Genomic DNA, 56,934 nt, shown 5'->3' on the forward strand with positions numbered 1-56,934 from the left:
TCGCCTCGCCGACCTCGCTCGCCCTCATCACCACCAACTTTCCCGAAGGACCCGAACGCAACCGCGCGTTCGGCGTCTTCGCCGCGGTCTCCGCGGGCGGCGGCGCGGTGGGCCTGCTGGCGGGCGGCATGCTCACGGACTGGCTCGACTGGCGCTGGGTGTTCTTCGTCAACGTGCCGATCGGCCTGCTGATCGCCTTCCTGGCGCCGCGCTACATCAGCGAGTCGAAGCGCCATCCCGGCCGCTTCGACATCGCCGGCGCGGTGACGTCGACCGCCGGTATGGCCTCCCTGGTCTACGGCTTCATCCGGGCCGCCGCCCAGGGCTGGCGGGACGGGCTCACGATCGGCGCGTTCTGCGCCGCGGTGGTACTGCTGAGCTCGTTCGTCCTCATCGAGCGTCGCGCGAAGGAACCCATCACTCCCCTGCGGATGTTCGCGGACCGCAACCGCTCCGGCACGTACGTGATGATGCTGAGCCTCGCCGCGGGGATGTTCGGGATGTTCTTCTTCATCGTCATCTTCGTACAGACCGTGCTCGGCTACAGCGCCATCGCCGCCGGTTTCGCCTTCCTCCCGGTCACCGTGGCGATCGTGACGGGAGCGGGTCTCTCCACCCGCTTCCTGCCGGTGCTCGGGCCGAAGCCCTTCCTTGTCGCGGGCTCGACGCTCGCCGGCACCGGAATGGCCTGGCTGACCTTCATCGACCCCGGCAGCAGTTACGTGGGCGGGGTGCTGGGCCCCATGGTGCTCTTCGGCTTCGGCATGGGCCTCAACTTCGTGACACTGACACTGACCGCCGTCTCCGGGGTCGCGCAGCACGAGGCGGGCGCGGCCTCCGGGCTGCTCAACGCCATGCAGCAGGTGGGCGGTTCGCTGGGCCTGTCGATCCTGGTGACCGTCTTCGGCACCGCGAGCCGCGACAAGGCGGCCGAGATGCTGCCGCGGTTCCTCGCCCAGGCGACCCCGGCGCAGAAGGCGGAGCTGGCACGGACGCACGAGCTGCCGGCGCCCTGGTCGCACGAAGTCCTGGCGCACGGCATCTCCACCGCCCTGTACGCCGCCGTCGCGCTGGTCCTGCTGGCCCTGACCACCGCGCTGTTCGTCATCCGGGTGCGCAGGAGCGACCTGGAGGCGCTGAGCGGCACGGCGGGCACGCCTGCCGCCTGACGGCACACCGCCGCCCGGCCCGAGGGGAGGCCGGGGCGGCGGAATGCCGCGCGATGTCAGCGCAATTCGATGCGGTACTGCGCGAGTCGTGCCCGCGAACAGGCGTCGTACGCGTCCGCCGGACGCGCGGCCAGCACGGAACGGGCCCGGCTCTCACCGAGGCTCGTGGCGAACCACGGGTCGCCGCCGCCCCGCAGGTCGTGCGCCATCAGCTCCAGCGCGCACGAGCGCTGCGGCTCCGGCAGCCGGTCCAGCGCCGGGACGGCGTCGGCGGACAGGTCCTGCAGGTAGGCCAGGTCGATCCGGCCGGTGTTCTCGTACCGGGTGACCTGCTGGTCGGCGATCAGGGCGTCCGGGCCCGCGAGGCCGAAGGCCAGGAAGCCGACAGCCGCGCTCGCCACCACCGCTCGCGGCAGCCATCGGGCGCCGAACACCCCGGCCGCCATGATCAGGACGATCAGCAGCCCGAGCCACAGCTCGATGCCGGCCACCGAGATCCGCATCCGCGTCAGTCCGTAGGCGCCCACGTACAGCTCCATGCGGCGCAGTGCGGACGCGACCACGACCAGCGTCAGCACGCAGATGGCGCCGAGGACCGAGCGCACGAGCAGCCGGTCGCGGTCCGTGCCCCGGGGCGCCCACCGCAGGGCGAGGCCGATCACCCCGATGGTCAGGAGGGTCACGATCAGCAGCTGCCAGAAGCCCTGGCGGGCGTACTGCGCGTACGTCAGGCCGGTCTCGGCGAGCACCTTCTGATAGCCGCCGAAGAGCACGGTGAGCTGCACGGCGTTGAAGACGGCGAACAGCACGGCGAGGACGACCAGCGGCAGCGCCCACTCGGCCCGGCCACGGGCGCGGCCCGGCTTGACCTTGACGCGGTCGAAGCGGCGCGGCGCGGCGGCGGTGTACGCGGCGGCCAGCGCGCCCAGCACACCGAGGGCGAACAGCAGGACGCGCACGGGGAAGTCGCCGAGCGTCATGTCGGGGACGAAGTCGCCCAGCAGGTCGGCGAAGGCGGCGTCCGCCCCGGCGAAGAGCGCACCGAAGACCAGCAGCAGGACGACGGCGACCACGACGGCCTTGGCCATCGGAAGCCAGCGCCGCCGATTGCGCGCGGTGCGCTCGCGCAGGCCGCGCAGCGCCCAGCCCAGGCCGGGCACCACGGACGCCCACACACCGAGGCCCCCCAGCAGCACTCCCGGCCAGCGGCGGCCACCGTGCAGGGCGAGCGAACCCACGACGAAGAAGCCGAGGACCGCGAGAAAGGCGGGCCAGCCGGCGTCGCGCAGCGCGGGGACGAGCAGCAGGCCGAGGGCGGTGGCCGCCCACACCAGCGTCCATGGACGCGGGCGGCGGCCGCGCACGACCGCCGCGACCCCGGCGGCGAGCGCGGCGGGCAGCGCGGTCAGCAGGAGGTTGACACCGATGCCGTCGCGCAGCAGCACGGCGGCCAGAAGGCCGGTGAGCAGCGCGATCCAGAGCACCGCCGGGTGGACGGCGGACGGCGCCTTGACGCGGCTGTCGATGATCCACTGCGGAGGGGGCGGCGGTGCCCACGGCTGCGGCTGCACCGAGGCGTGGCTCGGACGGGCCGGATGGGCCGGCGGATGGAGCGGTGGCCGGGCGAAGTGCGGCGGGTTGTGCGGTGTGCCGTGCGGCGGCCGCTGCGGCACGGCGCCCTTCGGTACGTCGGACATGAGGACCCCTCCCCACCGGTCGCATGCCGATGACGCGGCGCGGGACCGGAGCTTGTCAGCGCGCCCCGGGAAGATCGCCGGGGCAGCGTGGCCGACAGGCTATGCGCCGGGGTCCGGGGCGTATACGCGCCGTGGGGCTGGCGGCCCGGTCTGTGACAGGGCCGTGACGAAGGACCGGTTTCCGCCGGGGCTCAGGCGGCGGGCAGCCACTCCGGCAGCGGTTCACAGCGTTCCAGCCACGCCTTCGGCGGCTCGCCGTCCGGCCGGGCGGCGACGATGCCGCCGACGATGGCGCACGTCGTGTCGACGTCACCGCCCGCCCGGGCGGTGGTCCAGAACGCGCGCTCGTAGTCGCCGAGGCCCCGTACCGCGGCCCACAGGGCGAAGGGCACGGTGTCGTGCGCGCTGGTGCGCCGGCCGCAGCCGAGCACGGCCGCGACGGTGGCGACGTCGTCGTAGTCGAGCATGTCCACGGCACGGCGCAGCCCCGCGTGGACGGCGCTGCGCGGCAGGAGTCCGACGACGGACGTGAGCAGCGCCGCCGGATCGGCCGGGGTACCGGGCCCGGCGACCAGGGCGGCGGCGGCCGCCACGGCCATGGCTCCGGCGACCGCCTCGCGGTGCTGGTGGGTGGTGTACGCGGAGAGTTCCGCCTGCTCGGCGGCCTTCTCGGGTTCGCCCGCGAACCACGCGCCGAGCGGTGCGACGCGCATCGCCGCGCCGTTGCCCCAGGAGCCCTGGCCGTTGAACATCTCGGCGGCCAGCGTGCGCCAGTCACCGTTCTCCTGCCGGATCAGCCGCAGCATGCGGTTCACGGCGGGGCCGTAGCCGCGGTCGAAGTCGTGGTGGGCGGCGAAGGACGCGGCCAGCGCGTCCTGGTCCACGAAGCCGTGCGCGCCGAGGACGGCGACGACGGAGCAGGCCATCTCGGTGTCGTCGGTCCACTGCCACACCCCCGCCGGCGGTGTGCCGCTCTTCAGCGCCGGGTAGTGCGCGGGCACGAAGAACTGGGAGCCCAGGGCGTCGCCGAGGGCGAGTCCGCGCAGGCTGGCGAGCGCGCGGGAGCGAGGGAGGTCGGCAGGATCAGCGGTCATGGCGCCCAGAACTCTGACATCCCGTGCCATCGGGGTCAATCGTCCTGTGCGCAATCTCACCCGTGATATCTCGCCAGGTCGGAGTAGGTGGTGGTGCGCCAGCGGGCGAAGGGCCGGTCGAGGCGGTAGCGGCCGTCCCGCTCGGCGATCAGCACCCGGAATTCGCCGTTGTCCGGGTTCGACAGGCACTCGAACTCGTCGACCGTCCAGTGGAACCAGCGCATGCAGAACAGCCGCATGGTCAGCCCGTGCGTCACCAGGAGCACGTTCGGCGGGAACTCCGGCTTGTCGAAGGCCCGGTAGAGCGTCTCCAGGAAGGACCCGACACGGTCGTACACGTCCGCCCCCGACTCGCCCTGGGCGAAGCGGTAGAAGAAGTGGCCGTATGCGTCCCGGGCCTTGCGCTGCCGCTGCACGTCCTCGGCGTCCTGGTAGTTGCCCCAGTCCTGCTCGCGCAGCCGGGGCTCCTCCTTGGCCCGGGTGCGGTGCGGGTCGAGCCCCAGCAGGTGGAAGGTCTGGTGCGTACGGCGGTACGGGGAGACGAACGCCTGGACCCGCTCGTCGCCGAAGAGTTCCCGCAGTTCCGCACCCGCGGCGCGCGCCTGTTCCTCGCCCTTGGTGGTGAGGTTGAGCGCGTGGTCGGGGATCCGCTCGTAGATCGTGTCGTCGGCGTTTCCCTGGGACTCCCCATGACGGATGAGCACAATGCGACGCGGTCGAGCCATGGGCTCACTGTAATTCGTACGTCCCGGCACGGGCGCGGCCGTCCACCCACCGGGCACCCGGCGGGGGCGGCCCCCCATGGCGTGGCACCGGGTCACCGAAGGCATGCGAGACACGACGTCTCGCAGGTGGCGGCCCCGGCCCGGTCGGCGGCCGCCCCCGATTGTCAGTGGTGGGCAGCAGACTGAGCATTGAAGAGGGAGCCCCTTGCGGCACCCCCGGTTGGAGGCCGCAATGAAGACCACCGCGTTCGTTCCGGGCACACCGTGCTGGACCGATCTGAGCAGTCCCGACATCGAGGCCTCACGCGCCTTCTACGGCGGCCTGTTCGGCTGGGAGTCCCAGCCGGGCCCCCCGGAGGCGGGGGGCTACACGTTCTTCACCCTGCGTGACCAGCCCGTGGCCGCCGTCGGCCCGGTGATGGCCGAGGGCGACCGGCCGCGCTGGATCACCTACATGGCCACCGCGGACGCCGAGGACACCGCCAAGGCGGTGCAGGCCGCGGGCGGGGCCGTCTCCGTGCCGCCGATGGCCGTCTTCGACCAGGGCGGCTTCGCGCAGTTCACCGACCCTCACGGTGCGGAGTTCGCGGTCTGGCAGCCGGGGAACTTCAAGGGCGCGGGTCTGCTGAACGAGCCGGGGGCGTTCAGCTGGATCGAGCTCAACACCCGCGATGTGGACGGCGCCCGCGCGTTCTACCGGGACGTCTTCGGATGGACGGGCGAGACGCATCCCTTCGCCGGTGACAGCTCGTACACCGAGCTGGAAGTGGAGGGCGGCGGCGGCCCGTTCGGCGGCATTCTGCTCATGAACGACGCCTGGCCCGCGGAGATACCCCAGCACTGGATGCACTACGTCGCCGTCGCCGACACCGACGCGGCCGCCGCGAGGGCGGCCGAGCTCGGCGGCAGCGTCTCGGTACCGCCCTTCGACCTGCCGCACGTGGGACGTATCGCGGTCCTGGACGATCCGCACGGCGCCTACTTCTCCGTGATCACCCGGCCCGCCAAGGAGGACTGACTCCGGCGCGGCGCACGGCGCGACAGCCGGCCCGCACCGGGGCGCACACGCCGGCCAGGTCTCAGACCGACCAGGACTGCTCCAGGTCGACGACGTCCCCCGCGACCGCCAGCACGTCCGCCTCGAGGTCGGCGCGCTGCGAGAGCCGGGCGACCGAGCCGTCCCGGTACTTGCCGCGCTCGGCGGCCGAGTCCCACATCGACAGCACCAGGAAATCGGACTCGGGGCCCTGCGCGAACACGCCCCGCAGCATGCCCGGCGAGCCGGCCATCGCCGGGTTCCAGACCTTCTGCTGCATGAGGACGAAGTGATCGGCCCGGTCCGGCCGCACCTTGAGGTGGGCCAGCCTGAGCAGGTCGCTGTCCGCAAAGCGGGGGCGGAAGCCGACCTTGACGTCCAGCCGGTGCTCGAAGAGCTTCACCCCGAGGCTCTCGTACGTCTCCGCCTGGGGCGCTGCGAAGCGGTCATGGGGACCGGACATGAAGGCGTCGTAGTACTCGCGGTCCTCCCAGAAGGCGAACAGGTGCGCGACACCCGGCTGGCTGCGGCTCCAGCCCCCGCCCTGCCCCCGGAAACCCGGTTCGCCGGGGAGTCCGTTGGCCCATTTCCGCTGCCCGCGCTCGAATGCCGCCCGATCGAGAACGCCGCAGCGAATCCACTTCACCAGCACCGCGCCATCCTATGGCCCACCAGCGGCCATTCCGCCCCACAGGGGAATCAACTCCCCCACAGGAAAAGCCAATACGATCACGACATGGATGCCCTGTACCCCCGCCTGCTCGTCGAGGACTTCGACGCCGCCGTCCGTTTCTGGACCGCCGCCCTGCGCGACCTGCTCGCGACGGAGCCGGTCAAGGTGCTGCCGGAAGCCGGATACGCCAACTGGGACCTCGGCGGACAGGCCGCGCTCACCCTCTTCTCCCGTACCGCGCTCGCCCGGACGATCGGCACCGAGACGCTGCCCGCCCACGCCCCCGCCCAGGACGCGGCGATGCTCGTGCTGCGGGTCGAGGACGTCGATGTCGCCGCCGGCAAGCTCGCTGCCCACGGCGCCGACGTCCTCGCCGAGCCGCAGGACCGGCCCGCCTGGGGACCGAACCTGCGAACCGCCCATCTGCGCACGCCCGACGGCTGCCTGGTGGAGCTCCAGTCGTACTGAGCCCGACGGGCCGTGGCGGGAGGGAGCCGAGAGCCGCCATCAAGAACCGAAAGAGATAGTCCCCAACAAAACCATCTGCTAGCGTCACACCTGGGTCCCGGATCCCCGTGTCCCCGGCTACCAGGAGACGACGCCATGTCCACGCGCACGCAGACCACACCGGAGCCGGCAGGCTTACGTTCCGCCTCCAGCGGCGGCCGCTCCCGCACGCTCGCCCTCGCCGTCCTCTGCGCCGGCATGCTGATGATCATCCTCGACGGCAGCATCGTCACCGTGGCCCTCCCGGCCATCCAGCGCGACCTGCGCTTCTCCCCCGCCGACCTCACCTGGACCGTCAACGCGTACATGATCGCCTTTGGCGGTCTGCTCCTGCTGTGCGGCCGGCTCGGCGACCTGTTCGGCCGCAAGCGGATGTTCGTGGCCGGACTCGCCGTCTTCACCGGCGCCTCGCTGCTGTGCGGCCTGGCCACCAGCCAGGCGGTACTGATCGGCGCCCGCTTCCTCCAGGGCGTCGGCGGCGCCATGACCTCGGCCGTCAGCCTCGGCCTGATCGTGACGCTGTTCCCCGAACCCCGTGAACGCGGCCGGGCCATCGGCGCGTTCAGCTTCGTCGGCGCCGCCGGGGCGTCGATCGGCCAGGTGCTCGGCGGCGTGCTCACCCAGGCCGTCAGCTGGCACTGGATCTTCTTCATCAACCTGCCCATCGGCCTGGCCGCCGGGGTCCTCGCCGTGCGCGTGCTCGCACCCGATCCGCCGCGGCCCGCCGCCCGCAACGCCGACGCCCTCGGCGCACTCCTGGTCACCGCCGGGCTGATGACCGGCGTCCTCACCATCGTCCGGACGGGCCGGCACGGCTGGGGCTCCGGTGCCACCCTCGCCCTCGGCGCCCTGGCCGTCGCGCTCCTCGCCGGCTTCGTGGCGCGTCAGGCGGCGGCGCGCTCACCGCTGCTGCCGCTGCGCATGTTCCGCTCGCGCGACGTCTCGGGGGCCAACGCCGTCCAGGTCCTCATGGTCTCCGCGCTCTTCGGGTTCCAGATCCTGATGGCGCTCTACCTGCAGAACGTGCTGGGCTACGGAGCCGCGGCCACCGGGCTCGCCATGCTGCCCGCGGCCCTGGCCATCGGGACCGTCTCACTCGCCTTCTCCGCCCGCCTCAACGCGCGTTTCGGCGAACGCCGCGTCCTGCTGGCCGGTCTCGCCCTGCTCGTGGCCGCCCTCGCCCTGCTGACCCGTCTGCCGGTGCACGCGGACTACGCCGTGCACCTGCTGCCGACGATGCTGCTCGCGGGCGGCTTCGGACTCGCCGTCTCCGCGCTCACCGTGCTCGGCATGTCCGGCGCGGGAGCGGAGGACGCGGGCGTCGCGTCCGGGCTGTTCAACACCACCCAGCAAGTGGGCGGCGCGCTCGGCGTCGCCGTCCTGTCCACCCTCGCCGGCTCGCGCACGCACACCCTGCTCACCGACGGCCACGGCACCGCGTCCGCCCTCACCGCCGGCTTCCGCCTCGCCTTCGGTACGGGCGCGGTGCTGCTCGCGGTGGCCTTCGTCCTCGCGGCCACGGTGCTGCGCCGTCCCCGGAAGGGTGCCGCTCCCCCGCCCGCGTGAGAACCACGCGAGAAGGGGAGGGGCGCCGGCCTCGCGCCGGCGCCCCTCCCCTCGAAGGTCACGCTTCCGGTTCAGCCACGCCGGGCGTCACACCCGGAGTGCCCCACCGCAGTGGTCAACTGCACCCGCTGGTCGAGCCGCAGCCCTCGCAGAGGTAGCAGCTGCCCGCACGGCGCATCTTCGTGCCGCAGGAGAAGCAGAGCGGGGCGTCGGCGTTGAGGCCGAGCTGGATCTCCAGGAGTTCGGTGGAGTTGTGCGCGGTCTTCGGCGCCGGGGCCGCGGCGGCCTCGGTGACGACTGCCTCGGGGGCCGCGGCCGGCTTGGCCGGCGCCGCCTCCGCCTGGCGCGGGGCGGACTGGGCCAGACCCTCGACGTCGACCTCCTCGGCGGCCGGCTCGTAGGAGCCGGTGTCGAGGTGGCGCTTGCGCTCCCCGGCGGAGTGGATGCCGAGCGCGGAACGCGTCTCGAAGGGCAGGAAGTCCAGCGCCAGGCGGCGGAAGATGTAGTCGACGATCGACTGGGCCATCCGCACGTCCGGGTCGTCGGTCAGACCGGCCGGCTCGAAGCGCATGTTGGTGAACTTCGAGACGTAGGTCTCCAGCGGCACGCCGTACTGCAGGCCGACGGAGACGGCGATGGAGAAGGCGTCCATCATGCCCGCGAGGGTGGAACCCTGCTTGGACATCTTGAGGAAGACCTCGCCGAGACCGTCGTCCGGGTAGGAGTTGGCGGTCATGTAGCCCTCGGCCCCGCCCACCGTGAAGGAGGTGGTGATGCCGGGACGGCCCTTGGGGAGCCGGCGGCGGACCGGGCGGTACTCGACGACCTTCTCGACGGCGGCCGCGGCCGGGGCCTGGGCCTCCTCGGTCTTCTTGTCGTCGTTCTTCTTCTTGGCCGAGAGCGGCTGGCCGACCTTGCAGTTGTCGCGGTAGATCGCGAGCGCCTTGAGGCCGAGCTTCCAGCCCTCGTAGTAGATCTCCTCGATCTCCTCGACGGTCGCCGACTCCGGCATGTTGACCGTCTTGGAGATCGCGCCGGACAGGAACGGCTGGGTCGCGGCCATCATCCGGACGTGGCCCATCGGCGCGATGGAGCGCTCGCCCATGGCGCAGTCGAAGACCTCGTAGTGCTCGGGCTTCAGGCCGGGGGCGTCGATGACGCTGCCGTGCTCGGCGATGTGGGCGACGACCGCCTCGATCTGCTCCTGCTGGTAGCCGAGGCGGTGCAGGGCCTGCGGGACCGTGTTGTTCACGATCTGCATGGAACCGCCGCCGACCAGCTTCTTGAACTTGACCAGCGCGAGGTCCGGCTCGATCCCGGTGGTGTCGCAGTCCATCATCAGGCCGATGGTGCCGGTCGGGGCCAGCAGGGAGGCCTGCGCGTTGCGGAATCCGTTCTTCTCACCGAGGCGCAGGACGTCCTGCCAGGCCTCGGTGGCCGCGGCCCAGACCGGGGTGTCCAGGTCGTCCATCCGCGGGGCGACGGCGTTGGCGTCGGAGTGCTGCTTCATGACGCGGTTGTGGGCGCTGGCGTTGCGGGCGTAGCCCTCGTACGGGCCGACGACCGCGGCCAGCTCGGCGGAGCGCTTGTAGGAGATACCGGTCATCAGCGAGGTGATGGCACCGGCGAGCGCGCGGCCGCCGTCGGAGTCGTAGGCGTGGCCGGTCGCCATCAGCAGGGCGCCGAGGTTGGCGTAGCCGACGCCCAGCTGGCGGAAGGCGCGGGTGGTCTCGCCGATCTTCTGGGTCGGGAAGTCCGCGAAGCAGATCGAGATGTCCATCGCGGTGATGACCAGCTCGACGACCTTGGCGAAGCGCACGGCGTCGAAGCGCTGGGTGCCCTGGCCGTCGTCGTCGAGGAACTTCAGCAGGTTGAGCGAGGCGAGGTTGCAGGACGAGTTGTCCAGGTGCATGTACTCGCTGCAGGGGTTGGAGGCGGTGATGCGGCCGGTCTCCGGCGTGGTGTGCCAGTGGTTGATGACGTCGTCGTACTGGATGCCGGGGTCGGCGCAGGCCCAGGCGGCCTCCGCCAGCTTGCGGAACAGCGCCTTGGCGTCGACCTCCTCGATGACCTCTCCGGTCATCCGGGCGCGCAGGCCGAACTTCTCGCCGTTCTCGTACGCCTTCATGAACTCTTCGTTCACGCGGACGGAGTTGTTGGCATTCTGGTACTGGACGGACGCGATGTCGTCGCCGCCCAGGTCCATGTCGAAGCCCGCGTCGCGCAGGGCGCGGATCTTCTCCTCCTCCTTCACCTTGGTCTCGATGAAGGCCTCGACGTCCGGGTGGTCCACGTCGAGGACGACCATCTTGGCGGCGCGACGGGTGGCACCACCGGACTTGATGGTGCCGGCGGAGGCGTCCGCGCCGCGCATGAAGGAGACCGGGCCGGAGGCGTTGCCGCCGGAGGAGAGCAGCTCCTTGGAGGAGCGGATGCGGGAGAGGTTCAGGCCGGCGCCGGAGCCGCCCTTGAAGATCATCCCCTCTTCCTTGTACCAGTCGAGGATCGACTCCATGGAGTCGTCGACGGAGAGGATGAAGCAGGCGGAGACCTGCTGCGGCTGGGCGGTGCCGACGTTGAACCAGACCGGGGAGTTGAAGCTGAACACCTGGTGGAGCAGTGCCCAGGTCAGCTCGTGGTCGAAGATCTCGGCGTCGGCGGGCGACGCGAAGTAGCCGTGGTCCTCACCGGCCTTGCGGTAGGTCTTCACGACGCGGTCGATGAGCTGCCGCAGGCTGCTCTCGCGCTGCGGCGTGCCGACCGCGCCGCGGAAGTACTTGCTGGTGACGATGTTGACCGCGTTCACCGACCAGGAGTCGGGGAACTCCACGCCGCGCTGCTCGAAGTTGATCGAGCCGTCGCGCCAGTTGGTCATGACGACGTCACGACGCTCCCAGACCACCTCGTCGTAGGGGTGCGTCCCCGGGGTGGTGTGGATGCGCTCGATGCGCAGACCCTTGCCGGGTGCCGCTCCCGCCGCGCCCGCCGTCTTGCCGGACTTGGCGCGGGAACCCCGTGCCGGGCCGCTCGTCGTCTCTGTCATGTGCCGCCTCCCAATACAGGCATTACATCTAAAACGCCTTGAAGCGCCGCGATCTTCCCGCGGCGATGCTGTTCCACGGCCGGAACACCCCTGCGGATGCCCGGCAAATCTGAGGTGTCCGCCGGCCCTAGTCGGCGGCGGCGACGGGCGAGGGGACAGCGCTGTCCCGGTCCCGTTCGCCGGTGTCGGTCGATGACCTCCAGTCGCGCAGCTCGGCGATCGCGGCCTCGAAGTCCTCGAGCGAGTCGAAGGCCTGGTAGACCGAGGCGAAGCGCAGATAGGCGACGAGGTCCAGGTCCTTCAGCGGGCCGAGTATGGCCAGGCCGACGTCGTGGGTCGACAGCTCGGCGCTGCCCGTGGCGCGCACCGCCTCCTCGACGCGCTGCCCGAGCTGGGCGAGTGCGTCCTCGGTGACGGGGCGGCCCTGGCAGGCCTTGCGGACTCCGGCGATGACCTTGTTGCGGCTGAAGGGTTCGGTGACCCCGCTGCGTTTGATGACCATCAGCGAGGCCGTTTCCACGGTGGTGAAGCGGCGGCCGCAGTCGGGACACTGCCGGCGACGGCGGATCGACGTGCCGTCGTCGGTGGTCCGGCTGTCGACGACGCGGCTGTCGGGGTGTCGGCAGAAGGGGCAGTGCATCGATTCCCTCTCCCTCCCTCACCCACGGTGAGCACACGACGATATGACGCGAGGAACCCCGGGGGGCCTCGCGAAGCAGCCACAAGCATAGGCGATCCGGGAGGGTCCGAAGACCCGGGGACCACTACTTGTGGGGCCTGCCCCCCATCCAACCACTAGATCTGGTGGCCTGGGGGTCATGTGCGCCAATCCGGCGGAGCGCGTGTCGCGCCCCGCCGACGGGACGGGAGCCTACGCGACACCACGCCTCACGGGAGCGGCGGGGCGCAGGTGACACACTGGGTGTACGGATCGTCACGGCTCGCGCATCATGGAACCCGGGGCGGCACCGGGCGGGCCGGGGAACCCGAGGAAGCGGCGGGGGAACGGCGGGGAAGCACCGGGGAACGGGCGTGCGGGCGGCAGGCCACCCGAATGCCGTGCGCGCAACGGGGATTGGGCGGCGGATTCCCGGGAAGAATCGAATTTGCATTCGATCTATATCATCGACTCCTTGATCTTGTCAGTGGAACTGTGGAAATTCACTCGAACGTGTGTTTGGCGCAACCTTTCGAAAGCAACTACCGTTGTCCTACTAGGGAGAACATCTCGAGAGGGGCCGCCGTGACCACCACCGCCGACAGCGCCACACTGACCGCCCATGACCGCCCCCAGGACCGGCTACGCCCGATGGATGCGATGAACGACGAGACCACCAAGCCCGCACGTGCGCTTCCCGGACGACCTCCAGGAATCCGCGCGGACAGTTCCGGACTGACCGACCGGCAGCGCCGGGTCATCGAGGTCATCAGGGACTCGGTGCAGCGCCGTGGGTACCCGCCGTCCATGCGGGAGATCGGCCAGGCCGTGGGTCTGTCGAGCACCTCGTCGGTCGCCCATCAGCTGATGGCCCTGGAACGCAAGGGGTTCCTTCGCCGGGACCCGCACCGGCCCCGCGCCTACGAGGTGCGCGGCTCCGACGCCGCGCAGGCGCAGCCGACCGACACCGCGGGCAAGCCCTCGGCGTCGTACGTACCGCTGGTCGGCCGGATCGCCGCCGGTGGCCCGATCCTCGCCGAGGAGTCGGTCGAGGACGTCTTCCCGCTCCCCCGCCAGCTGGTGGGTGACGGCGAACTGTTCGTGCTCAAGGTCGTCGGCGACTCGATGATCGAGGCCGCCATCTGCGACGGGGACTGGGTGACGGTGCGCCGTCAGCCGGTCGCCGAGAACGGCGACATCGTCGCCGCGATGATCGAGGGCGAGGCCACGGTCAAGCGCTTCAAGCGCGAGGACGGTCATGTGTGGCTGCTCCCTCACAACTCCGCGTACCAGCCCATCCCGGGCGACGAGGCGACCATCCTCGGCAAGGTGGTGGCGGTGCTGCGCCGGGTCTGACCCACGACCCGCCCGTGACCGGGCCCCGGGACCTCTGCGCCGGTTCCGGGGCTCGTCTGTGTGCGGGCGTGCGGGCTAGGAGGCGCCGGCCTTCGCCGCGGCGTCGATGGCGGCGAGCGACCTGCGGACCTGATTGCGGTCCGTGGTCTGCCAGAAGTCCGGCATCGAGGCCTTGATGAAGCCGCCGTAGCGGGCCGTGGCGAGCCGCGGGTCGAGCACGGCGACCACGCCCCGGTCCCCGGCCGCGCGCACCAGGCGGCCGGCCCCCTGGGCCATCAGCAGCGCCGCATGCGTGGCGGCGACCGCCATGAAGCCGTTTCCGCCCTTCTCCTCCACCGCCTTCTGACGCGCGCTCATCAGCGGGTCGTCCGGCCGGGGGAAGGGAATCCGGTCCATCACCACCAGTTGGCAGCTGTCCCCCGGCACATCCACGCCCTGCCACAGCGAGAGCGTGCCGAACAGGCAGGTGCCGGGGTCGGCGGAGAAGCGGCGGATCAGCTCGCCCAGCGTCTCCTCGCCCTGGAGCAGGATCGGGTGGTCGATCCGGCCGCGCAGCGCCTCGGCGGCGGCCTGGGCCGCCCGCATCGAGGAGAACAGTCCGAGCGTGCGGCCTCCGGCCGCCTCGATCAGCTCGGTCAGTTCGTCCAGCATGTCCTCGCGGCCGCCGTCCCGGCCGGGCTGCGACAGATGGCGCGCGACGTAGAGAATGCCCTGCTTGGGGTAGTCGAAGGGCGAACCGACGTCGAGGCCCTTCCAGACCGGGAGTTCGTCCTCGCCCTCGGCGGCCACGGTGCCCTCCGGCGGGAGGCCGAGCGAGGCCGCGACGCCGTTGAAGTCGCCACCCAGGCGCAGCGTGGCCGAGGTCAGCACGACGGAGCGCTCGGTGAACAACTTCTCGCGCAGCAGCCCGGACACGCTCAGCGGGGCGACCCGCAGCGAGGCGCCGAAACGGTCGTGGCGCTCGTACCAGACGACGTCCCACTCGGAGCCCTCCACGATGCGCTCGGCGACCTCGTGGACGTTCTCGGCCGAGGCGAGCGCCATCTTGCGGACGGCGTCCTCGTCCTGCACGGAACGGTCGCGGGTCTCACCGAGCGAGGTGATGACCAGCCGGCAGGCGTCGCGCAGCGCCATCAGGGCGTAGCGCAGATCCTCCGGCAGCTCCTCCAGCCGCCCGGGGAGGGCTAGTTCCATCAGCCGCTCGAAGCCCTCGGAGGCACTCATCAGCGCGTCCGCGGCCTTCTCGTTGACCAGCTTGGCGGCCAGCCGGACCGTGCGGTTGACCCGGCCGGGGGCGAGCTCGCCGGTGGCGACCCCGGTGACCCGGGAGACCAGTTCATGGGCCTCGTCGACGATCAGCACCTCGTGGGACGGCAGGACCGGCGCGCCCTCGAGCGCGTCGATCGCCAGCAGCGCGTGGTTGGTGACGACGACGTCGGCCAATTTGGCGCGCTCACGCGCGGCCTCGGCGAAGCACTCCGCGCCGTACGCGCAGCGGGAGGCGCCCAGGCACTCCCGGGACGTGACGGCCACCTGCTGCCAGGCCCGGTCGGAGACGCCGGGGGTGAGGTCGTCACGGTCGCCGGACTCGGTCTCGTCCGCCCAGTCCCGCAGCCGCAGCAGGTCCTGGCCCAGCTTGCTGGTGGGTGCCGCGGCCTCGAACTGGTCGAAGAGGCCGGCCTCGCCCGTGTCCTCCTCCCGCGGCACGCCCTCGTGGAGCCGGTGCAGGCACAGATAGTTCGACCGGCCCTTGAGCATCGCGAACTGCGGCTCCCGCCGCAGCAGCGGATGGAGGGCGGTGACGGTGCGCGGCAGGTCGCGCTCCACCAGCTGGCGCTGCAGCGCGAGGGTCGCCGTGGCGACGACCACGCGCTCCCCGTGCGCGAGGGCGGGCACCAGGTAGCCGAGGGACTTACCGGTGCCGGTGCCGGCCTGGACCAGCAGGTGGGAGCCGTCGTCGACGGCTTCGGCGACGGCTTCGGCCATGGTGACCTGGCCGGGTCGCTCCACGCCGCCGACCGCGGTGACGGCGGCGTGGAGGAGGTCGGTGAGGGCGGGCTTCGCGGGCTGTGTCATAGCAGGACCACCCTACGGGGCAGCACCGACAACGCAGGCGGCCGCGGCATTCCCCGGGGCCCGGCACCCCGCGCCGTCCGCCTCAGAGGACATGCCGCAGGGTGCGCTCGCGGATGAGCAGGGCGGCGCGTTTGCCGGGCATCTGCACCTCCGCCGAGAACCGGAACCCCGCGGCGAGGAAGGCCGACACCGAGGGGGTGTTGCGCAGGTCGGGCTCGGCGACCACCCGGGCGCAGTTCGGCCGGTGCTCCAGGACGTGATCGGCGACGGCGCGCAGCAGGATGCCGCCGAGGCCGCGGGCGCGGTCGGAGACGCGGCCGATGAGCAGGTGGAGCCCGGTGTCGTGGGGGCGGGCCGGGTAGTAGCGGGCAAGGGGGTCCAGGTCGGCCCGGTAGATCTCCCAGTAGCTCATGGGGACGCCGTCGAGTACGCCGATGCACGGCACGCTGCGCCCGTCGCCGTCGAGCTGCGCGCGCAGGTGGCGCTCGGCGACCGAGGGGGCGCCCGCGAGCTGCCAGAACGCGGCGACGGCCGGGTCGTTCATCCAGCGGCTGACCACCGGCAGGTCGCGCTCGGCCCGGACGGGGACGAGGTGGAAGGTGCCGGCCCGGGTGTCCACCGGGCCCCAGTCGGCGACCCCGTCGAGGAGGTCGTCGAGGGCGGCGGGGCGGCCGGCGCGGTCGTCGGCGGTGACGTCCTCCGCGAAGAGGGCGCGGAGCTCGGGGGGCAGTTCCAGGTCCAGGGTGTCGTCCGGGCCGGGGGTCGCCGCGGCACCGGCGTCCCCGGGGGTGCCCGGGTCCCGCGAGGTGGCGGCGCGGCCGGTGCGGCCGGTGTGGGTGTTGGAGTCGGCGGCCGTCATGGCGGCTGCTGCCTCCTCTCTTCGTGGCCTCCCGCGGTCAGCCGCGGAGGGGGTTGGGGACGGTGACGTACACGGACTGGGTGTCGACGGGGCCGACGAGTTCGTCCAGGCCGTGCAGCCGGGTGAGCAGGTTGGCCTTGCACCGCAGCTCCGGTGCCTCCAGCAGGTGTGCCGGCAGCGGGGAGCGGCCGCCGGCCGCGGCCTTGCCGAGGAAGCCGCGGAAGGCGGCCAGCAGCACGCGTTCGTCGGCGAGGCGCTGGGAGCCGAAGGCCCCGATGAGGCCGAGGACGTTGTTGATGCCGAGGTAGTAGGCGAGGCGCTCGTCGGCGACGGTGTCGGGGACGAAGGTGTCGCTCGCGGCGCCGACGCCGGGCAGGCGCGCCTCCAGGGCGGTGCGGGCGCTCTCGCGGAAGTAGTAGCCCTGGTTGTCGCGGTAGCGGCCGCCGGCCGGCCAGCCGTGGGCGTCCAGCACGACGAGGGTGTTCTGCTGGTGCGCCTCCAGGGCGATGCCTCCCTCGCCGTCCAGCCACAGCACCGGGCGCACAACCGCGTCGAGGTAGCGCAGGAACCACTCCGCCGACACCGCCGCGGCGGGCCGTCCGCTGCGCGCCGCCAGAGCCCCGACGAGTTCGGCCAGGCGCGAGGGCATGCCCGGTCCGCCGTCGGGCGCGGGCCGCGGCGCGGTGAGGCCGGCGAGGCAGGCCACGTCGTCGGCGGGCCCGAAGGGGTTGTGCCGTACGACGACGTCGAGGCCCCGGACGGGCGCGCCGCCGTCCGGGGCGTCGACGGCGAGCCAGGCCGGGTCGCGCACGATGTCGAAGCCCGGGTGGGCCAGGTGCCAGCGTTCGGCGAGGCCCGCTCGCAGCAGGCGGTGCACCTCGACGCCCCGGTGGAGTTCCTTGCGGAGGTTCTCGCGACGGGAATTGGTGATGCGCACGGCGAGGGAGAGCTTGAGCATCGCGGACGCGCCGGGCCGCAGGACCGTCCGCACGGAGGACGTCGGGTACCAGGGATCGCCCGCCGTGCCGAGGTCGTGCAGCAGGCCGGCCTCCAGCAGCGCCCGCACGCCGGGCCGGGGCGCGAGGTCGCGGGCCTGCCAGGGGTGCAGCGGCAGCGGCACGGTGCCGGGCGGGAGCCGCCGGACGACGTCGGGGCCCGCCAGGCCGGCCATCAGCAGGGGGGCGGGTACGGTGCGCCCGCGCTCGGTCCACGCGGAGTCGCAGGCCAGGACCGCGCGGTCCACGGCGGCCCAGTGCAGGGCGAAGCTGCCGCGCTGTTCGGGCGCGTAGGCGGCGGACTCGGCCTCGCCGAGGCCTTCACGGCTCTTCGGCGTGGGGTGCAGGGGGTGGCCGAGGACGAGGGCCTGCTCGGCGTCGAGGAACGGGATGGTGCCGGTCGGTGCGGCCGGGCGTGCCCGGCGCTCGGCGACGATCGCCGCCGTCCGCCGGACGGAGTCCGCGACCCGCGTCACCAGGTCGGCGCCGTCGGGTCCGGGGGCGGTCGCCTCCCGGGCGAGCAGTGCGGCGAGGGTCACGGCGCCGACCGCCTGGCCCGCGGCGGCCAGGCGCGGGGGGCCGAAGAGGTGGTGGCCGGTGGGCGACCAGTGGCGGACCGGCACGCGCAGTTCGGTACCGGTCGCCGGCAGCGGAACGCACAGGGTGCCGCCCTGCGGGGCGGGCAGGCCGGTCTCCCGTACCCAGCACCGCAGCAGGGCTTCGGTGCCGGCCGCGTCGGCGACGGCGTACGGGTCGCCGGCCTCCTCGTGCCGGACCTGCGGGGGGACCGTGGCCGGGGTCCCGACGGCGAAGCGTGCGGTCATGCGAGGGCTCCTGAGGGATCGGCGTGGCGGCGCGCGCGGCCGGCGGCGTCCGCGGTCACGAAGGGCTTCACGTCCGGCTCGCGGCGGCCGCCGTCAGCGCGTCGGCCAGGCGGTCGAGGACGGCCTCGGCCTGCTCGTCGGTCATGGTGAGCGGGGGCAGCAGACGCACGACGCTCGCGTCGCGCCCGCCGAGTTCGACGATCAGGCCGCGGTCGAGGGCGGCGCTGCGGACGGCGGCGGCCAGCCGGGATGCGGTCGGCGGGACTCCGTGGACGGTGGCGGTGCCCTCGGGGTCGACGAGTTCGACGCCCAGCATGAGACCGCGCCCGCGGACGTCCCCGGCGCAGGGGTGGGCCGCGGCCAGGTCGCGCAGCCGGGCGAGCATCCGCGCCCCCAGGTCGGCGGCGCGGGCCGCGAGGCCCTCGCGGAGCACGTGGGTGAGGGTGGCGGTGCCCGCGGCCATGGCGAGCTGGTTGCCGCGGAAGGTGCCGGCGTGGGCGCCGGGCCGCCAGACGTCGAGGTCCTCGTGGTAGACGACGACGGCCAGTGGCAGGCTGCCGCCGATGGCCTTGGCCAGCACCATCACGTCCGGCACCACACCGCTGTGCTCGACGGCCCAGAAGGCACCGGTCCTGCCGACGCCGGTCTGCACCTCGTCGGCGATGAGCGGGATGCCGCGGGCCCGGGTGACGGCGCGCATGCGGCGCAGCCAGGTGTCGGGGGCGGGGATGACTCCGCCCTCGCCCTGGACCGGTTCGAGGAGCATCCCGGCGGGTGGCCGGATGCCGCCCTTGGGGTCGTCGAGCAGACTCTCCGTCAGCCGGGCCGACAGTTCGGCGCCGTGGTCGCCGCCGACGCCGAACGGGCAGCGGTAGGCGTACGGGTACGGGAGCCGGGTGACACCGGCGTCGGCGGCGCCGCCCGCCGCGGCCCGTACGGCGGTGTCGCCGGTGACGGCCAGGGCGCCGGCCGTCATGCCGTGGTACCCGCCGGAAAAGGCGAGCAGGCCGTCGCGTCCGGTGGCGGTGCGTACGAGCTTGAGTGCGGCCTCGACGGCGTCCGTGCCGGCCGGCCCGCAGAACTGCACCCGCGCGTGCTCGGCGAGTTCGCGGGGCAGCGTCTCGAACAGCGCGGTGGTGAAGGCGTCCTTGACGGGCGTGGCCAGGTCCAGCACGTGCAGCGGGGCCCCGGAGTCCAGGACGGCCCGGATGGCCTCCACGACGACCGGGTGGTTGTGGCCGAGCGCGAGGGTGCCCGCGCCGGAGAGGCAGTCGAGGTAACGGCGGCCGTCGGCGGCCTCGATGGTCATCCCGTGGGCGCGCACGGGCACGACGGGCAGCGAACGGGCGTAGGTACGGGCCGCCGACTCGCGCAGCGACTGCCGTCGCAGGATGTCCTCGGCGTCGCCGAAGTCCTCCTCGTGCACCGCCAGTCGGTCCGGTGCGCTCGGCATGGCGGCCACGTGCTCACTCCTCGGTGTCGGGTGCTGCGTCCCCGCAGCTACCAACGACGGCACACGCGCACGGCAACTGTCTGTGCCGGAGATCTCGCGCCGGAACCGTCCGGGCGGCCCGTGCCGTCCCTTTTCCCGGGGCATACGACGCCCAGGAGAGGGCACAGTGGGCACAGTTGGGCATTGCCCTTCAGCGAGCAACCGACATGTTCACAACAGGGGGATCGCAACCGATGCCATCGATACGCCGGTTGACCGCGGCTGCGACAGCGGCCGCCTTGCTCGCCGTCACGGTGACCGCCTGTGGCGGGTCCGACGACAACGCCGATGCCAAGCCCAGCCCCACGGCGGCCGCGTCGTCCGGCGGCACCGGGCTCCAGCTGCCCTCCGGCCTCCCCACCACCCTGCCCACCAGCCTCGACGACCTGGACAAGTGGGCGGACGCGCTGCAGAACGGCGGCTGGAAGGACTGGGACAAGGACAAGTGGCTGCGTGACGCGGCCGACTTCGTCAACCCCGTCATCAAGGACCTCTGGGACGCCGACCGGCTCCGCAAGGCCGACGAGACCCCGGACGACGAGCAGACGGCCGACGTCCGGCAGGCGGACGACGGCACCACCGACCGCGAGCCCGCCCCGATCAGGGCGCAGCGGCTGGCGACCCCGTTCCACGACGCCTCACCGGCGACCGGCAAGCTGCTCTTCGACATGCCCGACGGCCAGGCGGTCTGCTCGGCGACCGTGGTGAGCGACCCGGCGAACCCCGGCAGGAGCAACCTGGTGTGGACGGCCGGCCACTGCGTGCACGCGGGCGCCGCGGGCGGCTGGTACCGCAACATCGTCTTCGTGCCCTCCTTCAACGACGAGGGCCTGAGCGGCACGGCACTGCAGAACGCCTCCAAGGAGCAGCTCGCACCGTACGGCACCTGGTGGGCGACGAAGGCCGGCACCTCGCAGCAGTGGATCGACGGGGGCGGGGAGTCCTCGGAGACCAGCTCGGCCTACCCGTACGACTTCGCGGTGCTGAAGGTGACCGACCCCGATTCCACGACGTCCCTGGAGGAGACGGTCGGCGCCTCCGTGCCGGTCTGGTTCGACGCGCCCACTTCGGCGGGCATCGACTCCATGGACGTCCGCGGCTACCCCGCGGCGGCGCCCTTCGACGGCTACGGCTACCAGCAGTACCACTGCGCGGGCGACCCGGTCCGGCTGGCGCTGACCAAGGGCGCGCCGACCATGCACTGGCTCGGCTGCACGATGACGGCCGGCGCCTCGGGCGGCGGCTGGTTCGCCAGGCGGCCCGACGGCAGGCAGGCCCTGGTCAGCAACACCTCGATCGGCCCGCAGGACAGCCCCCGGTGGCTGGCCGGACCGCATCTGGGCTCCGAGGCCGAGTCGCTCTTCGACGCCGTGCGCGGATAGCGCCCGGCGGGAGACGCCGCAGGGCCCGCCCCCATGGAGGAGCGGGCCCTGCGGCGTTCGCAGCGGGACGCCTAGCGGCGCGCGGCGAGCGCGAACGGCTCGAGTTCCGCCGCCAGCTCGTCATGGACGCGGGCCTTGAGCAGTGTGCCGTCGCCGGTGTGCTCCTCGGAGAGCACCTCGCCGTCGGAGTGCACCCGGGCGACGAGCGCACCGCGGGTGTACGGCACCAGGGCCTCGATCTCGACGGCGGGCCGCGGGAGCTCGTCGTCGATCATCGTCAGCAGCTCCTGGATGCCGCGCCCGGTGCGGGCGGACACCGCGATGGAGTGCTTCTCGCGGCGCAGCAGGGACTGCAGCACCACGGGGTCGGCCGCGTCGGCCTTGTTGATCACCACGATCTCGGGCACGTCCAGCGCGCCGACGTCGCGGAAGACCTCGCGGACCGCGGCGAGCTGCTCGTCCGGGTTCGGGTGCGAGCCGTCCACCACGTGCACGATGAGGTCGGCGTCGGCGACCTCCTCCATGGTGGAGCGGAAGGCCTCGACCAGGTGGTGCGGGAGGTGCCGCACAAAACCGACGGTGTCGGCCAGCGTGTAGAGCCGGCCGCTCGGGGTCTCCGCCCGGCGCACGGTCGGGTCCAGGGTGGCGAACAGCGCGTTCTCCACCAGGACGCCCGCACCGGTGAGCCGGTTGAGCAGCGAGGACTTGCCGGCGTTGGTGTAACCGGCGATCGCCACCGAGGGCACCTTGTGGCGCTTGCGCTCCTGGCGCTTGAGGTCGCGGCTGGTCTTCATCTCCGCGATCTCCCGGCGCATCTTGGCCATCTTCTCGCGGATGCGCCGCCGGTCGGTCTCGATCTTGGTCTCACCGGGACCACGGGTGGCCATACCGCCGCCCGAGGAGCCGGAGCCACCGCCACCCATCTGCCGGGACAGCGACTGACCCCAGCCGCGCAGGCGCGGCAGCATGTACTGCATCTGCGCGAGCGAGACCTGGGCCTTGCCCTCACGGCTCTTGGCGTGCTGGGCGAAGATGTCGAGGATCAGCGCGGTCCGGTCGACCACCTTGACCTTGACGACGTCTTCCAGGTGGATGAGCTGGCCGGGGCTGAGCTCACCGTCGCAGACCACGGTGTCGGCGCCGCTCTCCATCACGATGTCGCGCAGCTCCTGCGCCTTGCCGGAGCCGATGTAGGTGGCCGGGTCCGGCTTGTCGCGGCGCTGGATGACACCGTCGAGGACGAGGGCGCCCGCGGTCTCGGCGAGGGCGGCGAGCTCCGCGAGGGAGTTCTCCGCGTCGCGGACGGTGCCGTCCGTCCAGACACCGACGAGCACGACGCGCTCCAGGCGGAGCTGTCGGTACTCGACCTCGGTGATGTCCTCCAGCTCGGTGGACAGACCCGCCACACGGCGCAGAGAGGCTCGTTCGGAACGGTCGAACTGCTCGCCGTCACGCTCCCCGTCGATCTCGTGACTCCAGGCGACGTCCTCTTCCATCAGGGCGTCGGCCCGAAGGCTCTCGGGGAGGCGCTGGCGGCTGCTTGCAGAGCTCGAAGAGGAGGAAGAGGAGGTCATTGGATCCTTTGCTCGGAGAGGAATCGATGTGCGCGGCGCTCACGCCCCGCACACAGGGCACAACGTTCGGCGGGGCCGGGAGATTCCCCGGGCCGGGCCGCGGCGTCGTCGCCGTACGTAGATGGTCGCACGCCGGTCGCCGCCCGGTCACGCGACTTTCGCGGGCCCGGGTGCGGGCCCGGAGCGGTGTGCGCTGTGCGGGGCGGCTTGTTCGTTGCCGTGGGACTGACCGTGGGAGTGGCCGTGGGACTGACCGTGGGAGTGGCCGTGGGACTGACCGTGGGAGTGGCCGTGGGACTGACCGTGGGAGTGGCCGTGGGACTGACCGTGCGGGCCGGCCTGGGGTCCCGGCCTGGCGGGCGCCGGCTTCCAGTCGGGGTGGCCCGGCATGGGCGGGGTGGTGGGCCCGTACAGCCAGGCCCGCAGGAAGGGACCGAGGTCGCGGCCCGCGGTGTCGGAGGCCAGCTCGATGAAGTCGGCGGTCGAGGCGACGCCGTCGCGGTGCCGGGTGACCCAGGCGCGCTCCAGTTCCTGGAACACCTCGGCGCCGATCTCCTGGCGGAGCGCGTAGAGCGCCAGCGCCCCGCTGAAGTAGACGTTGCCGCGGAAGATGCTGAGCTTGGCCTGCGCTCCGGGGTTGCCGGGCACGAGCGGGTGGGCGGGCGGACCGCCGGCACGGCGCAGCTCGCCGTCGAGCTCGTAGGCGGCTCTGGCGAGCTTGTCCAGGGTGTACTCGTGGTACTTCTCGGCGCCGTAGCGCCACTGGTACCAGGTGGCGTGACCCTCGTTCAGCCACAGGTCGGACCAGGTCGCGGGGCTCACGCTGTCGCCGAACCACTGATGCGCCAGCTCGTGCACCATCACCGGCGTGGCGTCCGCCTCGCGGGCCAGCAGGACCCGGCGCTCGAAGAGCGAGAGGGTCTGCGTCTCCAGCTCGAACCCGGTGATCGTGTTGGCGCTGAGGATGCCGTACGTCTCGAAGGGGAACGGGCCGACCTGCTGCTCCATCCACGCGATCTGGTCGGCGGTCAGGGCCAGCCGCTTCTCCAGCACCGCCCGTTCCGGATCGGCGGCGTCCAGGACGTCGCGCAGCGGCAGGCCGCCGGGCCCCGTGCGGTGCAGGACGGCGCTGTGCCCGATGGAGACCTGGGCGAGCTCGGTGGCCATGGGGTGGGCCGTGCGGTAGGTCCACGTGGTGGTGGCCCCCCGGGTGAGGGAGGGCTCGGGCAGGCCGTTGGCGACGACCGTGAGGTCCTTGGGGGCGGTGACGTGGAAGGCGAACCGCGCCTTGTCCGAGGGGTGGTCGTTGCACGGGAAGACCGTGTGGGCGGCACTGGCCTGGTTGGCCATGACCAGCCCGTCCTTGGTGGGGATCCAGCCGCTGTCGTCCTTGGTGGTGGGATCACTGGTGTGGACGACGATGATCTGCATGCGTCCGCCCACGGGGACCGGGACGACCGGGGTGACGACCAGTTCCTCGCGCTCGGTGGTGAACGGCGCGGGTTGGTCGTTGACCTCGACCGAGCTCACGGTGCCGCGGGCGAAGTCGAGGTGGAAGCTCTCCAGGGTGTCGGTGGCGAGCGCGTCGATCCGGGTGACGGCACTCAGCGGCCGGTTGTTGCCGTGGTAGGTGAACGAGATGTCGTAGTCGTGGACGTCGTACCCGGGGTTGCCGAGCTCGGGGTAGAGCCGGTCGCCGATACCGGCGGGGGTCGTGTCGCCGCCGGGCAGTCCCGCCGCAGTGAGCGCGATCACCGCGGCCGCGGTGAGGGCGCCGCGGCGCGCAAAGGATCCGATCATGGGACATCGGTATCAGCGCACCGTGGCCCGCAGGCGGCGGCGCGTCTGCACCCCACCCGATCGGGTACTCCTCAGACCTGTGGAGTGGCCACCGCGCCCTGGGCGCGGTACACGTCGTAGACCCCGGGCACGGCGCGCATCGCGCGCATCAGGACGGACAGCGACCCGGGGTCGGGCAGTTCCACGGTGTACGTGTGGCGCACCCTGTGCTCCTGCGGGGGCTCCACCGCTGCGTAGACGATGGCGACGCCCTGCCCGGCGATGACCTCGGTCAGGTCGGCGAGCAGTCGCGGACGGCCCAGTGCCTCGGCGTACAGCGTGGCCCGGTGGCCGGCGCCGGGGGCGTCGTGGCGCCAGCGGACGGCGACCGGGGCGCGGCCGGAGGCCGCCATGCGGGCGCTGACCGGGCACCCGGCGCGGTGAACGGCCACCGTGCCGCCGCGGATGACGAAGCCGGTGATCCCGTCGGGCGGCACGGGTGTGCAGCAGCGCGCCATGCGCACGGTGCCGCCGGGCGGATCGGTGTCGACGGCCTCCGCGAGAGGGTCGGCCGTACGGCGCGTGGCGGTTCCGGCGGCGCGGACGGCGGGTGTGGCCGGCTGCTCCTCGGCGCCGGCCGCCGGGTGGGCCTCCAGCCATCGGCTGATGGCGATGCGGGCGGCGGGGGTGCGGGCGTGCTCCAGCCAGTCCGGCGACGGCCCCGAGACTTCACCACCGGTGCTGTGGGCCATGAGCAGTTGCAGGGTGTCACCGTCCTTGAGGGCGGTGCGCAGCGGCGCGAGGCGGCCGTTGACCCGCGCGCCGACGACGGCGTGGGCGGCCTCACCGTGCAGGGCGTAGGCCGCGTCGGTGCACGTGGCGCCGTCCGGCAGGCCGACCGTGCCGCCGTCGGCGGAGAAGACGGTGATCTCCCGGTCCTGGGCGAGCTCGTCGCGCAGGGTGCTCCAGAAGAAGTCCGGGTCGGGGGCGTCGCGTTGCCAGTCGAGCAGCCGGGCGAGCCAGCCCGGCCTGGTCGGGTCGACGCGCTCGCCGTCGGCACCCTCGGCGGTCTCGCCGGCCGTGTACGGATTGCCGAGCGCGATGACACCGGCCTCGGCCGCCAGGTGCATCTGCCGGGTGCGGATGAGGACTTCGGCGATGCGGCCGTCGGTGTCCCGGACGGCGGTGTGCAGTGACTGGTAGAGGTTGAACTTCGGGGCCGCGATGAAGTCCTTGAACTCCGCGACGACCGGGGTGAAGCAGGTGTGCAGCTCACCGAGGACGGCGTAGCAGTCGGCGTCCTCGGCGACCTGGATCAGCACGCGGCCGAAGTCGCTGCCGCCGGGCTGCGCGCCGCCCCGCTTGCGCGCCACGCGGTGCACCGACACCACGTGCCGCGGCCTGACGTCGACCTCGGCGCCGATGCCCGCGTCCCGCAGCACCCGGCGCACGTCCTCGGCGACGGCGGACAACGGGTCGGGCAGGGCGGCGTGTTCGACGATCAGATCGGTGGTGCGGCTGTACTCCTCGGGGTGCAGGATGGCGAAGACCAGGTCCTCCAGCTCGGTCTTCAGCGCTTGGACGCCGAGGCGTTCGGCGAGCGGGATGAGCACGTCCCGGGTGACCTTGGCGATGCGCGCCTGCTTCTCGGGGCGCATGACGCCGAGGGTGCGCATGTTGTGCAGTCGGTCGGCGAGCTTGATCGACATCACACGGACGTCGTTGCCGGTGGCGACCAGCATCTTGCGGAAGGTCTCGGGCTCGGCCGCGGCCCCGTAGTCGACCTTCTCCAGCTTGGTGACCCCGTCGACCAGGAAGCGCACCTCCGCGCCGAACTCCTCGCCCACCTGGTCCAGCGTCACATCGGTGTCCTCGACCGTGTCGTGGAGCAGGGAGGCCGTCAAGGTCGTGGTCTCCGCGCCGAGTTCGGCCAGGATGAGGGTCACCGCGAGCGGGTGTGTGATGTACGGCTCACCGCTCTTGCGCGTTTGGCCGCGGTGCGAGGACTCGGCGAGCTCGTACGCCTTGCGCAGGATGGCGAGGTCCGCACGGGGATGTCGCAGGCGGTGCACCTTGGCGATGTGCTCGATCGCGTCCGGCACGCGCCCCCGGCCGCCGGGACCGAGCAGGGCCGCACGCCCCAGCCGGCGCAGGTCCGCCGTCCGCGGGATGCGCCTGCGCCCCTCGGAGTTCGGGACGGCTTCCACTGCGTTGTCTGGGCTCATACGGGCACCTCCGGCAGCGTCGACCGGCGGCGGGATGGCTTCCGTGCCGGTGCTTGATGCTACCGAGCCCATCACGTGCCGCTGCCACGCTCTCGCCCAGCGTGATCGGCATCACCCGTTCGAGCGAATGAACACCCCGGAGGACGGGTAGGCTTATGCGCTTTCGCGCAGCCAGGCCGGGTCGATCACGCCCGTGGCGACGATGACGGCCGGTCCGGTCATCTCGACCGTGCCGTCCGGGTGTTCGGTGACGGACAGTCGCCCGCCGGGCACGTCCACGGTGTAGGTCTGCGGACGGCCCGTCACGGCCGGGTCGAGCCCGTCGCGGCGGGCCGCGGCGACCATGACGGCGCAGGCGCCCGTGCCGCAGGACCGGGTCTCGCCCGAGCCGCGCTCATGGACCCGCATGGCGACGTGCCCGGGGCCGCGGTCGACCACGAACTCGACGTTCACGCCGTCCGGGTAGGCCGCGGCGGGCTCCCAGACCGGGGACGTCAGCAGGTCGCCGGCCTCGGCGAGGTCGTCGACGAACGCGACGGCGTGCGGATTGCCCATGTTCACGTTGCGGGCCGGCCAGCGGCGCTCGCCGACGGAGACCTCGACCTCGCCCTCGGGCAGCACGACACGTCCCATGTCCACGGTGACGTCGCCGTTCTTGGCGAGGTGCGCCTGCCGCACACCGGCGCGGGTGGCGATCGCGAGATCACCGGCCTCGGCGAGACCGGCGCGCTCCAGGTAGCGGGCGAAGACCCGGACGCCGTTGCCGCACATCTCGGCAACGGTGCCGTCGCCGTTGCGGTAGTCCATGAACCACTCGGCCTCCGCGGCCATCGCCGCGGCCTCGGGGTGCTTCGCGGAGCGGACCACCCGCAGCACGCCGTCCGCGCCGATCCCGGCCCGGCGGTCGCAGAGCCGGGCGACCATCGCGGCGGTCAGGTCCAGTTCCCCGTCGTGGTCGGGGATGATCACGAAGTCGTTCTCCGTGCCGTGCCCCTTGAGGAACGGCAGGCCCTGCGGTGCGGCGGTGGTCATGCCCCGATCCTACGGGTCAGCGCAGGCGGGCGACGCGCCAGAAGGCCAGCAGCGCCAGCACGATGATCACGGCCGCGTACAGGGCGAGGTAGCGCCAGTCGGGACGCCGTTCCGAGCCGCGGGCGGGCAGGCCCGGCCACGTGTAACCGACCTTGCGGGCGGCCATCAGGCCCCAGCCGGCCGCGCAGCAGCCCAGCAGGAAGCCGAGCATGGCGACGACGGCGCCGCCGTCCCCGGTCTCGAAGGCGAGCGGGAAGGCGAACATCAGCGAGCCGAGCGCGCCCAGAGCGACGATCGGGGCGATCTGCCACACGCGCAGACGGCGCTCGGGGCGCAGCTCGCGGAAGGACTGCTCCTCCTCCGCGAGGGTCTGCGCGTCGAGCGGGTCCTCCAGGGGTCCGTCGACCACGAGGCGGTCGTGTTCCGCGTCCGCGGCACCCTCCGCCTGCTCCGGTTGCGGTCCGTTGCGAGGGCCGGCTTCCATCGCCACGCGCCCTCCAAAGAGTCCGACATCGTAGCCCGATGCTCGATGATGGCACGCTCGAAGTGGCGTCAAGTGCCGCTGGGGCGTCCCGATGCCATCACGTGATCAGGCTGTGACCGCTGGGCCGGGCCGGGCCGAACAGGGCGAGGGCCTGGCCCACCAGTTCCTCTCCGCGACCGCCGAGCCAGTGCACCCGGCGGTCGCGGCGGAACCACGAATCCTGACGGCGCGCGAAGCGTTTGGTGGCGCGCACGGTCTCGTCGCGCGCCTCCTGCTCGGTGCAGGCGCCCAGGAAAGCGGCGAGGATCTGCTGGTAGCCGAGCGCCCGGGAGGCGGTCCGCCCCTCACGCAGGCCTGCCGCCTCCAACGCCCGCACCTCGCCGACCAGCCCGGCGTCCCACATCCGGTCGACGCGCAGCGCGATCCGCTCGTCGAGCTCGGGGCGCGGCACGTCCACTCCGATCTGGACGGTGTCGTAGACCGACCCCTTGGAGTGCGCGTCGGGCAGGTTCGCCGTGAAGGGGCGGCCGGTGATCTCCACGACCTCCAGGGCGCGCACCACACGCCGCCCGTTGCTGGGCAGGATCGCCCGCGCCGCCTCGGGGTCGACGGCGGCCAGACGCGCGTGCAGCGGACCGGAGCCCTGCTCCTCCAGCTCGGCCTCCAGGCGGGCCCGCACGTCGGGGTCGGTGCCGGGGAAGTCCAGGGCGTCGATCGCGGCGCGCACGTAGAGACCGGAACCGCCGACGAGGACCGCGCTGCGCCCGGCGGCCAGCAGGCGGTCGATCTCGGCCCGGGCCAGGCGCTGGTACTCGGCGACGCTGGCGGCCTGGGTGACGTCCCAGATGTCCAGGAGGTGGTGCGGGACGCCGTGCCGCTCCTCCTCGGCGAGCTTGGCGGTGCCGATGTCCATGCCGCGGTACAACTGCATGGAGTCGGCGTTGATCACCTCACCGTCCAGGGCCCGGGCCAGGGCGACACCGAGGTCGGACTTGCCGGCGGCCGTGGGGCCGACGACGGCGATCACGTGGGGGGCGTCGTTCTTCACGTGGACAGTTTCGCAAATCCCGGCGGGGCGGATTCACCCCCGGACGAGTAGCATCATCAAACAGAAAAGGTCATTTCGGGCCATTCCACGCAGGGGACGGTGAGCCATGAGCCTCATGGACACGTTGAAGGCCAAGGCCGAACAGGCCAAGGCCAAGGCCGGGGATTTCGTGGAACGCCACGGCGACGCGATCGAGTCGAAGCTCGACAAGGTCGCGCACACGGTCGACGAGAAGACCAAGCACAAGTACAGCAGCAAGATCGACTCGGGCGTGGACAAGACCAAGGGCGCCCTGGGTCAGATGAAGGACAAGCGGGACTAGCCCTGTCGTCACGTGGGCTCCGGCCGCCCGGAGGGCGGGCTCCGCGGGTCCCCCGGCTCCCGGCTGCAGCTGGGGGAGGGAATGCGACGACAGGCCTAGGACCAGACCGACACGAAGTAGCCCACGCCGTAGGGCGCCTCGTCGTACAGCAGGGCGCCGCCCAGTGCGGCCTGCTCTGCCGCGCCGGCCAACACCTGCCACGGGGCCCGTCCCGCGGCCCGCAGCTCACCCGCCAGCCCGGCGTCCAGCCCGGCCAGCGCGGCCGTGTCCGCGGTGCCCAGCGCCCGTGCGACGGAGGCGTCGAAGGCCTCCGCGCGGTCGTCCAGGTAGCCGGGGGCCTTGAGGGTGCGGCAGTTGCTGCCGTCGCCCATGACCAGCAGCGCCACCCGGTCCGCCAGCTCCGCCAGACCTCGGCCCAGCTCCAGCATGCGCCCGGCCGGCGCGTCCTCGGGCACCGCGCAGCCGTGCAGGGGCGCGGCCAGGCGCGCGTCCTCCAGCAGCGCGGCGGCGACCGTCAGCGCCGGGGCCAGCGGCTCGGGGTCCGAGCCGTCGCCCAGGCGCACCGCGCGGTTCACCCCGTACGGGCGCAGCGACCCGGTGCCACCGCCCTCCCAGACGTGGGAGCTCTCCCCCGTACCGACCGCGCCGACCACGACCAGCAGGTCGGGGCGGGCGGCCGAGACCACGGCCAGCGCGTCGGCACACGCCGCGCGCAGGGTGTCTAGCTCGGCGGACGCGCCCGAGGCGACCTCGGGCACGAGCAGCGGCGGGCAGGGGCATACGGCGGCGGCGACCAGCATGATCGGAAGCCTAACGCGCGCCGGCTCAGTACCCCTCGGGCACACGGTCGCGGGGCGTGGGCGCCACCGAGGCGTCTTTGCTGTCGGCGATGAGCTCGGCCACCGTGAAACGGCAGATGTAGGTCGTGGTCATGCCCTCGTTGACCTGCAGCAGGCCGTCCCCGGTGCGGTACGTCCAGGTGCGCCGCACGCTCAGCGGCTTCCTGGGCCGGAAGGCCTGCGCCGTGCGCTCCAGGGCGCGCAGCGCGTCCTCACGGCTCCCGTCGGCGTGGCCGAGCAGGTCGAACTCCCAGCGCCTGTTGTCGCCGCTGCCGACGGTCTCCTCGACGAACAGACCCCAACGGCTCATGCCGTCCCCCCTCGGATCGCTGTGGTGTGCTCCCGCCGGGCCCCCGCCCGGTCAGTGGGTGGCGCAGCCCGGTGCGGCCGCGGGCATCGGCGCCGGGACGCCGATCGTCGGCAGCCCGAGCAGGACGCCCGCGGGCTTGGCGGCCGCGGCCGCGCTGCGCCGCTCCCAGGCGTCGCCCGCCGGGGTGCGGCGGACGGCGAGGGCGGGGCGCTCCGCGAGCAGGTGGTGCGGCGCGGCGTAGGTGATCTCCGCGGTCACCATGTCGCCGGGGCGCACGGGCTCGGCCGGCGGCGCGAAGTGCACCAGGCGGTTGTCGCCGGCGCGGCCGGACAGACGGTGCGTGGCGTCGTCCTTGCGGCCCTCGCCCTCGGCGACCAGGATCTCCAGGGTCCGGCCGACCTGCTTCTTGTTCTCCTCCCAGGAGATCTCCTCCTGGAGCGCGACCAGGCGCTCGTACCGCTCCTGCACCACGGCCTTGGGCACCTGGCCGTCCATCTCGGCGGCGGGCGTGCCGGGGCGCTTGGAGTACTGGAAGGTGAAGGCCTGGGCGAACCGGGCCTCGCGCACCACGTGCAGCGTCTGCTCGAAGTCCTCGTCGGTCTCGCCGGGGAAGCCCACGATGATGTCGGTAGAGATGGCGGCGTCCGGCATGGCGGCGCGCACCTTCTCGATGATGCCGAGGTAGCGGTCCTGCCGGTACGAGCGGCGCATGGCGCGCAGCACGGTGTCGGAGCCGGACTGCAGCGGCATGTGCAACTGGTGCATCACGTTCGGGGTCTCGGCCATGGCCGCGATCACGTCGTCGGTGAAGTCGCGCGGGTGCGGCGAGGTGAAGCGGACCCGCTCCAGCCCGTCGATCCCGCCGGTGGCGCGCAGCAGCTTGCTGAAGGCCTCGCGGTCGCCGATGTCGGAGCCGTACGCGTTGACGTTCTGGCCGAGCAGCGTCACCTCGACGACGCCCTCGGCGACCAGCGCCTCGACCTCGGCGAGGATGTCGCCGGGGCGGCGGTCCTTCTCCTTGCCGCGCAGCGCGGGGACGATGCAGAAGGTGCAGGTGTTGTTGCAGCCCACCGAGATGGACACCCAGGCCGCGTACGCGGACTCCCGCCGGGTCGGCAGGGTGGAGGGGAAGGTCTCCAGCGACTCGGCGATCTCGACCTGGGCCTCCTCGGCGACCCGGGCGCGCTCCAGCAGCACCGGCAGGCTGCCGATGTTGTGGGTGCCGAAGACGACGTCGACCCAGGGGGCCTTCTTCACGATCGTGTCGCGGTCCTTCTGCGCCAGGCAGCCGCCGACGGCGATCTGCATGCCCGGGCGGGCCGCCTTCTGCGGGGCGAGGCGGCCGAGGTTGCCGTACAACCGGTTGTCGGCGTTCTCGCGCACCGCGCAGGTGTTGAAGACCACGACGTCCGCGGACACCGTGCCGTCGGCGTCCTTGGGCGCGCGAACGTAGCCGGCCGCCTCCAGGAGGCCGGCCAGCCGTTCGGAGTCGTGGACGTTCATCTGGCACCCGTAGGTGCGGATCTCGTAGCTCTTCACACCCTGCTCTTCACGCTGCACCCATCCAGGGTAAGGGGGCGCCGGAACCGCTCGTGCTCACGTTCCCCCCGGGACGGGCACGAGCCGGTGGGTGTTCCCGTCCGGGACGACCGTGCCGGCGGTCGGCGGCGGGAAGTGCGTGCCCAGGAGCAGCGTGTCCGTGCCGGCCAGCCGGCCGAGCAGTGCGCGGCGGCTGCGGACGGACAGCGCGGGGTCGGTGTCGGTGGGGCTGGTGAGGTCCGGCCGCGCGACCTGGACGGGGTGGTGCACGCTGTCGGCGCCGATCACGGCGGTCCGGTCGGCGCCGCGCACCTCGACGGCCACCTGTCCCGGGGTGTGGCCCGGCACCGGCAGCAGCCGGATCCCCGGGGCGGGCTCGGCGGGGCCGTCGCCCACGTCCACCAGGTCGAGCAGCCCGGCGTCGCGCACCGGGAGCACCGAGTCGCGGAGGACCTGCCGGTGGGCCGCGTCCGTGGCCGGGCCGGCCCAGTGGTCCCACTCGGCGCGCGGGACGACGTGGCGGGCGTGGGGGAAGGTGGGGACCCATCTGCCGCCGTCGTCGCGGGTGTTCCAGCCGACGTGGTCGGTGTGTAGGTGGGTGAGGATCACCAGGTCCACCTCCTCGGGCGGGAACCCCGCGCCGGCCAGGCGCAGCAGGTAGTCGGTGTCCAGCCGGTCCCAGGCCGGGTCGTCGCGCGGTTTCCCGTTGCCGATGCCCGTGTCCACCAGGACGCTCAGCCCGTCCGCCCGCCAGGCGAACGTATGGCTGTGCAGCCGCAGCGTGCCGTCCTGCCGGACGAAGTCGGGAAGCAGCCAGGCCACGGCGGCCACGACGGCCGGGGTGGCCCCCGGGAGGAGCACCGCGCCGGTCCGCGGCGGCAGGGCGGTCTCGTCGACCCGGCGGACGACGAGGCCGCCGAGGTCCCAGGCGGCCGAGGGGTGCATCCGGTGCCTCCGGTACGACGTGCGGGACGCGGTCGTCCTTCCGAGCGTAGCGACGCCCCGGGCACCGCGCGCCCGGCGGCGGGCGCTGGCCAGGGCGGGAGGGGGCTGGCAGTATCGCCCGGATGGAGGTCCCCCGTATCGGAAGGCGCCGGGTCGTGCAGGCGGTGCTGGCGGCTGCCGCGGCGACGGCGCTGCTGGTGTGGTGGCTGCTGCCCGCGGAGGGCCCGTCGTACCCGACCGGGGCCGTGTCCTTCTCGACCGGGTCGCGCAACGGCGTCTACGAGACCTACGGCAAGCGGCTCCAGCCCTACCTGCGCACCGACCTGCCGGGCGTGCGGGTACGCCTCGTGCCCTCCGAGGGGTCGGTGGACAACGTGCGGCGGGTGGCCACCGGGAAGGCGGACTTCGCGATAGCGGCGGCCGACGCCGTCGCGGACTACCGGGGCGAGGGGGCCGGACGCCTGCGGGCGTGCGCACGGCTGTACGACGACTACATGCAGCTCGTGGTGCCCGCCGACTCCAAGGTGCGGTCGGCGAAGGACCTGCGGGGGCTGCGCGTCGGGGTGGGGCAGCCCAGTTCCGGGGTGAACCTCATAGCGCGACGGCTGCTCACCGCGGCGGGCCTGGGGCACGAGGGGGACGTGCGCCGGAAGGCGGTCGGCATCGACACGGCGCCCCAGCTGCTGCGCGAGGGCAAGCTGGACGCGTTCTTCTGGTCGGGCGGCCTGCCGACGAAGGCCGTGACGGATCTGGCGGAGAGGTCCGACGTCAAGCTGGTCCAGCTCGGCGACCTCGTGACCGCCCTGCACTCCGGGGACGACGAGTCCGGCTACTACCGGCAGGCCGTGATGCCCGCGGACGCCTATCCGATGATCCAGGGCGGGCGGGCGGTGCAGACCATCGCCGTGGCCAATCTGCTCATCACCACGGACCGGCAGGACACCGGGCTGGTGGAACGGCTCACCAGGACGGTCATCGACAGCCGCGACCGGATCGGCCAGGAGGTGCACGCCGCACAGCTGGTGGATCTGCGGACTGCCGTCTTCACCGACCCGCTGCCGCTGCACGCGGGGGCCGAGCGCTACTACCGCTCCGTAAAGCCATAGGCCCGGTTGGCGGCGTTCCGTCCGACATGTGATCATCTCCCTTCCCCGGGGCCGATGTTCATCCCTGTCGCCGCCCCATAACCTGTAGCCGACCACGGACCGATGGGGGCACAGGCATGAGCACTGAGGGTATTCCGGAGACCCTCATCGACGGCCGCTACGAACTGCGCCGGCAGCTCGGGCGCGGCGGCATGGGCGTGGTCTGGGAGGCGTACGACAACCGGCTCGGCCGTCAGGTCGCCGTCAAGGAGCTGCTGTTCCGCGGGGCGCTGGACCCGGAGACGCAGGCGCAGTGGGTGGAGCGGGCGCGCCGGGAGGCGCAGGCGATCGCCCGGATCGGGCACGAGCACGTGGTCGCCGTGCACGATGTGATCGAGGCCGAGGGCCAGGTCTGGATCGTCATGGAGCAGGTCAATCCGCACTCCCTGGCCGACCAGTTGCGCGAGCGGGGCCGGCTGCCGGCCCTGCAGGCGGCACGGATCGGGCTGGAGGTGCTGCGCGGTCTGCGCGCGGTGCACGCGGCCGGTGTGCTGCACCGGGACGTGAAGCCGCACAACATCCTCTTCCGGCGCGACGGCCGGGCCGTCCTGATGGACTTCGGCATCGCCACCTTCGAGGGCGCGGCGCAGGTGACGCGGCTGCACGAGACCGTGGGCACCCCGCAGTACCTCGCCCCGGAGGTCGCCAACCGGCAGCCCCCGACGCCCGCTTCCGACCTGTGGTCGCTGGGCGTCACGCTGTACGAGATGGTGGAGGGCCGGCCGCCGTTCCGGGGGCCGACGCCGTACGAGGTGCTGGAGGCCGTGCGCACCTCGGAGCCGCCGCCGATGGCGCACGGCGGGCCGCTGCGCCCGCTGGTCGACGGGCTGCTGGTGAAGGACCCCGACGCGCGGATGACGGCGCAGCGCGCCGAGCAGTTGCTGCAGCACGTGGCGCAGGAGACCCCGCAGTTCCCCCTGCCCGTCCATGCCGACTACGACCCGCAGGCCACCGAGTCGGCGGTACACGTCCCGGAGCAGCTCACGGACCCGTCCGCGGCGGAGAGCGCCGCGCCGGCGCCGCGGCCCGGCGGCGGGCGCCTCGCGTGGCGGCGCTGGCGCGCGCTGCTGGCGGGCGGCGTGGGACTGGTGGTGCTCGCGGCGGCCGGCTGGTTCGCCACCGACGGGCTGCGGGACGACAACGGGCTGCGGCTGGCCGGTTCCCCGACGTACCAGGCGGCCCGTGAGCGCGGCTATCTGCTCGTCGGCGTCAAGAAGGACCAGCCGGGGCTGAGCCAGGTCTCGTCGACCGCCAAGGCCGGCTACGAGGGCTTCGACATCGACCTGGCCTGGGCGATCGCCCGTCATCTGGGTTTCCAGCGGGTCCAGTTCACCGTCGTGGACACGCAGTCCCGCGAGTACCGCCTGAAGGCGGGCCAGGTCGACCTGATAGTGGCGAGCTATTCGATCACGGCCGCGCGCAAGGAGCAGGTCGACTTCGCGGGCCCGTACTACCAGGCGGCACAGGACTTCCTGGTGCGCACCGACTCGCCCATCCACGGCGCGCAGGACCTGTTCGGCCACACAGTGTGCACGGTCACGGACTCCACTCCCGCCGAGCGCCTGGGGAAGCAGTTCCCGCTGATAAAGACCGACCAGCAGGCCTCGTACGGTATCTGCGTCGACGAGTTGCTGAAGGGGCAGGTCGACGCCGTCTCCACCGACGACATCATCCTGGCCGGCTACCGGGCCCAGCACCCCACGCGGCTGCGGCTGCTGGGCGTGCCCTTCGGGATCGAGGAATACGGTGTGGGCATCCAGAAGAACGAGCCCGCGCTGAAGCACGCCATATGCGACGCGATACGGGACGAGATCACCTCGGGCGCCTGGCGGGCGTCGTACATCAAGCACCTCAAGCCGCTCACCCCGCAGCAGCTCGCGGACCAGCGGCCGCCCGAGGAGATGGAGGAGTGCGCCTGACGGCGCCGGTGCCCCCGGGCGGCCCCGCGGGCCTCAGCGCAGCGCGAAGGTCGTGACGACGGCGGCGTGGTCGGAGGGCCACGCGTTGGACGCGACGTCGGGCTCGGGACGGGGGTCGCCGGTGACGAGCGTCGTGGAGTACAGGACCTCCAGCCCGCTGCCCGCGTAGAGCACGAAGTCGATCCGGTCCTGCGGTTCGGGCGCGGGGTTCACCGGCGACCAGGTGGTGCCCGGGTCGCGCACCGGGTCGGGGTGGGCGTCGCGGTAGGAGTCGCGCAGTCCGGCCGCCTCGGCCTCCAGGGTGACCGGCCAGGGCACCTCGCGACCGCCGTGGAGCGGGGCCGCCTCGGCGGTCCAGTCCAGGTGGGAGGGGACGTTGAAGTCCCCGACCAGCAGCACCGGCGTGGTGTCGCGGGCGGCGAGGTCGCCGGCCATGTCGCTCAGGATGCGCCGGATCTCGCCGAGGCGGCCCGAGGACTCCTCGCGCTCGGCCAGCGCCTCGACCGGCAGCCGGTCGTTCAGGGCGTCGTACGGGCCGTAGGGCGTGTAGTTCAGGTGCGCGCTCCACACCGTGACCTCGCGGTCCGCGTCGAGGCGCACGGTCGCGCCGAGACCGCCGTAGAACGGGGTCGCGGGCAGGCCGTGGCGGGAGACGATCGGGTAGCGGCTGATCACGCCGAGGTTGTCGCCGGCCTGGTGATAGTCCCAGCCGAGTGCCTCCGCCAGCTCCTTGGCGGAGTGGGTGAGGGTCTCCTGGAGGCCGACGACGTCGGCGTCCGCGTCCAGCAGGACGCGCAGTTGCCTGTCGCGGCGGTCGTCGACCATGGTGCCGCCGCGCCACAGGTTCCACGTCATGACGCGCACCCGGCGCACCAGGGGCTCGCCGGCCGCGACGACCGGGACCCGGGCGGTGACGACGGCGGTGCGCCCGATGTCGTCGGTGGCGGTGACGCTGACCGCGGCCTCGCCGGGCGCGTCGGGTGTGCCGGTGACCGTGCCGTCGGCGCGGACCTCGGCCCACTCCGGGCCGGCGCTCTTCGCGTACGTCACGGGGGCGCCGCGCAGCAGCCCGGCCACGGTGGCCCGGAAGGGCTCGCCGACCCGGGCGGCGCGGGTGGTGAAGGCGGGTACCAGGAAGGACGGTTCGCGGCGCACCAGGTCCCGCAGCACCGTGATGCCGACCTGCTCCAGGCTGCCCAGCACCAGGCGTCCGGGGCCGGGCGCGATCGGCGCCAGCGAGGGCACGGCGAGCACCCGGCAGCCGGCGGCCTCCGCGGAGGCGACGCCGGTCGGGGTGTCCTCGACGGCGACGCAGGAGGCCGGGTCGGCGCCCAGGGCGCGGGCCGCGGCGAGGTAGGGGTCGGGGGCGGGCTTGGTGCGCTCGGTGTCGTCGGCGGTGAAGGAGACCGCGAAGCGGTCCCGGCCGAGGACGTCGAGGACGATGTCGACGACCTCACGGGGGGAGGCCGACACGAGAGCGATGGGGACGGCGTGCCGGGCCAGTTCGTCGAGCAGTTCGATCGCGCCGGGGCGCGGGACGGTACGGTCCCGGACCCGGGTCGCGAACTCGCGGTGCAGGACGGCGGCCAGCTCCTCGGCGCGGGTCGCCGTCCCGGTCGTGCTCACCAGATGTGCGGCGGTGTGCTCGACGGCGCGGCCGAGGACCTCAGTCACGTCTGCGTCGCCGAGCACGTGCCCCAACCCGGCGGCCACTTGCTCGACCGCCTGCCACCACAGCTCCTCGGTGTCGACGAGCGTGCCGTCCATGTCGAACAGAACGGCGTTGAGCGGGTGGGTCGGTGGGTGGGTCACGGAACTCTCTTTCAACGGGGTGTGGGGGGATGGGCGGTGCTGTCGGCGGTGCGGTCGGGGTCAGGCGGCCCGCGCGGCCACCAGGACGGGGCGGTCGGGCAGGGACAGGGAGACGGGCGCGCCGGGCGGCAGCACGGCGGCCTCGGTGCTGGGCAGGTCGGCCTTGACGTCGGTGCCGTCGGGCAGCCGGACGGTCACCCGGGTCACCGCGCCGAGGAAGGCGGCCGCCACGACGAGCGCGTCGCCGGTGGGGTCGGCGGACACGGTCACCGCCTCGGGACGCACCAGCACGTCGACCTCGCGGCCGCCGGAACCGTGGGAACCGTGGGAACCGTCGGCGGTGCCGCTCTCGGCGGGCAGACGGCGGCCCAGGACCTCGACGTACCCGTCGTCGGCCAGGTGGCCCGGAATCCGGCTGTTGGTGCCGACGAACTCGGCGACGAAGGCGGTCGCCGGGCGGTCGTACAGCTCGGCGGGGGCGGCGCACTGCTCCAGGCGGCCGGCGTTCATGACGGCGACGCGGTCGGCCATGGACAGCGCCTCCTCCTGGTCGTGCGTCACGAACAGCGTGGTGATGCCGAGTTCCAGCTGCAGGCGGCGGATCTCCTCCCGGAGGTTGGTGCGCACCTTGGCGTCCAGGGCGCTCAGCGGCTCGTCCAGCAGCAGCACGCGCGGCCGCAGCGCCAGGGCGCGGGCGAGCGCCACGCGCTGCTGCTGGCCGCCGGAGAGCTGGTGCGGGAAGCGGTCGGCGTGGCTCGGCAGGCCGACGAGCTCCAGCAGTTCGGCGGCGCGCCTGCGGCGCTCGGCGGTGCCGACCTTGCGCATGCGCAGCCCGAAGGCGACGTTGTCGACGGCGCTCAGGTGCGGGAAGAGGCTGTAGGACTGGAAGACCATGCCGGCGTCGCGGCGGTGCGCCGGGGTCGAGGTGACGTCCTTGCCGTCGACGAGGACCTGGCCGGAGTCGGGGTGCTCGAAGCCCGCGAGCATGCGCAGCGCGGTGGTCTTGCCGCAACCGGACGGGCCCAGCAGGGCGAGCAGTTCGCCGGGCTGCACGGTCAGGTCCAGCCCGTCCAGCGCGGTGGTCGCGCCGAAGGACCGGCGCAGCGCCCGGAACTCGACGGTGGCGCCGCCCGCGGTGCGCGGGGCGGCGTCGGTGGGCGGGGCGGGGACGGTGTCGGTCATGGTGTCGGTCACTCCTGGGAGGCGGTACGTGTCGAGGAACGGCGTCCGCTGAACGCGGTCAGTGCCAGCAGCAGCGCCCAGGTGACGAGCAGGCTGAGCACCGATACGGCGACGGACAACTGGGCCTGCGAACCGCTGGCGGTGACGATCCACACGGCGAAGGGCTGGAAGCCGAGCAGCGAGGCGACGGTGAACTCGCCGAGCACGAGGGCGAGGGTCAGGAACGAGGCGTTCAGCAGCGCCCCGCGCAGGTTCGGGAGCACCGCGTTGACCAGGGCGCGCGGCCAGCTCGCTCCGCAGGAACGGGCGGCCTCCACCAGGGTGCGGACGTCGACCGCCCGCAGGCCGGCGTCGAGTGCCCGGTAGACGAAGGGCAGCGCCATCACGACGTCCGTGAGGACCAGCACCACGGGGAAGTCCGGGTTCTGGACGGCCACGAACGTCTGGAACAGGGGCGTGCTGGACAGGTACTCCGGGCCCCAACCCAGCACGGTGCGGACACCGGCCACCAGGGCGATCGGCGGCACGACCAGCGGCAGCGAGCAGACCACCTCGACCACTGGGCGCAACCGCGGCGCCGACAGCCGCAGCGCCACCATGGCGGGGACCATGAGCAGCAGCACGACCAGGACGGTGGCGGCGGCCAGCTCCAGGGAGAGCAGCAGGCTGGTGGTGAAGCCCTCGGCCGCGAAGATCTGCCCGTAGGCGTCGAGGGTGAAGCCCTGGCCGGGGACGTCCACGGTGAAGATCGCCGAGGCGGCCAGCGGCACCAGGAAGTAGATCGCGGCGAAGGCGAGGACGACTCCCCGCCAGGGCCGCAGTCGTGCGGTGGTCACACGAGCCATCGCGCGCTCCGTCGTTGCAGGGGCAGGTAGATCGCCATGACCAGGCCGGCGACGACGACCATGTCGAGACTGAGCGCCAGGCCGACGTTCTCCTGGCCGACCAGTACGTTTCCGGAGATGGCGTCGGCGATCTGCAGGGGAACCAGCGGCACCGAGCTGCCGACCATGGCAGCCGCGGTGGCGTACGCGGCGAAGGCGCTGCCGAAGAGCAGCACGAAACCGCCGAGGAGCGAGGGGGCCAGCACCGGCAGCGCCACGTGCCGCCAGTACTGCACGCCGGTGGCGCCGTTGTTCTGGGCCGCCTCACGCCACTGGACCCGCAGACCGTCCAGCGCGGGGGTCACGGTGAGCACCATCAGCGGGATGAGGAAGTACAGGTAGACGATCACCAGGCCCCAGAAGCTGTAGAGGTTCCAGCCCTTGTCGGCGAGGCCCAGCCGGCGGGTGAGGATGCCCGAGTTGCCGAGGGTGGCGACGAAGGCGAAGGCGAGCGGCACGCCGCCGAAGTTGGCGAGCACGCCGGAGGCGGTCAGAACGGCCTCGCGCAGCGCGCGGAAGCGCGAGGTGACCACGGCCTGCGCGAGCAGCAGCCCGCACACGGTACCGATCGCCGCGGAGAGCGCGGACAGCTTGACGCTGCCCCACAGGGCGGTCAGGTAGGCACCCTGCAGCGAGTGCGTCAGGTTCGCCGTGGTGTACGAGGAGGCCCCGGTGGCGGGGTCCTTGACCGTGAAGGCGCCGTTCAGCATGGCCAGGGCGGGGGCCCCGAAACTGATCGCCACGAAGACGAGCAGCGGGGCCACCGCGAGCCAGCCGGCGGGGCGCCGCCGCGCCGGGGTCTTCTCCCCGGCGTCGGCGGGCGCGACGGTGGCTGTCATGAGGTCGGTCATCCGGTGACGGCCTTGGCCCAGCCCTGGGCGAGGACGTCCTTGGCCTTGGCCTGCTGGTCCTCGGTCGGGAAGGACGGGGTGCCGGTGACCGGGGGGAGCGCGGCGGCGGCGGCCTTGTCGAGGGTGCCGGCCGTCTCCATGGCGGACATCAGGACGGGGCGGGCGAAGCCCTTGAGCCACAGGTTCTGGCCCTCGGCGCTGTAGAGGTACTCCTGCCACAGGCGTGCGGCCGCGGGGTGCGGGGCGTCCTTGTTGATCGCCTGGGAGTAGTACTGGGCGTACTTGCCGTCCTCGGGGACGGAGACCTTCCAGTCCAGGCCCTTGCTGGCGAACTCCTTGGCGTAGCCGGCGTTCAGGTAGTCCCAGTCGATGGAGATGGGCGTCTCGCCCTTCTCGACGGTGGCCGGGGTGGACTCGACCGGCGTGTAGTTGCCGTTCTTCTTCAGCTTGGCGAAGAAGTCCAGGCCGGCCTGGATGTCGTCGAAGGAGCCGCCGTTGGCCAGGGCCGCCGCGTACACGCCGCCGAAGGCGGAGCCGGACTTGGTCGGGTTGCCGTTCAGGGCCACCTGGCCCTTGTACTCGGGCTTGAGCAGGTCGGCGAAGGTCGTCGGGCAGGCCTTGACCCGCTTGGCGTCGCAGCCGATGGAGACGTAGCCGCCGTAGTCGTTGTACCAGCGGGCCTGCGCGTCCTTCTGGGCGGCCGGGATGTCGTCGAAGGAGGCGACCTTGTAGGAGGCGAACAGGCCCTGCTGCGCGCCGCTGACCGCGAAGGAGCTGCCGAGGTCCAGGACGTCGGGGGCGCGGTCCTGGCCCTTGCGGGAGGTGACGGCGTTGATCTCGTCCTGGCTGGCCGCGTCCGGAGTCTCGTCGTTGATCTTGATCCCGTACTTCTTGGTGAAGCCGTCGATCAGCTCGCCGTAGTTGGCCCAGTCGCGGGGCAGGGCGATCGCGTTGAGGGTGCCCTCCTTCTTGGCGGCGGCCACAAGGGCGTCCATGCCGCCGAACTCCTCGGCGGAGGTCGCGGTGGCGGCGCTCTTGCCGTCGGCGGAGGTCTGGGTGGAGGGGGCGGAGCCACAGGCGCTGAGGGCCAGCGCGGTCAGAGCAAGACCGGCGGCGACGGACGCCGCCTTCGGGAGGGACGCGGGCACGGATGTCTCCTGGGTAGGGGTGTCGGGTCCTGGGCGACCAGGACCGGCATCACTTGTTTGAACAAGTTGCCCCCAGTAGGCCCGGCATCCATGTCCTTTCCGTGAACGGGGCGAGAACCCCGGACAGCGGCCGGAGAACAGTACGCCGCTGATGACAACGGATCTGCGCTGCCAGCAAGTTGACCGATACCCCTGCGACGGCCCCGGTCCGGCTCGTCTACGCTGACCCATGTTGTGCGCAGACAACGAATGAACGGAAGGGGACGCGGTGACGGCGCGGCACGAAGAGATCGCCGAGGAACTGCGGCGGGCCATCGACGACGAGCAGTACACGGTCGGTGCCCTGTTGCCCCCGGAGACCGAACTGGCCGCCCGCTACGGCGTCTCGCGCGGCACGGTGCGGCAGGCGATCGCGGCGCTCACCACCGAGGGCCTGATCGGCTCCCGGCAGGGGGCCCGCCGGGTCGTCCTGGCCAGCCGGCGCAGCCAGAGCTTCGCGGAACTGCGCAGCTTCGCCCAGTGGGCCCGCGCCATGGGCCGCGCGGCCTCCGGCGAGGTGGTCTCCTCCGAGACCCGGCCGGCCGACACCGAGGACGCCGCGCGGCTGCACCTGCGCCCGGGCACCGAGGTGCTGTACGTGCTGCGCGTGCGCGGTCTGGACGGCGAGCGCGTCCTGGTCGAGCGCACGGTGTACGCGGACTGGATCGCCCCCGCGGTGCGGCGCATCGAGCCGGGCTGCGAGTCGGTGACCCAGCGGCTGTACGACGACACCGGCCTGGTCTTCGCCTACGGCGAGCACCTGATCGACGCCGTCGCGGCGGGCACCAGGGACGCGGAACTGCTCGGCCTGCGGCGCGGCAGCCCGCTGCTGCGGGTTCGGCGGGTCACGACGACGCAGAAGGGCCGCCCGGTCGAGTGGTCGGACGACCGCTACCGCTCGGACGCCGTCAACTTCAGCATCCACAACTCCATAGGCTCCAATCCGCTGGCCCGGCAGGCCGGTCCGGGCCTCAGGGAGCCGTTCGCGGCACGGTGAGCGTCACGCGCAGTCCGTGCGGCTCGTTCGGGGCGTAGGAGATGCCGCCGCCGCCCTGGGTCAGCAGGACCCGCGCGATGGACAGGCCCAGACCCGAGCCGTCCACGTTCTGGTGGAGCGGACTGCGCCAGAACCGGTCGCCGATGCGGGCGAGTTCGTCCGCGCTCAGGCCCGGGCCGCCGTCGGCGACGGTGACCTCGACCCGGCCGGGCCGGACGGCGACGGCGGTGCCGACGCGGACCCGTTCACCGCGTGGGGTGAACTTCAGGGCGTTGTCGATGACGGCGTCCAGGGCGCTGGACAGCGCGATCCGGTCCGCCCACCCGGTGGCCGCCGCGACGCCGTCGTAGGACAGCTCCACGCCCTCGCGGTCGGCGACCGGCCGCCAGGCCTCCACGCGTTCGGCGGTGAGGGCGGCGACGTCGGCGAGGGCGAGGTGGGCCTCGGCGTGCTCGGCGGTGGCCAGCCCGAGCAGGTCGTCCAGCACCGAGGCCAGGCGCTTGCCCTCCTCCTGGACCGAGGCGATCTCCTCGTGGCCCTCGGGGAGTTCCAGCCCCAGCAGCTCGATCCGCAGCAGCAGCGCCGACAGCGGGTTGCGCAACTGGTGCGAGGCGTCGGCGACGAAGGCCCGCTGCTGGTCCAGCACTTCCTCGACGTTGTCGGCCATCTCGTTGAAGGAGCGGGCCAGCCGGCGCAGTTCGGGCGGCCCGCCGGCGGCCGCGACACGGGACTTCATGCGCCCGGTGGCGATGTCGTGGGTAACCCGGTCCAGCACCCGGACCGGGCGCAGCACCCAGCCGGTGAGCCGGAAGGCGGCCATCACGGCGACCGCCATGGCGGCGAGTTCCCCGGCCGCCAGCAGCAGCCAGCCGCGCAGGATGCGCGAGCGCATCGCGCCGGTCGGCGAGTCGGTGAGCACCACCGCGACGACGTCGCCGTCCCGCACCACCGGGGAGGCGACCGGCAGCCGGCGGTGCTGCCAGGGCCAGATCTGCCGCGGGTCGTGGCTGCGGCGCCCGGCCAGCGCCTCGCGGTACGCGGTCCTGGCCTCGCCGCCCTCCGGCAGCCGCCAGCCGGCCGGCGCCGAGGCGATCGGCCGTCCGTCGCGGCCGAAGACGCCGGCCCGGATGCCGTAGACCTGCTGGTACTGCAGCAGGTCGGCCTTGAGGGTGCCCTCCCGCTCGCCGCCGGTGTCGGTGTTGACGTACTGGGCGAGCGCGGCGAAGCGCGCGGTGTCGTCGATGCGGTCGACGACGACCCGCTGCTGCTGGGCGGCGGCCAGGCTCGCGGCGAGCGGGAAGCCGAGCGCCAGCAGCACACCCGCCATGAGGACGATGAGCAGGGGGAGCAGCCGGGTGCGCACCGCGCGCGCCCCTAGGAGGACGGCACGACGAGCCGGTAGCCGACCCCGCGCACGGTCTCGATCAGGGAGGGCAGGCGCAGCTTGGAGCGCAGCGACGCCACGTGCACCTCGAGGGTGCGCCCGGTCCCCTCCCAGCTCGTCCGCCACACCTCGCTGATGATCTGCTCGCGGCGGAACACCACACCGGGCCGCTGCGCGAGCAGCGCCAGCAGGTCGAACTCCTTGCGGGTGAGCGCCACCGGCTCCTCGTCGACGGTCACCTTGCGGGTGGCCGGCTCCAGGCAGACCGGCCCGAGCCGGATCGGCCCTCCGTCCGCGACGGCCTCGCCGCCCTCGCCCTCGGCACCGGGCCCCTCCTGCGCCTTGCGGCGGCAGACGGCGTGGATGCGGGCGAGCAGCTCTCCGGTGTCGTACGGCTTCACCACGTAGTCGTCGGCGCCGAGGTTGAGCCCGTGGATGCGGGAGCGCACGTCGGCGCGGGCCGTGACCATGATCACGGGTATGGCGGTGCGCAGCCGGATCCTGCTGCACACCTCGAAGCCGTCCTGGTCGGGCAGGCCGAGGTCGAGCAGTACCACGTCGTAGGCCGGACCGTGGTCCGGCAGGAGCGCGTGCAGCGCCTCCTCGCCGCTGCGGGCGTGGGTGACCTGCAGCCCGTGCTTGGCCAGCACGGCGGACAGCGCGGCGGCGACCCGGTGGTCGTCCTCCACGAGCAGCAGCCTCATCCGTTCACCTCCCGCCGTCGGGCCTTCGCGTTCCGGCCATGATGACCCATCCCCCCGCATCCACGCGGATCGGCGACGCGCGCGTCAAGCCGCTCCGGGCGCCGCGGCCCGACTGTTACGGAGCCGGTACGCTCCACCGGCCGGCGCGCTCACCCAGAGTGCAGGAATTGTGCCCTTCGGTAATCGGATCGTGATGCTCAAGTTCCCCTCAGATCGGGTGACTCGGTTCCCCCGATGTCAATAGGGTCGATCTTCAAGGTCTGGTCAACCGATGAGTCAACCGACGAGGATGGAGCACACGCCGATGACGGAGGTTCCGGTGACCGAGGACGCCAGGCCCACGGCCGACGCCCTGGTCGTGCTGGAGGGCGTGAACAAGCACTTCGGCGCTCTGCACGTGCTCCAGGACATCAACCTGACCATCGGACGCGGTGAGGTGGTGGTGGTCATCGGCCCGTCCGGGTCGGGCAAGTCGACCCTGTGCCGCGCCGTCAACCGGCTGGAGACCATCGACGCGGGCCGCATCACGATCGACGGCCGGCCACTGCCCGCGGAGGGCAAGGAACTCGCCCGGCTGCGCGCCGACGTCGGCATGGTGTTCCAGTCCTTCAACCTCTTCGCCCACAAGACCGTGCTCGAGAACGTGACACTCGGGCAGATCAAGGTCCGCAAGGCCGACAAGAAGGCCGCCGAGGAACGCGCCCGCACCCTGCTGGACCGGGTGGGCGTGGCCAGCCAGGCGGACAAGTACCCGGCCCAGCTCTCCGGCGGCCAGCAGCAGCGCGTCGCCATCGCCCGCGCGCTGGCGATGGAGCCGAAGGTGATGCTCTTCGACGAGCCGACCTCCGCGCTCGACCCGGAGATGATCAACGAGGTGCTGGAGGTCATGCAGCAGCTCGCGCGCGACGGCATGACGATGGTCGTCGTCACCCACGAGATGGGCTTCGCGCGGTCCGCCGCCAACCGGGTGGTCTTCATGGCCGACGGCCGGATCGTCGAAGAGGCGACGCCGGACCAGTTCTTCAGCAATCCCCGGAGCGACCGGGCCAAGGACTTCCTTTCGAAGATCCTCCACCACTGAGGTTTGCCGACCTAAGGATGATGACGATGAGGTTCCGTACCACTGCCGCCGCCGGACTCGCCGTCCTGGCGCTGACCGCGACCGCCACCGCGTGCGGCAAGGAGGGCTCGCCCTCCTCCAGCGCGCCCACGGGCGGCTCCAGCAGCGCCGCCGCCGCCGAACTGCCCTCGTACACCGTCAAGTCCGGTGTGGACCTGGCCGGCTCCAAGACCTGGGACCGGATCAAGAAGGACGGCAAGCTCGTCATCGGCGTCAAGGCCGACCAGCCGAACCTGGGTTACCAGGACCCGGGCAGCAAGAAGTACTCCGGCTTCGACATCGAGATCGCCAAGATGGTCGCCGCCGACCTCGGCTTCGACGAAAACAAGATCGAGTTCAAGACGATCCAGTCGGCCAACCGCGAGACCGCCATCTCCGGCGGCCAGGTCGACTACTACGTCGGCACCTACACGATCAACGACGAGCGCAAGAAGCAGATCTCCTTCGCCGGCCCGTACTTCGTCGCGGGCCAGGACCTCCTGGTCAAGAAGGGCGGCGGCATCAAGAGCACCGACGACCTCAAGGGCAAGAAGGTCTGCTCGGCCACCGGCTCCACCTCCATCCAGCGCATCAAGGACGGCGGCTACGGCGCCAAGACCGTCGAGTACGACTCGTACTCGCTGTGCGTGCAGAACCTCGCCTCCGGCCAGGTCGACGCGGTCACCACCGACGACGCCATCCTCAAGGGCTACGCCGCGCAGGACCCGGCCAACCTGGAGGTCATCGGCAAGCCGTTCTCCGAGGAGCCCTACGGCGTCGGCCTGCTCAAGGACGACACCGTCCTGCAGAAGGCGATCACCGAGGCCCTGAAGAACCACGAGGACAACGGCGACTGGAAGAAGGCCTACGACGCCACGCTCGGCAAGTCCGGCGTGAGTGCCGAGATCCCGCAGCTCCAGTCCTGACCCTCCCCCCTGCGGACGGGACCCGGCCCTGACACGGGTCCCGTCCATCCCCCGGCACAGCCCGAGCGTGATGCGCCGGCGGCCCGGTGCGGCCGCCGGCGCACCCCTTTTCGGAGAATCGGTTTCGGAGAATCGATGAACGTACTGCTGGACAACTTCGCGCTCTTCCGCGAGGGGTTCCTCGGCACGGTCGAGCTGACCGCGCTCAGCGGGGCGATCGCCCTGGTGCTCGGGGTGATCATGGCCGCGTTCCGGGTGTCCCCCGTGCCGCCGCTGCGCTACTTCGGCGCCGTGTGGGTCACGCTGCTGCGGAACACCCCCCTGACCCTGCTCTTCTTCGTCGCGGCACTGGTGCTGCCCCGGCTGGGGCTGAACACCTGGAGCTTCTTCCAGCTCGCCGTGCTCGCCCTGAGCTGCTACACCTCGGCCTTCATCTGCGAGGCGGTGCGCTCGGGCATGAACACGGTGCCGCTGGGCCAGGCCGAGGCCGCCCGCAGCCTCGGGATGACCTTCACGCAGACCCTGCGGCTGATCATCCTGCCGCAGGCCACCCGCACGGTCCTGCCGCCGCTGGGCAGCCTGCTCATCGCGCTGGCCAAGAACTCCGCGATCGCCGGCGGCTTCAGCGTCTTCGAGCTGTTCAGCGTCCAGAAGACGCTCGGCGAGAAGGGCTACAACATCTTCGTCATCTTCATCTGGGTGGCGATCGCGTACCTGATCATCACCTTCTTCATCAGCGCCGTCTTCCGGCTGCTCGAGACCCGGCTGGTGGTGGCCCGATGAGCGCGAACGTCCTCTTCGACGCCCCCGGCCCGCGGGCCAGGATCCGCAACCGTGCCATCGGCGCGGTCGCCGCGCTGGCCATCCTCGCGCTGCTGTGGTTCGTCTACCGGCGGCTCGACGACTCGGGGCAGTTCGCCTCGTACCTGTGGGAGCCGTTCCAGTACGCCGACATCCAGCAGCGGATCCTCGACGGCCTGCTCGCCACCTTGAAGGCCTTCGCGCTGGCCGTGGTGCTCTCCCTGCTGCTGGGCGCGCTGCTGGCCACCGGCCGGCTCTCCGACCACGCGCCCGTGCGCTGGGTGGCCACCGTCGTCGTGGAGTTCTTCCGCGCGATGCCGCTGCTCATCATGATCTTCGCGCTGTACGTGGGCGTCTTCACCTCCGCCCCGCTGTGGGCCCTGGTGATCGGCCTGACCCTCTACAACGGCTCCGTGCAGGCCGAGATCTTCCGGGCCGGCATCAACGCCGTGCCCAAGGGGCAGCGCGAGGCGGCGTACGCCATCGGCCTGCGCAAGACGCAGGTCATGGTCTCCGTGCTGATCCCGCAGGCGGTGCGGGCGATGCTGCCCTCGATCATCAGCCAGGTGGTGGTCACCCTCAAGGACACCTCGCTGGGCTACATCATCACCTACGAGGAACTGCTCTACACCGGCAACCTCATCGCCAAGAACAGCGCCGGCTTCCCCTTCATCCCGATGATCATCGTGATCGGGCCGATCTACATCGCGATGTGCCTGGCCCTCAGCGCGCTCGCCAACTGGATCGAACGGCGGGGCCGCCGCAGCCGCAAGGGTGCCCCGCCCAAGGCCGGTGACATCAAGGCCGTGGAGGCCGCGGCGGAGTGACGGTGCGCCAGGCGCACCCCCCTCGGCCAGGTGTCGTCACTTGACGCACGCACCCGCAGTGGGTTGCATACGCAATGTGACTGCACATCTTCCCGGGACCGCACCGTGGACCCGGTGATCATCGCGGGGGCGGGTCCGACCGGACTCGCCCTCGCTCTCTCCCTGGCGCGGCACGGCGTGCCGAGCATCGTTCTCGACGAATACGACCACGCGCCCTCACCGTCCCCGGAGCGCACCGCCGTCCTGACCCCGGAGACCGCATCCCTGGTCGCCCGGCTCGGCCACACCCGCGTGTACGAGGACGGCGCGACGTGGACGGCCTGGCGGACGCTGCGGCGCCGCCAGGAGACGGTCCGCGTCGAGTTCGGCACCGAGGGGCACAGCGGTCAGGGCCCCTCTCCCCTGCACATCACCCAGGAGCGGCTGGAGCACGGCCTGCGCGCCGCGATCGGCGCCCAGGCCCTGGCCCGACTCGTGCCCGGGGCGCACGTGGACGCCGTGGAACAGGACGACTCCGGGGTGAGCGTGCGTACCCGGGGCGCCAACGGCACCTGGTGGCGCGGCAGTCACCTGGTCGGCTGCGACGGGCCGCGCTCCACGGTGCGCAAGCTGCTCGGGGTGCGCTTCCCCGGCCGCACCGCCGTCGACCGGCACGCGGTCGCCGCGCTGAAGGTCGCACTCCCGGACGAGGGCGTGGCCCTGCTGCACCGCGAACCCCCGGGACCGGGCGCGGGGCCGGAGGTGACGGCGCGTCCGCTGCCGGACGGCGTGTGGCGGCTCGACTGGCTGCTGCCCGCCCGCGGCGCGGACCTCACCTCGGACGAGCTGGTGTCCCGCGTCCGGGGCACCCTCACGGCCTGGTGCGGAAGCGTTCCGCCGTACGAACTGCTGGGCTCAGCCGAGTACCCGGTGCACCAGCGGCTCGCCCGGCGCTGGCGCGCGGGACGGGTCTTCCTCGCGGGCGACGCGGCCCACCTGACGGGCGCGCTCGGCGCGCAGAGCGTCGAGGAGGGCCTGCGGGACGCGGACAACCTCGGCTGGAAGCTGTCGCTGGCCTGGCACCACGGGGCCTCCGACACCCTGCTCGACAGCTACCAGGCCGAACGGCGGGGCGCCGTCGGTGCCCGGCTGCGCGCCACCGACCAGGTGCTGCCGCTGCTGCGGGCCAACGGCGTCTGGCACACCGTCCGCCGCTCGGTGCTGTCCGGCTCCGCCCGGCGGTACGCCGAACTCCTCACCGACAGCCACATCGGCCGCGGTCCCCTGGGGGCCTCGCCGGTCTACACCCGGTCCCCGCTCGCCCTGCCGGCGCCGCGCGGCTCCGCCCCGCCCTCCGCCGGCGGCCCCGCCGACGCGCCCTCCCCGCTGGTCGCCGCCTGCGCCACACCGCCCGGCGGCGCCGTGACCGACGTCCCCGTCACGGCCCTCGACGGCACCCAGGGACATCTGTACGAGCACCTGGGGCGGGACCTGCTGGTCGTCCTCGTCGCCCCCGGGACCGGTGTGTGGGAGAGCCGGCACTGGCTCACCGCGGGCCTGATGCCTCGACTCGCCAAGGCGGTCTCCGCTCTCCCCCAGCGCGCCGAACTCCTGGTCACGGACGCCTATCCGGGCTCCACGGCGCACAGCGTGCTCCTGATCCGCCCCGACGGCCACCTCGTCGCCGTGATGACCGGCTGCCGTCCGACCGAGCTGTACGCCTACGCCGACCTCGCCCGCGGCGGCCCCCCGTCACCGGTCGAGGACCCCGTCCCGCACTGAGCGGCGGTCACCGATTCGCCGGTTCTCCGGTTCGCCCGTTCAGCGGGCGAACTCGGTGGCACGGGACTCGCGGACCACGGTGATCCGGATCTGCCCGGGGTAGGTGAGTTCCTCCTCGACCTGTTTGGCGACGTCGCGGGCGATGACCTGGGCCTGGATGTCGTCGACGTCGTCGGGGCGGACCATCACCCGGACCTCGCGGCCGGCCTGCATGGCGAAGACCTTGACGACACCTGGCTGGGCCGCGGCGATCTGCTCCAGGCGCTTGAGGCGGCGGACGTAGTTCTCCAGGGACTCGCGACGGGCGCCGGGGCGGCCGCCGGAGATGGCGTCGGCGGCCTGGGTGAGGACGGCTTCGACGGTGCGCGGGTCGACCTCGTTGTGGTGGGCCTCGATGGCATGGACGACGTCCTCCGACTCGCCGTGCCGGCGCGCGAGGTCCGCGCCGATGAGGGCGTGGCTGCCCTCGACCTCGTGCGTGAGGGCCTTGCCGATGTCGTGCAGCAGGGAGCCGCGCTTGACCGGGGCGGGCTCGACGCCGAGTTCGGCGGCCATCATGCCGGCGATGTGCGCGGACTCCAGGAGGTGGCCGAGCACGTTCTGCCCGTACGAGGTCCGGTAGCGCAGCCGCCCGAGCAGGGTGACCAGCTCCGGGTGCATGTCGGTGATGCCGACCTCGGTCAGCGCGTCCTCCCCGTGCCGGACGCACAGCTGCTCGACCTCGGCGACCTTGCGCTCGTAGACCTCCTCGATACGGTGCGGGTGGATGCGGCCGTCGGTGACCAGTGCGTCCAGCGCGAGGCGGGCGACCTCACGGCGCACCGGGTCGAAGCAGGAGAGCAGCACCGCCTCGGGAGTGTCGTCGATGATCAGATTGACGCCGGTGATCGCCTCGAAGGCCCGGATGTTGCGCCCCTCGCGGCCGATGATGCGGCCCTTCATGTCGTCCCCGGGCAGCTGCAGCACGGAGACCACGGACTCGGCGGTCTGCTCGGTCGCCACCCGCTGGATCGCGGCGGCCACGATGCGCCGGGCCCGCTCCTCCCCGCGGTCGCGGGCGGCGCGCTCGATGTCCCGTACCGTCAGGGCGGCCTCGCGTTTGGCCTGCTGTTCCACAGAGCGGATCAGGTCGCCGCGGGCCTCGGCCGAGGTGTAGAGGGCGACCCGCTCCAGGACGGCACGCCGCTCGTCCTCCAGCCGGTTCACCTCGGCGCGGCGGCGGTCCAGCTCGTCGCGCTCGTCGGCCAATTCACGGCGCCGCCGGTGCAGTTGCTCGGACTCGGCGTCGATGCGGGCCTCGCGGTCGATGAGCCGCTGTTCGCGACGCTCCAAGTCGGCCCGGATCTCCCGGACTTCCTCCTTGGCGGCGGCCCGGATCTCCCGGGCCTCGCGCTCGGCGGCCGTGCGGAGCCGCTCGCGCTCCGCGCGCAGCCGCAACAGCAGCGCGAACGAGATGACAGCGGAAACGACGACGACCGTGACGGAGACGGCCACGACAGTGAGTACGGATCCGGTCCCCAGCGCGATGCCCATGGCACCAACTCCCGTGTCTGCGAGGCCACGATCCCTCACCTCACCAGTTGTGAGGCTAGGTCGACTCAGAGGCACGGTCAAGGAACCTCAACGATGGTTCAGTCCGGCAGGTAGTACTCCAGCGCCTCCGGGTCGTCACCCTCCTCCTCCAGGGCGCGGCGCACCACCCTCAGGGCGAGTCCCTCCGCGTACCCCTTGCGGGCGAGCATGCCGGCGAGCCGGCGGATACGCTTCTCCCGGTCCAGACCGCGGGTGGCCCGCAGCTTGCGGTCGACGAGGGCGCGGGCCGTGGACTCCTCCTGTTCGGGGTCGAGTTGCTCGACGGCATGGCCGATCGCCTCCGCGTCCACACCCCGGGTGCGCAGCTCCTGGGCGAGGGCACGCCGCGCAAGACCCCGGCCGCGGTGCCGGGACTCCACCCATGCGTGGGCGAAGGCCTGGTCGTCGATGAGCCCCACGTCCTCGAACCGCTCCAGTACCTCCTCGGCCGCCTCCTCCGGGATGTCCCGGCGGCGCATGGCGTCCGCGAGTTGCTTGCGCGTGCGCGGGGTCCCCGTGAGCAGGCGCAAGCAGAGCGCCCGCGCCTGCTCCACGGGGTCAAGTGGCGGCTCTTGCTCGGCCCTCGACGAGAAAGAGCCGCCACGATCCTTGTGCCCGGATGCCACCGTCAGGCCTTGGCTGCCGCCGTGGCCTTGGTCGCCTTGGCGGTCTTGGCCGCCGGGGCGGCCGCCGTCGCGGCTGCGGCCGCCGGAGCCGCGGCGTCACCCTCGGCCGGCGCGGCGGGACCGGCGGCGTCCGCCCCGGGCTGCTCGCCCGGAGCCTCGGGCCGGACGCCGATGCCGAGCTTCTCCTTGATCTTCTTCTCGATCTCGTCGGCGAGGTCGGGGTTGTCGCGCAGGAAGTTGCGCGCGTTCTCCTTGCCCTGGCCGAGCTGGTCGCCCTCGTAGGTGTACCAGGCACCGGACTTGCGGATGAAGCCGTGGTCCACGCCCATGTCGATCAGGCCGCCCTCACGGCTGATGCCCTGGCCGTAGAGGATGTCGAACTCGGCCTGCTTGAAGGGCGGCGCGACCTTGTTCTTGACGACCTTGACCCGGGTGCGGTTGCCGACCGCGTCGGTGCCGTCCTTCAGGGTCTCGATGCGGCGGATGTCCAGACGCACGGAGGCGTAGAACTTCAGCGCGCGGCCACCGGTGGTGGTCTCCGGCGAGCCGAACATGACGCCGACCTTCTCGCGGAGCTGGTTGATGAAGATCGCGGTGGTCTTGGACTGGCTGAGCGCACCGGTGATCTTGCGCAGCGCCTGGCTCATCAGACGGGCCTGGAGACCCACGTGCGAGTCACCCATCTCGCCCTCGATCTCGGCCCGCGGCACGAGGGCCGCCACGGAGTCGATCACGATGAGGTCCAGCGCGCCGGAGCGGATCAGCATGTCGGTGATCTCGAGGGCCTGCTCGCCGTTGTCCGGCTGGGAGAGCAGCAGCGAGTCCACGTCCACGCCGAGGCGCTTGGCGTAGTCGGGGTCGAGGGCGTGCTCGGCGTCCACGAAGGCGACCTTGCCGCCGGCGCGCTGGGCGTTGGCCACCGCGTGCAGCGTCAGGGTCGTCTTGCCGGAGGACTCCGGGCCGTAGACCTCGACCACGCGGCCGCGCGGCAGGCCGCCGACGCCGAGCGCGACGTCCAGGGCGGTGGACCCCGTCGAGATGACCTCGATGGGCTCGTTCGGCCGGTCGCCGAGCCGCATGACGGCACCCTTGCCGAACTGCCGTTCAATCTGTGCGAGCGCGGCGTCGAGCGCCTTCTCGCGATCGGTTCCTGCCATGGGTTCCACCCTGGGTGTCTGAGTCGTTCGCTTCACGTCCAAGACGCTACTGCCTGCCACTGACAATGCGTCCCGGCGTCGCTCGGGCCTGTGGATAACTCCGCGGAAATCGGCCCGCCACACTCATGAGAATGGATGTTCGATTTGCGTGTCAAGCGACACGCACGGCTCAGGCGCCACCGTCGCCACGGCCACCGTCCCGGTCGCCCGCGGCGCCGTCCGTCCCCCGCCACGGCATCCGCGGCCATCGGATCCGCCGCGGCTGCGGCTCATGGGCCCGCGGGTCGGTCACCGCGTACCGCTTCACGTACGCACCGAGGAAACCCTGCAGGGTCGCCGTCGCCGGGATCGCCACCAGCGCCCCGACCGCGCCGAGCAGCGCGGTGCCCACGATGACCGAGCCGAAGGCCACCGCCGGGTGGATGTCGACGGTGCGCGCGGTGATCCGCGGCTGCACCAGGTAGTTCTCGAACTGCTGGTAGACCACGACGAACCCGAGCACCCACACCGCGTCCCACGGATCCTGCGTGAACGCGATGAGCATCGGGAGCGCCCCGGCCAGGTAGGTGCCGACCGTCGGCACGAACTGCGAGACCACGCCGACCCACACCGCCAGCGCCGGGGCGTACGGGATGCCGAGGACCTGGAAGAGCACGTAGTGGGCGACCGCGGAGATCAGCGCCATCAGCGCCCGCGAGTAGAGGTAGCCGCCCGTCTTGGCGACGGCTATCTCCCAGGCGCGCAGCACCTCCGCCTGCCGGGCCGGCGGCAGCACCGAGCACACCGCCCGCCGCAGCCGGGGGCCGTCGGCGGCGAAGTAGAAGGTGAACAGGGTGATCGTCAGCACCTGGAAGACCCCGCCCAGGACGGTCGCCGAGAGCCCCCAGACGTTGCCCGCCTGCTTCTGCACGTAATTGCGCAGCCAGTCGGAGTGCAGGACGTTCTGCTGCAGCTTGCCGACGGACAGGTCGGTGCCGAAGGTGTGGTTGACCCACAGCACCACGTCGTCGACGTACTCCGGCAGATTCCGGCCGATCGAGGTGATCTGGTCCACCAGCAGCGACCCCAGCAGCACCACGAAGACGCCGCCCAGGGTCAGGACCGCCAGGAAGACCAGCCCGGTCGCCAGCCCCCGGCGCATGCCGCGGGCGGCCATCCAGTCCACCGCCGGCTCCATCGCCAGGGCGGCGAAGAAGGCCAGCAGGATGTTCACCAGCAGCCCGATGACCTGGTGGAAGGCCCACTCCGCCAGTTGGAGCGCGGCCAGCAGCGCCACCGCCAGCACCATGGCCCGCGGCAGCCACCGGGGCATCCTCGGCATCCCGCCCCCGCCCCCGGCGCCCTCCCCCGGACCCCCGGGCAGTCCGGCGGGTATTCGACTCGTCGTCTCGTCGCTTCCTGCCACGGGCACAGTCTCGCGCAGTGGTCAGCGCCGCGAGGCCGGTACGTCCATCGCGGCACACACCGCGCGCCAGATGTCCTTCGCCGCCCAGCCCGCCTCCAGCGCCTGGTACACGGTCCGGCCACCCAGCTCGGACATGACATGGTCACGCGCGAACGAGTCGGCGTAGGCATCACCGAAGTGCGCGTACATCCGCTCCCAGAACACCGTCAGCTTCATGCCGCCAGTATCGCGTGTCGCGCGGACGGACCACGGACGGGCCGGATGACGGCCGCGGCCGTCAGCTCACCTCGGTTCCCGCGGGGCCGGCGCCGGGGCCCGGATCGAGGCCCTGGCCGAGGTAGTAGGGGTTCTCCACGACCATGCCGCCGAGCCACACCCTGGGGTGCGCCTTGACCATGGGGATGATCAGGTCCCCGCCGAAGAGTTCGAGGTCGTACATGCACAGGCCCACCTGCGGACAGGCCCGCAGCCAGGAGGTGGCGCGCGTCTCGTGCTCGACCAGCTCGCGGACGAAGTCCGGCCGCACCAGGGGATGCGCCCAGCTCATGTCCGCGGCGATCCGCAGCAGCCCGGGACGGCGGTTCCCGCTCCCGTCGCCGGCGCCGTCCCCGTCGAAGGCCCCCTCGAAAGCTCCGCCGAAGGCTCCGTCGAAGACCCCGTTCCGCTGGTGGACGTCCCGCGGGTCCCTGACCAGGAGGCGGTCGGCAGCCGGGCCGAGGGGCGGCACCTCGGCGGCCAGCGCGTCGCGGTACGCCCGGCCCTCGTCCGGCGCGGCCAGCAGCGTGCAGGCGTGCCCCTTGCGGAGCCCGTCCGCGAGGAAGGGGGTGACGAGCCGGTCGCGTTCCGCGCGCCCCCGGTAGAAGGCGCACAGGTGGTCGCCCCGGCGCAGGGGCACGCCGCCCACGGTGGCGACGGTCACGGAGGCCGTCCCGGCGGAGGCGTGCTGCTCCATGGAGTGCTCCTCGTCACGGACCGCCGCCGTCCAGGACCTTCCACAACCGCGTCGCGACGTGCAGGTTGAGCCTGCTGTCGACGTCCGTGAGGTCGTTCCCGCCGACGTCGCGGATGCGCTGCAGCCGGTACCGCAGCGTGCTGCGGTGGATGTCCAGGGCGGCGGCCGTCGCGTCGTAGTTGCCCCCGCACTCGAAGTACTGCGCGAGGGTGCGGGCCAGGTCGCAGTGGTGCGCGGCGTCGTAGTCCAGGAGCGGGCCGAGCCATTCCCGAACGAAGTGGCCGACCTCCTGGTAGTCGCCGTCGCCCGTTCCGAGGATGCGGTAGAAGCCCAGGTCGTCGAAGGTCGTGGCACCGTTCGGGGACTGGGAGCGGCAGCGCACCTCCAGGGCCCTGAGCGCCTGCTGGAAGGAGCGCGGGAGGTCGCGCGGGGCGTCGCAGCGGCCTCCCACACCGATCGCGCCCCTGGCGGTGCCCAGTTCGCGGGAGACCGCC

The 56,934-nt window shown here is 72.5% G+C and carries 48 protein-coding genes and 1 pseudogene (2 of these 49 running past the window's edge); 15 read left to right on the forward strand and 34 right to left on the reverse strand.

The window, feature by feature from the left end; translation table 11 throughout:
• A protein-coding gene (locus PV364_RS08685) for an MFS transporter (RefSeq protein WP_319659158.1) crosses the window boundary here: on the forward strand, positions 1-1,169 show its 3' portion. Its footprint begins 379 nt before the window's first position; 1,169 of the gene's 1,548 nt are visible here — the last part of the coding sequence; its start codon lies beyond the left edge, outside the window; it ends in the stop codon at positions 1,167-1,169.
• A 56-nt stretch (positions 1,170-1,225) separates the two neighbouring features.
• On the opposite strand, the gene PV364_RS08690 is transcribed toward PV364_RS08685, so the two are convergent.
• The 3 genes from PV364_RS08690 to PV364_RS08700 form a co-directional block, all read right to left on the reverse strand.
• The gene (locus PV364_RS08690; RefSeq protein WP_319659159.1) at positions 1,226-2,866 is read right to left on the reverse strand and encodes a DUF4173 domain-containing protein; all 1,641 of its coding nucleotides are present in this window, start codon (positions 2,864-2,866) and stop codon (positions 1,226-1,228) included.
• A gap of 191 nt (positions 2,867-3,057) precedes the next feature.
• Positions 3,058-3,960 carry an ADP-ribosylglycohydrolase family protein gene (locus tag PV364_RS08695; protein WP_319659160.1) on the reverse strand — a complete coding sequence of 301 codons (903 nt, stop codon included), beginning with the start codon at positions 3,958-3,960 and terminating at the stop codon, positions 3,058-3,060.
• Positions 3,961-4,016: 56 nt separating this feature from the next.
• Positions 4,017-4,685 carry a histidine phosphatase family protein gene (locus PV364_RS08700; protein ID WP_319659162.1) on the reverse strand — a complete coding sequence of 223 codons (669 nt, stop codon included), beginning with the start codon at positions 4,683-4,685 and terminating at the stop codon, positions 4,017-4,019.
• Between the two features lie 232 nt (positions 4,686-4,917).
• Here PV364_RS08700 and PV364_RS08705 point away from each other — a divergent pair, with 232 nt between their 5' ends.
• A complete protein-coding gene (locus PV364_RS08705) occupies positions 4,918-5,703 on the forward strand; it encodes a VOC family protein (RefSeq protein WP_319659163.1) in 786 nt (261 codons plus the stop codon).
• A gap of 61 nt (positions 5,704-5,764) precedes the next feature.
• Here the strand turns inward: PV364_RS08705 and PV364_RS08710 are convergent, their stop codons facing one another.
• Complete coding sequence (locus PV364_RS08710) at positions 5,765-6,373, reverse strand: YdbC family protein (RefSeq protein ID WP_319659164.1); 609 nt, start codon at positions 6,371-6,373, stop codon at positions 5,765-5,767.
• A gap of 84 nt (positions 6,374-6,457) precedes the next feature.
• Between PV364_RS08710 and PV364_RS08715 the strand changes: the two genes are divergently transcribed.
• Both PV364_RS08715 and PV364_RS08720 read left to right on the forward strand, forming a co-directional pair.
• Positions 6,458-6,862: a VOC family protein gene (locus PV364_RS08715; protein ID WP_319659165.1), complete on the forward strand. Its 405-nt coding sequence runs from the start codon at positions 6,458-6,460 to the stop codon at positions 6,860-6,862.
• Positions 6,863-6,997: 135 nt separating this feature from the next.
• A complete protein-coding gene (locus tag PV364_RS08720; protein ID WP_319659166.1) occupies positions 6,998-8,467 on the forward strand; it encodes an MFS transporter in 1,470 nt (489 codons plus the stop codon).
• Positions 8,468-8,582: 115 nt separating this feature from the next.
• Here the strand turns inward: PV364_RS08720 and PV364_RS08725 are convergent, their stop codons facing one another.
• The gene (locus tag PV364_RS08725; RefSeq protein WP_319659167.1) at positions 8,583-11,510 is read right to left on the reverse strand and encodes a vitamin B12-dependent ribonucleotide reductase; all 2,928 of its coding nucleotides are present in this window, start codon (positions 11,508-11,510) and stop codon (positions 8,583-8,585) included.
• Positions 11,511-11,637: 127 nt separating this feature from the next.
• Entirely contained in the window at positions 11,638-12,150 is a 513-nt protein-coding gene (gene nrdR / locus PV364_RS08730) for a transcriptional regulator NrdR (RefSeq protein ID WP_319659168.1), read from the reverse strand.
• A 603-nt stretch (positions 12,151-12,753) separates the two neighbouring features.
• Between nrdR and lexA the strand changes: the two genes are divergently transcribed.
• Entirely contained in the window at positions 12,754-13,524 is a 771-nt protein-coding gene (lexA, locus tag PV364_RS08735; RefSeq protein WP_319659169.1) for a transcriptional repressor LexA, read from the forward strand.
• Between the two features lie 75 nt (positions 13,525-13,599).
• Here the strand turns inward: lexA and PV364_RS08740 are convergent, their stop codons facing one another.
• The 4 genes from PV364_RS08740 to PV364_RS08755 all read right to left on the reverse strand — a co-directional run bounded on the left by PV364_RS08740 (position 13,600) and on the right by PV364_RS08755 (position 19,731).
• Positions 13,600-15,600, reverse strand: coding sequence for an ATP-dependent DNA helicase (locus PV364_RS08740; protein WP_319659170.1), 2,001 nt, complete (start codon positions 15,598-15,600; stop codon positions 13,600-13,602).
• A gap of 82 nt (positions 15,601-15,682) precedes the next feature.
• Complete coding sequence (locus PV364_RS08745; RefSeq protein ID WP_319659171.1) at positions 15,683-16,459, reverse strand: GNAT family N-acetyltransferase; 777 nt, start codon at positions 16,457-16,459, stop codon at positions 15,683-15,685.
• 37 nt (positions 16,460-16,496) lie between these two features.
• Complete coding sequence (locus PV364_RS08750) at positions 16,497-18,278, reverse strand: IucA/IucC family protein (protein WP_319659172.1); 1,782 nt, start codon at positions 18,276-18,278, stop codon at positions 16,497-16,499.
• A 67-nt stretch (positions 18,279-18,345) separates the two neighbouring features.
• Positions 18,346-19,731 (reverse strand): diaminobutyrate--2-oxoglutarate transaminase family protein, encoded by a 1,386-nt coding sequence (locus PV364_RS08755; protein WP_319659252.1) that lies wholly within the window; start codon positions 19,729-19,731, stop codon positions 18,346-18,348.
• Between the two features lie 233 nt (positions 19,732-19,964).
• Between PV364_RS08755 and PV364_RS08760 the strand changes: the two genes are divergently transcribed.
• Positions 19,965-21,152, forward strand: a complete 1,188-nt coding sequence (locus PV364_RS08760) for a hypothetical protein (RefSeq protein ID WP_319659173.1) — start codon at positions 19,965-19,967, stop codon at positions 21,150-21,152.
• Positions 21,153-21,223: 71 nt separating this feature from the next.
• Here PV364_RS08760 and hflX read toward each other — a convergent pair whose 3' ends face one another.
• From hflX to miaA, 6 genes are all read right to left on the reverse strand, one after another.
• Positions 21,224-22,726, reverse strand: coding sequence for a GTPase HflX (gene hflX / locus PV364_RS08765; protein WP_319659174.1), 1,503 nt, complete (start codon positions 22,724-22,726; stop codon positions 21,224-21,226).
• Positions 22,727-22,873: 147 nt separating this feature from the next.
• Positions 22,874-24,526, reverse strand: a complete 1,653-nt coding sequence (locus PV364_RS08770; RefSeq protein ID WP_319659175.1) for a M1 family metallopeptidase — start codon at positions 24,524-24,526, stop codon at positions 22,874-22,876.
• A gap of 71 nt (positions 24,527-24,597) precedes the next feature.
• Positions 24,598-26,730 carry a RelA/SpoT family protein gene (locus PV364_RS08775; RefSeq protein ID WP_319659176.1) on the reverse strand — a complete coding sequence of 711 codons (2,133 nt, stop codon included), beginning with the start codon at positions 26,728-26,730 and terminating at the stop codon, positions 24,598-24,600.
• A 153-nt stretch (positions 26,731-26,883) separates the two neighbouring features.
• Positions 26,884-27,762 carry a diaminopimelate epimerase gene (gene dapF / locus PV364_RS08780; protein ID WP_319659177.1) on the reverse strand — a complete coding sequence of 293 codons (879 nt, stop codon included), beginning with the start codon at positions 27,760-27,762 and terminating at the stop codon, positions 26,884-26,886.
• Between the two features lie 16 nt (positions 27,763-27,778).
• Positions 27,779-28,246 (reverse strand): hypothetical protein, encoded by a 468-nt coding sequence (locus tag PV364_RS08785; protein ID WP_319659253.1) that lies wholly within the window; start codon positions 28,244-28,246, stop codon positions 27,779-27,781.
• A gap of 97 nt (positions 28,247-28,343) precedes the next feature.
• On the reverse strand, positions 28,344-29,294 hold the full coding sequence (gene miaA, locus PV364_RS08790; RefSeq protein ID WP_319659178.1) for a tRNA (adenosine(37)-N6)-dimethylallyltransferase MiaA: 951 nt from the start codon (positions 29,292-29,294) through the stop codon (positions 28,344-28,346).
• Positions 29,295-29,400: 106 nt separating this feature from the next.
• Here miaA and PV364_RS08795 point away from each other — a divergent pair, with 106 nt between their 5' ends.
• Entirely contained in the window at positions 29,401-29,616 is a 216-nt protein-coding gene (locus tag PV364_RS08795) for an antitoxin (protein WP_319659179.1), read from the forward strand.
• 95 nt (positions 29,617-29,711) lie between these two features.
• Here PV364_RS08795 and PV364_RS08800 read toward each other — a convergent pair whose 3' ends face one another.
• The 4 genes from PV364_RS08800 to PV364_RS08815 are packed head-to-tail and all read right to left on the reverse strand — an operon-like array spanning position 29,712 to position 33,249.
• Complete coding sequence (locus PV364_RS08800) at positions 29,712-30,416, reverse strand: class III extradiol dioxygenase subunit B-like domain-containing protein (RefSeq protein ID WP_319659180.1); 705 nt, start codon at positions 30,414-30,416, stop codon at positions 29,712-29,714.
• Positions 30,417-30,441: 25 nt separating this feature from the next.
• Complete coding sequence (locus PV364_RS08805; RefSeq protein ID WP_319659181.1) at positions 30,442-30,765, reverse strand: hypothetical protein; 324 nt, start codon at positions 30,763-30,765, stop codon at positions 30,442-30,444.
• Positions 30,766-30,816: 51 nt separating this feature from the next.
• Positions 30,817-32,325, reverse strand: a complete 1,509-nt coding sequence (gene miaB, locus PV364_RS08810) for a tRNA (N6-isopentenyl adenosine(37)-C2)-methylthiotransferase MiaB (protein ID WP_319659182.1) — start codon at positions 32,323-32,325, stop codon at positions 30,817-30,819.
• A 36-nt stretch (positions 32,326-32,361) separates the two neighbouring features.
• On the reverse strand, positions 32,362-33,249 hold the full coding sequence (locus tag PV364_RS08815) for an MBL fold metallo-hydrolase (RefSeq protein ID WP_319659183.1): 888 nt from the start codon (positions 33,247-33,249) through the stop codon (positions 32,362-32,364).
• Positions 33,250-33,371: 122 nt separating this feature from the next.
• Between PV364_RS08815 and PV364_RS08820 the strand changes: the two genes are divergently transcribed.
• Both PV364_RS08820 and PV364_RS08825 read left to right on the forward strand, forming a co-directional pair.
• Positions 33,372-34,355, forward strand: coding sequence for a TAXI family TRAP transporter solute-binding subunit (locus tag PV364_RS08820; RefSeq protein ID WP_319659184.1), 984 nt, complete (start codon positions 33,372-33,374; stop codon positions 34,353-34,355).
• Positions 34,356-34,471: 116 nt separating this feature from the next.
• On the forward strand, positions 34,472-36,313 hold the full coding sequence (locus PV364_RS08825; RefSeq protein ID WP_319659185.1) for a serine/threonine-protein kinase: 1,842 nt from the start codon (positions 34,472-34,474) through the stop codon (positions 36,311-36,313).
• Between the two features lie 33 nt (positions 36,314-36,346).
• Here the strand turns inward: PV364_RS08825 and PV364_RS08830 are convergent, their stop codons facing one another.
• From PV364_RS08830 to PV364_RS08850, 5 genes are read right to left on the reverse strand one after another with little or no spacing between them, the layout of a single operon-like run.
• Positions 36,347-38,125, reverse strand: coding sequence for an HAD-IA family hydrolase (locus PV364_RS08830; RefSeq protein ID WP_319659186.1), 1,779 nt, complete (start codon positions 38,123-38,125; stop codon positions 36,347-36,349).
• Between the two features lie 60 nt (positions 38,126-38,185).
• Positions 38,186-39,307: an ABC transporter ATP-binding protein gene (locus PV364_RS08835; protein WP_319659187.1), complete on the reverse strand. Its 1,122-nt coding sequence runs from the start codon at positions 39,305-39,307 to the stop codon at positions 38,186-38,188.
• Positions 39,308-39,315: 8 nt separating this feature from the next.
• Positions 39,316-40,152 (reverse strand): ABC transporter permease, encoded by an 837-nt coding sequence (locus PV364_RS08840; protein WP_319659188.1) that lies wholly within the window; start codon positions 40,150-40,152, stop codon positions 39,316-39,318.
• Positions 40,140-41,030: an ABC transporter permease gene (locus PV364_RS08845; RefSeq protein WP_319659189.1), complete on the reverse strand. Its 891-nt coding sequence runs from the start codon at positions 41,028-41,030 to the stop codon at positions 40,140-40,142. Before PV364_RS08845 ends, PV364_RS08840 begins: the two co-directional genes overlap by 13 nt.
• Before the next feature lie 8 nt (positions 41,031-41,038).
• Positions 41,039-42,190 (reverse strand): ABC transporter substrate-binding protein, encoded by a 1,152-nt coding sequence (locus PV364_RS08850; RefSeq protein WP_319659190.1) that lies wholly within the window; start codon positions 42,188-42,190, stop codon positions 41,039-41,041.
• A 268-nt stretch (positions 42,191-42,458) separates the two neighbouring features.
• Between PV364_RS08850 and PV364_RS08855 the strand changes: the two genes are divergently transcribed.
• The gene (locus PV364_RS08855; RefSeq protein WP_319659191.1) at positions 42,459-43,226 is read left to right on the forward strand and encodes a GntR family transcriptional regulator; all 768 of its coding nucleotides are present in this window, start codon (positions 42,459-42,461) and stop codon (positions 43,224-43,226) included.
• Here PV364_RS08855 and PV364_RS08860 read toward each other — a convergent pair.
• Both PV364_RS08860 and PV364_RS08865 read right to left on the reverse strand, forming a co-directional pair.
• Complete coding sequence (locus PV364_RS08860; protein WP_319659192.1) at positions 43,201-44,589, reverse strand: HAMP domain-containing sensor histidine kinase; 1,389 nt, start codon at positions 44,587-44,589, stop codon at positions 43,201-43,203. The genes PV364_RS08855 and PV364_RS08860 overlap by 26 nt on opposite strands.
• 11 nt (positions 44,590-44,600) lie before the next feature.
• Positions 44,601-45,314 carry a response regulator transcription factor gene (locus tag PV364_RS08865; protein ID WP_319659193.1) on the reverse strand — a complete coding sequence of 238 codons (714 nt, stop codon included), beginning with the start codon at positions 45,312-45,314 and terminating at the stop codon, positions 44,601-44,603.
• Positions 45,315-45,618: 304 nt separating this feature from the next.
• On the opposite strand from PV364_RS08865, the gene PV364_RS08870 reads away from it, so the two are divergent.
• The 5 genes from PV364_RS08870 (at position 45,619) to PV364_RS08890 (ending at position 50,728) form a co-directional block, all read left to right on the forward strand.
• Positions 45,619-46,395: an amino acid ABC transporter ATP-binding protein gene (locus tag PV364_RS08870; protein ID WP_319659194.1), complete on the forward strand. Its 777-nt coding sequence runs from the start codon at positions 45,619-45,621 to the stop codon at positions 46,393-46,395.
• Between the two features lie 26 nt (positions 46,396-46,421).
• Entirely contained in the window at positions 46,422-47,339 is a 918-nt protein-coding gene (locus PV364_RS08875; RefSeq protein ID WP_319659195.1) for a glutamate ABC transporter substrate-binding protein, read from the forward strand.
• Between the two features lie 135 nt (positions 47,340-47,474).
• The gene (locus PV364_RS08880; protein ID WP_319659196.1) at positions 47,475-48,122 is read left to right on the forward strand and encodes an amino acid ABC transporter permease; all 648 of its coding nucleotides are present in this window, start codon (positions 47,475-47,477) and stop codon (positions 48,120-48,122) included.
• Complete coding sequence (locus PV364_RS08885; protein WP_319659197.1) at positions 48,119-48,967, forward strand: amino acid ABC transporter permease; 849 nt, start codon at positions 48,119-48,121, stop codon at positions 48,965-48,967. The genes PV364_RS08880 and PV364_RS08885 overlap by 4 nt, the downstream gene beginning before the upstream one ends.
• A gap of 105 nt (positions 48,968-49,072) precedes the next feature.
• Positions 49,073-50,728: an FAD-dependent monooxygenase gene (locus PV364_RS08890; RefSeq protein ID WP_319659198.1), complete on the forward strand. Its 1,656-nt coding sequence runs from the start codon at positions 49,073-49,075 to the stop codon at positions 50,726-50,728.
• A 39-nt stretch (positions 50,729-50,767) separates the two neighbouring features.
• On the opposite strand, the gene rny is transcribed toward PV364_RS08890, so the two are convergent.
• From rny to PV364_RS08925, 7 genes and pseudogenes are all read right to left on the reverse strand, one after another.
• Positions 50,768-52,261, reverse strand: a complete 1,494-nt coding sequence (gene rny / locus PV364_RS08895; RefSeq protein ID WP_319659199.1) for a ribonuclease Y — start codon at positions 52,259-52,261, stop codon at positions 50,768-50,770.
• 98 nt (positions 52,262-52,359) lie between these two features.
• A pseudogene (gene recX / locus PV364_RS08900) lies at positions 52,360-52,980 on the reverse strand (recombination regulator RecX); the annotation flags it as partial.
• Positions 52,929-54,083: a recombinase RecA gene (gene recA, locus PV364_RS08905; RefSeq protein WP_319659200.1), complete on the reverse strand. Its 1,155-nt coding sequence runs from the start codon at positions 54,081-54,083 to the stop codon at positions 52,929-52,931. The pseudogene recX and the gene recA, both read right to left, overlap by 52 nt.
• A gap of 169 nt (positions 54,084-54,252) precedes the next feature.
• Positions 54,253-55,488: an AI-2E family transporter gene (locus PV364_RS08910; RefSeq protein ID WP_415924534.1), complete on the reverse strand. Its 1,236-nt coding sequence runs from the start codon at positions 55,486-55,488 to the stop codon at positions 54,253-54,255.
• 21 nt (positions 55,489-55,509) lie between these two features.
• Positions 55,510-55,704 (reverse strand): DUF3046 domain-containing protein, encoded by a 195-nt coding sequence (locus PV364_RS08915; protein WP_319659201.1) that lies wholly within the window; start codon positions 55,702-55,704, stop codon positions 55,510-55,512.
• 61 nt (positions 55,705-55,765) lie between these two features.
• Positions 55,766-56,440: an MEDS domain-containing protein gene (locus PV364_RS08920; protein WP_319659202.1), complete on the reverse strand. Its 675-nt coding sequence runs from the start codon at positions 56,438-56,440 to the stop codon at positions 55,766-55,768.
• Positions 56,441-56,453: 13 nt separating this feature from the next.
• On the reverse strand, positions 56,454-56,934 hold the end of the coding sequence (locus tag PV364_RS08925; protein ID WP_319659203.1) for a PucR family transcriptional regulator. The gene runs 1,259 nt beyond the window's last position; the window shows 481 of its 1,740 coding nt (coding positions 1,260-1,740); its start codon lies off the right edge, out of view; the stop codon is at positions 56,454-56,456.

Origin of the sequence: Streptomyces sp. MI02-7b, from assembly GCF_033793585.1 — a bacterium.
In the GTDB taxonomy this organism is placed as follows: Bacteria; Actinomycetota; Actinomycetes; order Streptomycetales; family Streptomycetaceae; genus Actinacidiphila.

Coding starts and splice junctions, on each gene's coding strand:
- PV364_RS08690 (WP_319659159.1), bottom strand. CDS start 2,866: ATGTCCGACGTACCGAAGGGCGCCGTGCCGCAGCGGCCGCCGCACGGC.
- PV364_RS08695 (WP_319659160.1), bottom strand. CDS start 3,960: ATGACCGCTGATCCTGCCGACCTCCCTCGCTCCCGCGCGCTCGCCAGC.
- PV364_RS08700 (WP_319659162.1), bottom strand. CDS start 4,685: ATGGCTCGACCGCGTCGCATTGTGCTCATCCGTCATGGGGAGTCCCAG.
- PV364_RS08705 (WP_319659163.1), top strand. CDS start 4,918: ATGAAGACCACCGCGTTCGTTCCGGGCACACCGTGCTGGACCGATCTG.
- PV364_RS08715 (WP_319659165.1), top strand. CDS start 6,458: ATGGATGCCCTGTACCCCCGCCTGCTCGTCGAGGACTTCGACGCCGCC.
- PV364_RS08720 (WP_319659166.1), top strand. CDS start 6,998: ATGTCCACGCGCACGCAGACCACACCGGAGCCGGCAGGCTTACGTTCC.
- PV364_RS08725 (WP_319659167.1), bottom strand. CDS start 11,510: ATGACAGAGACGACGAGCGGCCCGGCACGGGGTTCCCGCGCCAAGTCC.
- nrdR (WP_319659168.1), bottom strand. CDS start 12,150: ATGCACTGCCCCTTCTGCCGACACCCCGACAGCCGCGTCGTCGACAGC.
- PV364_RS08740 (WP_319659170.1), bottom strand. CDS start 15,600: ATGACACAGCCCGCGAAGCCCGCCCTCACCGACCTCCTCCACGCCGCC.
- PV364_RS08745 (WP_319659171.1), bottom strand. CDS start 16,459: ATGACGGCCGCCGACTCCAACACCCACACCGGCCGCACCGGCCGCGCC.
- PV364_RS08750 (WP_319659172.1), bottom strand. CDS start 18,278: ATGACCGCACGCTTCGCCGTCGGGACCCCGGCCACGGTCCCCCCGCAG.
- PV364_RS08755 (WP_319659252.1), bottom strand. CDS start 19,731: ATGCCGAGCGCACCGGACCGACTGGCGGTGCACGAGGAGGACTTCGGC.
- PV364_RS08760 (WP_319659173.1), top strand. CDS start 19,965: ATGCCATCGATACGCCGGTTGACCGCGGCTGCGACAGCGGCCGCCTTG.
- hflX (WP_319659174.1), bottom strand. CDS start 22,726: ATGACCTCCTCTTCCTCCTCTTCGAGCTCTGCAAGCAGCCGCCAGCGC.
- PV364_RS08770 (WP_319659175.1), bottom strand. CDS start 24,526: ATGATCGGATCCTTTGCGCGCCGCGGCGCCCTCACCGCGGCCGCGGTG.
- PV364_RS08775 (WP_319659176.1), bottom strand. CDS start 26,730: ATGAGCCCAGACAACGCAGTGGAAGCCGTCCCGAACTCCGAGGGGCGC.
- dapF (WP_319659177.1), bottom strand. CDS start 27,762: ATGACCACCGCCGCACCGCAGGGCCTGCCGTTCCTCAAGGGGCACGGC.
- PV364_RS08785 (WP_319659253.1), bottom strand. CDS start 28,246: ATGGAAGCCGGCCCTCGCAACGGACCGCAACCGGAGCAGGCGGAGGGT.
- PV364_RS08795 (WP_319659179.1), top strand. CDS start 29,401: ATGAGCCTCATGGACACGTTGAAGGCCAAGGCCGAACAGGCCAAGGCC.
- PV364_RS08800 (WP_319659180.1), bottom strand. CDS start 30,416: ATGCTGGTCGCCGCCGCCGTATGCCCCTGCCCGCCGCTGCTCGTGCCC.
- PV364_RS08805 (WP_319659181.1), bottom strand. CDS start 30,765: ATGAGCCGTTGGGGTCTGTTCGTCGAGGAGACCGTCGGCAGCGGCGAC.
- PV364_RS08815 (WP_319659183.1), bottom strand. CDS start 33,249: ATGCACCCCTCGGCCGCCTGGGACCTCGGCGGCCTCGTCGTCCGCCGG.
- PV364_RS08820 (WP_319659184.1), top strand. CDS start 33,372: ATGGAGGTCCCCCGTATCGGAAGGCGCCGGGTCGTGCAGGCGGTGCTG.
- PV364_RS08825 (WP_319659185.1), top strand. CDS start 34,472: ATGAGCACTGAGGGTATTCCGGAGACCCTCATCGACGGCCGCTACGAA.
- PV364_RS08835 (WP_319659187.1), bottom strand. CDS start 39,307: ATGACCGACACCGTCCCCGCCCCGCCCACCGACGCCGCCCCGCGCACC.
- PV364_RS08840 (WP_319659188.1), bottom strand. CDS start 40,152: ATGGCTCGTGTGACCACCGCACGACTGCGGCCCTGGCGGGGAGTCGTC.
- PV364_RS08845 (WP_319659189.1), bottom strand. CDS start 41,030: ATGACAGCCACCGTCGCGCCCGCCGACGCCGGGGAGAAGACCCCGGCG.
- PV364_RS08865 (WP_319659193.1), bottom strand. CDS start 45,314: ATGAGGCTGCTGCTCGTGGAGGACGACCACCGGGTCGCCGCCGCGCTG.
- PV364_RS08870 (WP_319659194.1), top strand. CDS start 45,619: ATGACGGAGGTTCCGGTGACCGAGGACGCCAGGCCCACGGCCGACGCC.
- PV364_RS08875 (WP_319659195.1), top strand. CDS start 46,422: ATGAGGTTCCGTACCACTGCCGCCGCCGGACTCGCCGTCCTGGCGCTG.
- PV364_RS08880 (WP_319659196.1), top strand. CDS start 47,475: ATGAACGTACTGCTGGACAACTTCGCGCTCTTCCGCGAGGGGTTCCTC.
- PV364_RS08885 (WP_319659197.1), top strand. CDS start 48,119: ATGAGCGCGAACGTCCTCTTCGACGCCCCCGGCCCGCGGGCCAGGATC.
- rny (WP_319659199.1), bottom strand. CDS start 52,261: ATGGGCATCGCGCTGGGGACCGGATCCGTACTCACTGTCGTGGCCGTC.
- recA (WP_319659200.1), bottom strand. CDS start 54,083: ATGGCAGGAACCGATCGCGAGAAGGCGCTCGACGCCGCGCTCGCACAG.
- PV364_RS08915 (WP_319659201.1), bottom strand. CDS start 55,704: ATGAAGCTGACGGTGTTCTGGGAGCGGATGTACGCGCACTTCGGTGAT.
- PV364_RS08920 (WP_319659202.1), bottom strand. CDS start 56,440: ATGGAGCAGCACGCCTCCGCCGGGACGGCCTCCGTGACCGTCGCCACC.